Here is a 46,228-nt window from a genome sequence, read left to right as displayed (position 1 = left end):
TCCGTAGCATCAAAGGCCAGCGACCGCGGATCGCTACCTCAGTTTCCTAGACCACCCGTCGCACATCACCTGACGGAACCGCATCGCACATCAACTGACGGATCACAATCACAGGCAGCTCCGAGCCGACCTAGCCGGCACGAACACAACACCCTCCCGGCCACCGCCGTCCGGTGTCGCCTGGGAGCGTCGCCGTCTCTTCACGACGCATGACACCGGCTGCCTAGTCGCTCCGTGTATGCCGCCTGCCAACCTTCACCATCTATCGGCCCCGCGGTTTCCTGCCTGCCCGTTCTGCTCGGGCCTCTACCTCTCGCTGCTCACGCCCTGGTCCTCATCACCGACACACATCCGTCCGGACGTGCACCCCACACCACGCCGGCAACTCGACGGACCACACGCGCCAACCACCGTCGTCCTTGCGTAGCTCCCACCGCCACGGATGGGCACTTCCTGCCAGGGACATGCCTTCGTCCCACCACACGCCGCGCACGTGCTCTACCACCGTCGCCCGGTCGTCGCCCTGGTGCTCGATGACGGCGGCTCCCGTGGCTTCGAGCTTTGACGGAGGGCGTTGGGATCGGGTCATCTCATCGCGGTAGCTCTGCCACTGGCGGCGCAGCTCGTCGTGTCGTTCCTCTGCTAGCACCCTCGATAGCCCGATGCCGTCGCCGGCACTCAGCTTCAACAGCCATACCGTGGCCGCTGCCTCCGGTGCGGCTTCGCCTCGCCCGGCTTCCAACTGCGTCCGCACGGCCCAAACAGCCGGGACAGCGACAAGGCCGGCGCAAACGATCGCCGTGAGTGCTAGAAGCACCCAGGGCCATCGCTGCGCCGGCCTAGTGGGGTGTCGTACCCTGTGCGGTCGCCATCCTTGAACTTCCTCCCCGATGATCACCGCCTGACCATACGAGAGGCATCGAGGCCGACAGAAAACAGATCGGGTTGACTAGCCGAAGAGTTCTAGAAGTGCGCCGGCCTGCGCGTCTCAGACGTGGACCTGACCGAGCACACCATCACCGTTCGGAAGGCTCGCGTCGAACCCCTGCACGCTCCTGGTCGAGCGTTCGACAAGGACCCCAAGTCGGAAGCCGGGAAGCGCACCATCTCCATCCCGCCTCACGTCGCCCCGCTGATCCGGTTGCACCTCGACGAGTACGCCGGTACTGACCGGCTGTTCGTCAGCCGCGACGGCACCCCTCTACGCGGCAACACGCTCTATCAGGCGTTCGTTCGGGCGCGGAAGCAAGTTGGCCTCGATGATCTGACCTTCCACGACCTGCGGCACACGGGGCAGACCCTCGCCGCCCAGACCGGCGCGACCCTGGCCGACCTGATGAAGCGGCTCGGGCACTCGTCCATGGCGGCAGCCCGCCGCTACCTGCACGCCGTCGACGGGCGTGACCGCGAGATCGCTAAGGCCCTGTCGGAACTCCGCCGCACACGGTGATGTCGCACGGCTGCCCCGGCACATCACGATGCGCAGCTAATCGCATGACGATCGCACGGTGGCCCGCTGCGGTACTCTGGCCTGCGAAAATGTACGAGCGTCCGACTGAAAATCGGAAGGTCGGCGGTTCGACCCCGCCCCTGGCCACATAGCCTTTCGCCGGGCTACTGAAGCGCCGACCAGCGGAAACGCCGGTCGGCGCTTCTGCGTGCGGGGTGAGTCCGCGAAGATTCGGGGAGGAGCGCGGTGCCCACCGTCGACATGCCCGCACTGCACGAGCGGATCGTCGCGAGCATCTGCGCGACGATCCGCCCGATGCTCGAGCGACGCGCATCGGAGGAGCTGTACGCGGTGGCGCTCACCACGGACAGCGACGTCATCACGGTGAACCTGCTGGCGCACACCGAGGAAGCCCTCGAGGTGCTCGTCAAGGCCGACGACGCGTATGCCGACGGCTACCGCTGGTGGCCCGACGAGTGGGCCGTTGCGGATGACCACGGGGCGCCCGAGCACGGTGTCGAGTCGATGGTGCAGATCAGCCGGGACATGTTCGACACCCACCTCTCTCTCGGCGACGACGACGAGGCGCACGACGAATGGTGCGTCCGGGCCCGCGCGACCCTGGAAGCCGCCCTGGGCGACCACCGCGTCCGGGCGAGCATCGCCGGCGTCAACTCCGCCTGGCACCCCGTGCTGTTCGTCACGGACACGGACGGCAATGCGCACCTGACGGTACGCAGCATCGACCTCCTCAACGACGGCCACCCGAACCCCGCCCTCGTCGCCTCCGCCCGCGACTTCTTCGACGAGACGGACGAGGGCTGACGACCGTCGACAGGTAGCGGCGCGCTCGGACGATGCCGACCGGCGACAGTGCCGGCGTCCAGCTCCGTCGCCGCGGCGTCGACGGTGCCCTCCCGGGCGCTGTTGACACGCTTCTGAGAATCGCCCGCGACCACCCCGAAACCAATCGCCCGGTCCGGCTATCATCGCCATATGGCGATTGGTTGCACTCCCGGGCTGGCTCCCGCCGTGGCGCTGTTCCGCTCCCTCGGTGATCCCACCCGGCTGGCCATCCTGCGCCGGATGGCGACCGGAGAGGCACGCGTGGTGGACCTGACCAACGAGTTGGGCCTGGCGCAGTCGACGGTGTCGAAGCACCTGGCGTGCCTTCGCGACTGCGGCCTCGTCGACTACCGGGTGGAGGGCCGCCAGTCGTTCTACGCGCTGACGCGGCCGGAGCTGCTGGACCTGCTGCGGTCGGCGGAACAGGTCCTGGCCGCCACGGGCGAGGCGGTCGCCCTGTGCCCGGTCTACGGCACGCCGGCCGGCGCGGCGGGGACGACCACGTGAGCGTGTCGCTGCCGACCCCGGAGCGTCGGATGGTGCTGTCGCGACGCAGCCTGTGGCTGGCCTACGCCACCGCCGGCTACAACCTGTTGGAGGGCCTGGTCGCGATCGCCGCCGGGGCGGCGGCCTCGTCCACGGCGCTGATCGGCTTCGGCCTGGACTCGTTCGTCGAGGTGTCCAGCGCCGCCGTGCTGATCTGGCAGTTCCGCTCCCGGGCGCCCGAGGACCGGGAGCGGCTGGCGTTGCGGCTGATCGGCGTGTCGTTCTTCGCCCTGGCCGCCTGGGTGACGTTCGACGCCGTCCGCTCGCTGTCGACGGGCGGGGACGCCGACGCCAGCCCGGTGGGCATCGGTCTCGCCGTCGCGTCGCTGATCGTGATGCCGCTGCTCGTACGGGCCAAGCGGCGCACCGGGCGGGAACTCGGCTCCGCGACGGTCATGGCCGACTCGACGCAGACCATGTTGTGCGCGTACCTGTCCGCGGTGCTGCTCGTCGGCCTGGTCCTCAACGCCGTCTGGGGTTGGTCGTGGGCGGATCCGATCGCCGCGCTCGTGATCGCCGGGGTCGCGGTGAAGGAAGGCATCGAAGCCTGGCGCGGTGAGCACTGCGACGACTGCGCGCCCCTGTCCGCCGCCGGCCAGGGCCCGGACTGCGCCGACGCCTGCTGCACGGACGGGAAGGCGTGACGATGGCCTGGCTCGCACTGCCGCTCTACCTGCTGGGCCTGCTGCTCGCCTTCGGCTGGCGCACCCTCGCCCAATGGCGCCGCACCGGCGACACCGGCCTACGCCTCGACGCCGGCCCGCCCGGCACCCTGCGGTGGTGGGCGAAACTGCTGTTCGTCGCCGCCCTCGTGCTCGGTGCGGCCGGTCCGGCCGCCGCTCTCGCCGGCCTGTCGCCGGTGCCCGGCCTCGACAACCGGCCCCTGCACGTGGTCGGCCTGGTCGTCACCGTCGCCGGCATCGGGGCCACGCTCGCCGCCCAGATCGCCATGGGCACCTCGTGGCGGATCGGCGTCGACCCCGGCGAACGCACCTCCCTGGTGACCGGCGGCGCGTTCGGGCTCGCCCGTAACCCCATCTTCACCGCCATGGCGGCCACCGCCCTCGGCCTGGCCCTGATGGTGCCCAACACCGTCGCACTGGCCGCCTGGCTCGCCCTGGTCCTGGCGCTGCAACTACAGGTCCGCGCCGTCGAGGAGCCGTACCTGATCGCCACCCACGGCGACGCCTACCGCCGGTACGCGGCCAGGGTGGGCCGCTTCCTGCCCGGCCTGGGCAGGATCAGCCGGCGACACGACGCGGAGCCGGTGCGGTGACCACAGACGTTCGGCTCTCGCGCCCTGGCGGCGGTCGGTGCAGCTCCGGTCACCCCGTTCATGCCGGTGTCTAGCGCCGGAGCAGGACGACCCATCCCGCCCCGGTCACGGCAAGGATGAGCGCCACCACGAGCAGGGTGCGTCCGGCCAGGAAGGGCATGGGGATGAGAAACGGTGCCTGCTGGAGCAGCAGGCACGCGCCGAGCAGCGCCTGGCCGCCGCCGACGCGGAGGGGTTGGGACCGCTGGCTCGCCGTCAGGCGGGCGACCCGCACCCACGCCGGGGGAAACCGCCGTGACACGGCGACGCGCACGCCGAGAACGATCAGGGCCAGGCTGAGGAGCACGATCACGAGGCGCGCGGCGATCCACACCGGGTCCGGATCACTCAGGCTCATGCGGCCCATCATGCAAGGGACGTCAAGGTCGCAAGCGGTACCAGCGGGGCCCGCTCCGTCGACGCGGCCGCGCCTGTCGGGGGTACGCAGTACGGTCCCGCCATGGCAGCCAGAATCAGCCTGACCCTCGACTGCGAGGACGCGAAGCTCCTCGGCGACTTCTGGAAGACGGCGCTGGGTTACGTGGACGAGCCGCCGCCCGCGCCCTTCCGGACCCGTGAGGAGTGGCACGCGAGTTTCCACCTGCCGGAGGACGACCCGGTGGACGACGTGGCGTGGCTGTGCGATCCCGACGGCGTCGGGCCCGCGCTCTCCATCCTCAGGGTCCCCGAGCCGAAGACGGCGAAGAACCGACTGCACATCGACGTCCGGGTGCCGGGCCACGGCACCCCCGACGAGCGGTGGGCGCGGATCAGGGCCGAGTCCGAGCGGCTGGTGCAGGCGGGCGGGACCGTCCTGGAGGAGTTCACCGGGCACCACATCGTCATGGCCGACCCGGAGGGCAACGAGTTCTGCGTCGCCGCGACCTCGGCATGACGGCGTCTGCCGTCCGCCCGCCCCGAATCTGTCGACGGACGGATCCGGGACAGCGGTAGGCCGCCCGGCTCTGCCAGGCTGGTCACCGCCCCGCCCTGGTTCCGTCTGCGGCGGGCCGGCGCGACGGGGGGACGGAGCGTGGCCGAGCAGTCGACCGCACGGTCGGCACCGGCGGCGCCGCGGGTGGTGAACCCAGGGCGCCTGGCGGTGGGGCAGATGGTCGTGGTCGGCGCGACGGCCGCCCTGTTCCTGCGCGGGACCAACGGCGGCCCGTGGGTGCTGCTCGCCCTCTTCGTGGGTGTGCACGCCGTGCTGCTCGCCGGCGTGGCGGCGCTGCTGACGGTGACCTATCTGCTCGGCACGCTCACCCGCCACGGATCGCCGCTGACCGAGAGCCCCGGCCGCCGGTGTGGCTGGACCCTGCTCGTCTGGGTCGGCGGTGCCGCGCTCGTGGGCTACGGGCGTGCCGCCCTCGGCCACCTCGGCTTCGAGCCCGACCGGCATCCCGAGGTCGGTCACTGGTTGCTGGGCCTGGGGGCGGCGCTGGTGGCGGGCCTCTTCACCCGGTCGCGACAGGCACGGATCGCCTCCGCCGCCGCCATCGCACTCTTCGTCGTGGTCACGGTCGCACTGCGAGCCCTCGGCTGATCATCCCGGCCGCCCGGGCCCGGATGAATTCGGTTGCGGCGGGCGCCCGCGCTGCGGTTGTGTAACGGCCATGCCGACGGACCGTGTCGACTCGTACTTCATCTGCGGCACCCCGCGCACCGGCAGCTCGCTCCTGCTCGGGTTGCTGGAGTCCACCGGTGTCGCCGGTCGCCCGCAGGCCTACTTCCGCTCCCCGGACGAGCCGCTGTGGGCCGACCGGTGGCAGCTTCCCCGTACGGCGGACGGCGGCTTCGCCTACGCGGACTTCGTCCGCGCCGCGCTCGCCGCGGGCCGGACCGACAACGGCGTGTTCGGCGCGAAGCTCATGTGGGGAACGCTCGATGAGGTGGTCGCGAAGCTCGCGGCGGTCCATCCCGACCTCGACGGCGACGACGTCGCAATCCTCGGCCGGACGTTCGGCCGCACCGGCTTCGTCTTCCTGCGACGCGACGACGTGCTGGCACAGGCGGTGTCGCGGCTGCGCGCCGAGCAGACCGGCAGGTGGTTCGTCGGCGGCAGCGGGGAGATCAGCGGCGACGCCGGCAACGGGCAGGCGCCCCGCTTCGACGCGGACGGCATCAGGCACTACGTCGAGGAGATCCGGGAGCACAACGCGGCCTGGGAGGCATGGTTCGCCTCGTGGGGGATCCAGCCGCACGTCGTGCGCTACGAGGAACTGGCCGAGGACATGGTCGCCACCACGTGCGGCGTCCTCGACTTCCTGGGGCTGGACGTGCCCGCGGACGGCTGCGCCGTCGTCGCGCGTCACCAACGCCAGGCCGACGAACTCAACCGGCAGTGGATCGCCCGGTATCGGGCAGAAATGACCGACGCCTGATCCGTCGACCGGCGGGTCGCCGCCAGAGCGGGCCGCCAGAGCGGCCGGGCCTCGACCCTTCGGCGGTCGGCGGGGCCGCAGGCAGGCCGTCGGCGGTCAGGGCCGCCCGCTGGGTCAGCGCCGCTGCTGGCGGTGCTGGGCCACCCCGCCCTGGATCGCCTCCCAGACGCTCCGGCCGGCCTGCCTCAGCGTCTCCCCCGCCTGCTCGGCGAGCTGGGCGGCGCTCAGCGCGCCGTCACCGCCGCGGTTCTCGGGCTGCCGGCCCTGCCCGCCCTCGGCCGGGCCGCCCGACGGCTCACGCTGCCCGGCCTCCGGCCCGCCGGGCCCGCCGGCGCCCCGGTCCCCGCCGCCCTCTCCGGCCGTGCCGCCCCAGGGCCCGCCGACCCGCTCACCGCCCGGCTGCTGAGCGCCCTGTTCCTCGCGCCCCGGCCGCTGCCCGCCCTGCTCCGCGCCACCGCCCTGTTGCGAACCACCGGGCTGCTGCCCGCCGCCCTGCTCACCACCCGGCCGCTGCCCGCCGCCCTGTTCGCCGCCCGGCTGCTGCCCGCCGCCCTGTTCGCCGCCCGGCCGCTGCCCGCCGCCACCCTGTTGCGCACCGCCCGGCCGCTGCGCGCCCTGTTCCGGGGCGCCCTGGCCGTGCTCCCGTTCCTCGGGCCGGCCCGGCTCCCGGCGGGCCGCCTCGTCGCCCGCCCGTTCGCGTGCGCGCTGCGCCTGGCCCTGCTCGCCTCCGCCGCCCGAGCCGCTGGCGAGGCCACCACCCCGCTGGGCCTGCTCCGCGCCGGGCTCCCCGCCCCGCCCCGGGCCGCCCGGCTCCCCGCCCTGGCCGGCTCCGGGCCCCCCGCCCTGGCCGGGACCGGGCATGCCGCCTCGGCCGGGGCCGCCCGGCTCGCGCAGTGACTGGTCGGCGACCGCGCCGATCGCGCCCACCTGCTGGCCGAGGTCGTCGGTCGCGCCGCCGACCCGCTCCAGCGGGCGCTGCTCCCCCGGGCCGACGAGTTGCCCGCCCAGGTGGGACATCTGCTGCGTGGCCCGGTTCACGTCGTCCATCGCGGCGGTCGCCGTAGCCGACAGCGTCTGGATGACCTGCGGGTTGCGGTCGATGGTGGTCAGCGCCCGGTCGAGGATCTGCACCAGCTTCTCCAGCCGCACCTTGAGCAACGCCTCGGCGTGTACCCCGGTGATGTCCAGCTCGACGCCCTCCAGGTGCACCCGCACCCCGGCGTCGAGCTGGAGGAGGTTGGCCAGCCGGGCCCGCAGGGAGACGTCGGCGTCCAGCCCGTCCACGGCGAGCCGGATCGAGTCGACGGACACCTCCGGGATGTCCAGCAGGACGTCCGGCTCGTTCTCCCCGCCCCGGCGGGCAGCTTCCGCCTCCCTCTCGCGGCGGGCAGGCTCGGATTCCCCGTCGCGTCGGTTCGATCGGCCGCCGGTTCGGTCGTTGTCCCGCTGCTGCGCGTACTCGCTCATGCTCCCCGCTCCGCATCCTCCGGCCGGGCCGGCCGGGACCGTTCGGCGCGGGTACCCGCTATCCGGCCGAACATCCCGCCGGCACGGCGGTACGACCGGGCCAGCCGCCCGGCCAGGGGTCGACGCGCCGGCGTGGTCCGGCCTGCGGAAGGGCGGCCCGAAGACGGCAATCGGGAAGCTGCGCACCCGGGCATGAGCCGGTATGGTCCGGGCCTATGGGACAGGAGATGGCTGACCCGGCCGGCATCCGGCAGGAGTCTGAACGGTTCGCGTTGCGCAGCGCCCTCCTGGTCCCCGCTCCCGCGCAGCGGGCGTTCGAGGTGTTCACCGGGGCCCTGGCGCAGTGGTGGGTGGTGGAATACACCTGGTCCGGGCCGGAGCAGCTCGCCGACCTGGGCATGGAGCCGCACAGCGGCGGCATGCTCTACGAGATCGGTCCGCACGGCTTCCGCTGCGACTGGGGCCGGGTGCTGACCTGGGATCCGCCCGAGCGGCTGGTCTTCACCTGGCAGATCGGGGCGGACCGGGCGCCGGTGCCGGACCCGGCGAAGGCGAGCGAGGTGGAGGTGCTCTTCCACCCGGACGGGCCGGAGCGGACGCGGATGGAGGTCGAGCACCGGCACTTCGACCGGCACGGCGAGGCCGCGGAGGGCTACCGGCAGGCGCTGACCGCCGGCTGGCACGAACTGCTCACCCGCTACGCCGCCAGGGTGGCCGACCGCAGCCCCGGCTGACCGGCTCCCGCATGCACCCGGCCGCCCGAGGCTGCGGGGGTCAGCGGCCGAGGCCGGGACGCGCGCCCGGCGCGGTGGCGACGCCCCGCCCGCCGAGGTCGGCGCGGCGGCCCGCCTCGGCACCCGAGCCGAACCCGCCGCCGGCCAGCCGGCGCGGCGCGGCGGTACGCAGCCGTGGGTACACCTCGGCGACGCGGTGCTGGACCCGGTCCGACCGGTCGGCCAGGACCAGCGCCACCGAGGGCGCGCCCGCCTCGGCGACGGCCCCGGCCTCCGCCGCCCGGAGCCGCACCCCGATCACCTGGGCGAAACCGGCCAGCCAGGAGCGCCGGAAGGCGGCGACATGCGCGCCGGCCGGCACCTCGGCGCCGGCCAGCCCGTGGGCGGCCTGCACCAGCAGCGACGTGAAGAGCAACTCGACCCGTTCGAGGTCGCTGGCGAAGCCGAACAGGTGCATGGCGAAGCCGGCGCCCTCCCGGCGGCGGACGCAGCGGCAGCGCAGCGGATCGGCGACAGCGGCGAGCAGGCCGGCCTTGTCCCGGGCGTACGGGGCGACGACCTCGACCACCCGGTCGCCCACCGGGTCCGTGGCCGGATCCCGGGCGGCCAGCAGCGCCCGGTCCACGCCGTAGCGGGCGATCAGCTCGGTCGCCTTGGCCGTGAACGCGGCCGACTCGGCGGGGGTGCAGGCCGGGTCCTCGGCCTGGGCCAGCAGCTTGCGCACCTTGCTGAGCATGGCGTCGGACATGCCCCTCAGCCTGTCACGGCGGACCGGCCCCGCCGCACCACGCCCGACCGGCGGCCACCGGACGCCCCGGTGGTCCCGAGCCGACGAGCGGCACCGACGGGTCAGTCGGCCCGGCTACGCAGCGTCGCCACGGTCGAGCCGGCGAGGGTGAGCAGGCACTCCGGCAGCAGCCCGTCGGCCGCCGCCGCCCCGAACAGCGCCTCGCCGGTGTCGGCGTCGGCGTTGGCGTACGCGCTGACGAAGCGCGCCACCCAGCGGGTGTCGTAGCCCGCCTCGTCGATGCCGGGGAAGTCCAGCGCGCACGTGCCCGGCGGCACCGGCTCGCCGACCATCGTCGCGGCAAGACACCAGGCCACCCCGTACGCGCCGGCCAGGCCGGACCGGTCGACGACCGCGTCGAAGGTCCCCGCCACCGCGTCGCCGTCCCCGGCCAGCGCCGAGCGGAGCACGGCGGTCGCGTCGTCGAGCGTCTGCTGTGGTGAGTCCGTCACCCACAGCACGGTAGAGGGGACGGTCAAGCCACCCGGCGGCGGTCACTTTCCGTAGTCAAGGCGGGCGACCTGCGGATTGAGCCGCATCCGTGGTCCCGCCGCACGGCCCAGCACGCTAATGTGCGCAGCGGACCTTCGCCGGAGGAAGGACGACCATGTTCAAGTCACGCGCCTCGCGGGCGGCCACCCTGGCTGCCTGCGCGACGTTCCTGCTCGCCACGAGCGCCTGCGGGACCGAAGAGCCCGAGGAGGCGGCCACCCAACAGGTGCGCCTCTACGGCACCGACGGCAACATGCTGAACTCGTACCCTGCCGAGCTGAAGGATCGCGCCAGCCTGGTCGACGGCATGAAGGGCACCACGCCGATGACGCCCCTGCCCGAGGACTTCAAGAACCGGCTCCGGTCCGTCGACCCGAAGCTGGGCGACTTCCTCTACTCCGCCGAGACGTACGACGCGGTGGTGATCAGCGCGATCGCCGCCCAACTCGCGGGCACGACGGATCCGGCCGCCATCGCGAAGCAGATCGTCGGGGTCACCAACGGGGGGCAGCGCTGCGAGCGGGTGGCCGAGTGCCTGGCCCTGGCCCGCGCGGGCCAGGACGTCGAGTACCGCAGCGTCTCGCTGACCCGCGCCGGTTTCACCGACGCCGGCGAGCCGTCCACCGCGAGCTACGGCACGCTGCACTTCGACGGCCAGCGGCTCAACGACGGCAAGACGGAGTTCGTCGGGGCCGGGGACGAGTCGGCGGCGAGCACCAAGGCCCCGCCGAAGCCGAAGAAGCAGCGCGGCGGCCGCACCGACCGCAGCGACGGCTCCCCGCTGGTCCTGGGCGGCCTGCTGTCGCAGACCGGTGACCTGTCCCTCGCGTACCCGCCGGTGTCAGCCGGCGCCAAGCTGGCGATCAAGGAAATCAACGCGGCGGGCGGGGCGCTCGGCGAGCCGGTGGTCTGGATCGACGGCGACGACGGCACCAACCCGGCGGTGGCCAAGGCCACCGTGGCGAAGCACGTCGAGCGGAACGTGCACGTCATCATCGGTGCCAGTGGCTCCGGGATCTCCCGGGAGGTGCTGCCCGACGTGGTGCGGGCCGGCAAGGTCCTGTTCTCCCCGTCGAACACCGACGCCAGCCTGACCGAGCTCGACGACAAGGGCCTCTACTTCCGCACCGCCCCGCCGGACAGCCTCCAGGGCCGGGCACTGGCCGACGTGATCCTCCGCGACGGCCCGCAGAAGATCGCCATCGTCGCCCGTAAGGACTCCTACGGCGAGGGCCTCCAGGGCACCGTCCGGGCCGAACTGGAGCGGGCCGGCATCGGCGGCGACCGGCTCAAGCTGCTGACCTACGACCCGCCGGAGGACGCCAAGGCGAACCCGATCGACTTCGTCGCGGGCGCGAAGGAGATCAAGGACTTCGGCGCCGAGGCCGTGCTGATCATCGGCTTCGCCGAGTCCGCGCAGGTGATCCGGGCCCTCGCGGACGCCGGGGTCGAGATCCGGCACTGAGCCACCACCCGTCGGACACGGACGGCCGCACCGGTGACCGGTGCGGCCGTCGTTCGTCCGGGCCTCAGCGGGGGCGTCGACGCTCCAGGAACTCCGTCATCCGCCGGTGCTTCTCCTCGTCCTCGAAGAGCACCGCCTGGCTGACGAGGTCGAGGTGCGGGTGCGCGGCGGCCGGCGCGTCGACCGCCAGCTTGGTCAGCCGCAGCGCCAACGCCGATCCCTTCGCCATCTCGTCGAGCAGCCCGTGCGCCGTGGGCAGCAGCTCGCCGGGCTCGGCCACCACCCGGTTGACCAGCCCGATCCGCAGCGCCTCCTCGGCGTCCACCCGCCGGCCGGTGAAGAGCAGCTCCTTGGCCCGGGCCTCCCCGACCAGCGCCGGCAGCCGGTGGGTCGCACCCGCGCCGGCCAGGATCCCCAGCCGGACCTCCGGCTGGCCGAACACCGCCCGCGCCGTGCAGACCCGCAGATCGCAGGCGTACGCCAGCTCGGCGCCCCCGCCCAGCGCGGGCCCGTCCACGGCCGCCACGGTCGGCATCGGCAGCGCCCGGATCCGGGCGAAGGCCGCCGAGTTGATCGCCGCGAGGGCGTCCAGCCGACCCCGCTCGCGCAGCTGCCCGATGTCCGCCCCACCGGCGAAGATCCCCTCGGTGCCGCCGGTGAGCAGCAGCAGGCGGGGGCGCGCCTCCAGGTCCGCGCAGACCTGGTGCAGCTCGGCGATCAGGTCGGCGTCGATGGCGTTGCGCTTCTCCGGCCGGTCGAGCGTCACCACCAGCCGGTCCGCGTGCTCCTCGATCCGCAGCCCACTCATGAGCGCACCCCGCCTTCCCAGCGGTAGAAGCCCTGGCCGGACTTCTTGCCCAGGCGGCCGGCGGCCACCATCTCCTCCAGCAGCGGCGGCGGGGCGAACCGGTCCCCGTACGCGGCCTGGAGGGTGCGCGCGATGTCGAGCCGCACGTCCAGGCCGACGAGGTCGGTCAGCTCCAGCGGGCCGACCGGGTGCCGGTAGCCGAGCACCATGGCCTTGTCGATGTCGGCGGGGCTGGCCACCCCGTCGGCGACCATCCGGATCGCCTCCAGCCCGAGGGTGACCCCGAGCCGGGAGGTGGCGAAGCCGGGCATGTCGCGTACGACGACGGGGTCCTTGCCCAGCCGGCCGGCGAGCGCGACGGCCGCCGCGGTGGTCTCCTCGGCGGTGGCCGGGCCGACCACGACCTCCAGCAGGGCCATCGCCCAGACCGGGTTGAAGAAGTGCAGCCCGAGGAAGCGTTCGGGCCGGGCCAGCCCTTCGGCCAGCGCGGCGATCGGGATGCTGGAGGTGTTGCTGCCCAGCAGCGCCGGCCGCAGCGCCTCGGCCTCGCGCAGCACCGCCCGCTTCAGGTCCGGCCGCTCCGGTACGGCCTCGACCACCACGGCCGGCTCCTCGGCGACCTCAACGAGCCCCGAGCGCAGCGCCACCCGCTCCCGGTTCGTCGCGGCCCGGTCGGCGTCCAGCTTGCCGCGCGCCACCGCCCTGTCCCACAGCTCCCCGAGCCGCTCGACGGCCGCCGCGCCCCGGGCCCGGTCCACCTCGACCAGCTCGACGGCGTGCCCGGCCCCGGCCGCCACGTACGCGATGCCGAGGCCCATCGTGCCGGCCCCGACGACGACAAAGCGGTCGCTCATGACGCCTCCCTGTCTCCGGTGGCGGGACGGGGTCGACCCGCGCCCCGCCGCCCGCTCCACTCGCTCATGGGCCGACCCTATGCAGCGGCGATCTTCCCGGCATGCGTGGGGGCGCGGAGGATCGGGTACCACGGCACCCAACCGAGGGAAGGACGGGCCAGATGAGCCAGGCACCGGAGACCGCGCACGCCACGGACGCGGCGGAGACCGTGGAGACCCGCGGGGACGAGCGGGTCGACCTGCTGCGCGCCGACACCAACAACGACGGCCGCACCGACGTCTGGGTGGTCGACACCGACGGGGACGGCAAGCCCGACCTCTTCCAGTTCGACACCGACGGCGACGGCAAGGTGGACATCACGATGGTCGACCTCGACGAGGACGGCACCCCCGACGAGGTGGTCGACGGCGACGGCGGGCTGCCGCCCGAGCAGCTCCCCCCGACCGTCCAGGTCTGACACCCGCGCCGGGTTCCCGCGTCCGGCGGGAATCCGGCGTCGGCGTTCCGGGGCCGCCGGCCGAGGTCTACGCGGCCCCCGTCGCGGTCGGGGCCTTGCGGTCAGCCGGCGAGGCGGAGGGTGGCCAGGTAGTACGGCGCGTCCCGGTCGTCCACGTCGGTCAGTCGCCAGCCGCTGCCCCGGACCAGCTCGGCCAGCTCGTCCGGGGAGCAGACCAGGTAGTCGAACCACTCGGTGCCCAGCTCCCGGTAGCGCAGCCGCAGCCGGAGCTGCCCACCGAACCGGCCCCGGCGCCGGTTGCGCTCGTGGTAGCCGGTGTGCACCGGATCCCGGGTGCCGTACGGGTCGGTGCCGTGGGCGATGACCTGTGCGCCGGGCCGGGCCAGCGCGGCCAACGCGGCCAGCAGCGCCGGCCCCCGCTCCCGCCCCTCCAGCAGGCCGACGTTGTTGCCGAGCAGCAGGAACGTGTCGTAGCGGCGGCCGTCCGCGACGTGCGCGTCGACCGTGCCGTGCACCAGGTCGCGTACGCCCCGGCGGCGGCAGACGGCCAGCGCCCCGGCCGAGGTGTCCAGCCCGGTGACGGGCACGCCCCGCTCCTGGAGCAGCAGCGCGATCCGGCCCGCCCCGACGCCGACGTCCAGGGTCGCGCCCCGGACCCGGTCCACGGCCCGGTGGTCGTACGGCTGCCAGTCCGCCGGCGGGTCCAGGTAGTGCGCGGCGGGCGCGCCGTTGATGAGCCCGTCATCCCGCTCGATGATCTCGATGACCGGTCGCGGCAGCCGCCCGCCGGCCAGCGGCCGGGGGCCGACCCCGGTGGCCACGGCGTACGCGTCGCGCAGCATCTCTCCGAACACGTCACCGATCCGTGGCTGTGCCGTCACGGGCTTCACGCTATCCGGCCGGTCAGTCAGCCGCACCGGTCGTATCCTGGCGGGGTGACCACCCTGGACCGCCTCGGCGCGGAGAAGTACATCCTGCTCACGACGTTTCGCAAGGACGGTCGGGCGGTGCCGACCCCGGTCTGGGCGGTGCGCGACGGCGACTCGCTCTGGGTGTGGTCGGCGGCGGACGCCGGCAAGGTGAAGCGGATCCGGCGCAGCGGCGACGTGACGGTGGCGCCGTGCGACGTCCGGGGCCGGCCGCACGGCGAGGCGGTCGCCGCCCACGCGACCCTCTGCGACGCGACCGGCACGCGACGGGTACGAGAGCTGATCAAGCAGAAGTACCGGATGATCGGCCGGCTCAGCCTGCTCGGCAGCCGCCTGCGTCGCGGCGGGAGCGGCACGGTCGGCATCAGGGTCGTCCTCGCGGAAGGGCCGACGGCCGGCGCCTGATCCGCGTCCGCCGTCGCGTGCGCGGGCGGGGTCCGGACACGGCGGAGGGCGGCGGACCATGTCCGCCGCCCTCCGTTCACACCTTTAAACTCCCGGTCGGTCAGTCCCCCTGGCGCTGCTGGGGGATCTGTCCCTGCAACAGGGCCCTGACCTCCGACTCCCGGTACCGACGGTGGCCACCCAGCGTGCGGATGGCGCTGAGCTTGCCCGCCTTGGCCCACCGGGTCACCGTCTTCGGGTCGACACGGAACATCGACGCCACCTCGGCCGGTGTGAGTAGCGGCTCTGGTTCGTGCGTTCGCGATGCCATCGGTCACTCCTCCACATGTATAGACATCGGCCGGGGTCCCGCCGGCCGACGCGTCTCCCATGGTCCGGCTAGTCCCCGATGTCCGACATGGGCCGAACGGCCGAACGTCCCTAGACGGACGGATGAACCATGCCCGATTTATGCGACTTTTACACGGCAGAAAGTACCTTATTCGGACTCATGATCACGGTTCGTGATGCGTCGACTACGAACTCGCCTCGGCTTGGGAGCGCTCCCTGGGCGATTTCGTATCAGTTGCACCGTTCCAGCAACTGGATCGCCCGCCAGCGCGCGACCAGCCTGTCGTACGCCGCCGAGGCCTCCTCCGCCTCGCCCCGGGACAGCCCGGCGAGCCCGCTCGCCACCAGCTCCGGCGAGTCGTCGGCGGCCAGCGTCTCGTCCGACAGCAGCTCGACCAGGCCGCCGTAGTCCAGCTCCACCATCGAACGCGGGTGGAACTCCTCCAGCCAGCGGGCGGCCTCCTCGACCGCCTCCGTGATCGGCGCGTCGCCGATCGACTTGCGCAGCACCGACAGGGCCCGCGACGAACGGCGCCGCGCCTTGGAGATCTCCGTCCGGTAGCGCAGCGCCCGCCGCCCGGGGTGGGTCACGTGGTGCCGCTCCTCCGGGTCGAAGAGCACGAACCAGCGCAGCGGTACGCCCCATGTGGCGATCTGCTCGTGCACGCGCGGCACGCCGTGCTCCAGCACCCGCGCCCCGCTGCGCCAGTCCTCCACCACGGCCTTCGCCTGACCGGCGAGCACCGGCGGGACGAAGGCGTCGGCCAGCACCGGCGGCACCCCGTCGCGCGCGTTCAACGCCGCCTCGGCCACCCGGATGCGCAGGTTCCACGGGCAGACCAGCAGGGCCTCGTCGGTCTCCAGGACGTACGCCTCGTCCGGCAGGTCGGGCAGCCGGGTCCAGCCGGCGCCGAGCGCCTCCAGCACCGACGTCCGTTGCCGGCCCGGCCCCTCCACCGGTGCCACCGCCCGCCCCTGCTCGACGTAGCGCCGCCAGTACGCCTGGCGGTCCCGGTCGAAGGCGGTCAGCGGCTCGTACACGCGCAGGTATGAAGCGAAGAGCGACGGCACGGCGCGATCCTCCCACGAATTGGAACTCGGCCGTCGCCGGCGGCACGATCACGCAAGACGTGGGCGGCCGGACGGCGTCGGCCGATACTAGGCTCAGCGGCACCGGCAGCATCCCGCCGGCGGTCCACCGGTCCGCGTCCCACAAGGACGCACCCCACACCAGGAGCGAGTCATGGGCGTATTCGCCACCACCGAAGACCCGGGGTCCAGCGGTCACGAACAGGTCGTGTTCTGCCAGGACAAGCAGACCGGCCTCAAGGCGATCATCGGCATCTACTCCACCGCGCTCGGCCCCGCGCTCGGTGGGACCCGGTTCTACCCGTACGCCAGCGAGTCCGAGGCCCTCGCCGACGTGCTCGACCTCTCCCGGGGCATGGCTTACAAGAGCGCCCTGGCCGGGCTGGACCTGGGCGGCGGCAAGGCGGTCATCTGGGGTGACCCCGAGCGGATCAAGAGCGAGGCGCTGCTGCGCGCGTACGGCCGCTTCGTCGAGTCCCTCGCCGGGCGCTACTACACCGCCTGCGACGTCGGCACCTACGTCACGGACATGGACGTGATCGCCCGCGAGACCTCGTACGTCACCGGCCGCAGCGTCGAGCACGGCGGAGCCGGCGACTCCTCGGTCCTCACCGCCTGGGGCGTGTTCCAGGGCATGCGGGCCGCGGCCGAGCACGTCTGGGGTGCCCCGACCCTCGCCGGGCGGCGGGTCGGCGTGGCCGGCCTGGGCAAGGTCGGCAAGTACCTCGTCGGTCACCTGGTCGACGACGGCGCCGAGGTGGTGGCGACGGACGTCAACCCGAAGGCCCTGGAGTGGGCGCGCGCCACCCACCCGCAGGTCGCACTGGTCGACGACGTCGCCGCGCTGGTCGCCGCCGACATCGACGTGTACGCCCCGTGCGCGCTGGGCGGCGCGCTCAACGACGACACGGTGCCGACAATGCGCGCCAAGGTGGTCGCCGGCGCGGCCAACAACCAGCTCGCCCACCCCGGCATCGAGAAGCTCCTCGCCGACCGGGGCATCCTCTACGCCCCGGACTACGTCGTGAACGCCGGCGGCGTGATCCAGGTGGCGGACGAGATCGAGGGCTTCAACTTCGACCGGGCCAAGCTGCGCGCGACCCGGATCTACGACACCACCCGGGAGATCCTGCGACTGGCCGACGCCGAGGGCGTGCCGCCGGCGGTGGCGGCGGACCGGCTGGCGGAGCGGCGGATGGCCGACGTCGGCCGGCTGCGCACGATCCACCTGCGCTGAGCGCCCCGGGGGCGGAGCGGCCGTTCCGCCCCCGGCCCCGGTGGGCGGCCCGTCCCGTTAGGGTGGTTCCGCATGGCTTTGCCCGGTGTCACGGCCGCTCCCCGCGCCGCTCCTTACCGGGTACAATCGGTGACGGCCGGATGACCGCGACGCGCGGTGTCGGTCGACGGTAACCCGAGGTGCCGAACGGTGGCATCCCCATGTACCGTAAGAGCCACGAGAGATGCCTGACGTCATCGGGGCCCGCCTTCGGGCTGCCCCGCATTCTGTGCGAGGGGGTCGAGCCATGGGGCGCGGCCGTGCTAAGGCCAAGCAGACGAAGGTGGCCCGGGAGTTGAAGTACCACTCCCCGAACACCGACCTCACCGCCTTGCAGCGCGAGTTGGCGGGTGCTGGTAAGTCTGAGCACAACTTCGACGACGACTACAAAGAGTATGTCGACGACGATGATGAGGATCACGCGGACGAAGACCCGGATCCCTGGGTACGTCCGCCCCGCTGACCTCCGGTAGCAGCTGAGCACGCGGTGATCGCCCGCGTGCTCACGCATGTGCCCATCGAAGCGGCGCCACGACCGACGATCAGGGACCTGCCCCTTCCGGAGAGCCCTCCGGACGATCGGCAGGTCCCTGATCACGGTCCGTCTCAGCGGGGACGGTTGTTCCAGTTGTAGAACGTCGGGATGTTCTCGAAGTGGTTCCAGGCGCACACGGCGCTCGCGCCGTCGCCGCCCGCCACCTCGGCCCGTAGTCGCCGCGCGGCCTCGGCCTCGTGGAGGAGTGCGGTGAGCCCCGGCGCGGCTTCCCGCACCCGGTCGGCTACCTCGTCCGGGGTGTCCGTCCTCCGGTCAGGATGCCGGTGACTGGTGGTCTCGGGCATGCTCCAACACTCCCTCCAGTAAGTGGATCTTGCTGTTGCGGCAGTGCGCGGTCTGCGTACCGTCGAAACGCCCCTGTTCGAAGTAGCGGTTGGCCGCGTGGCCGCCGCCGCAGAACCCGAAGTAGGGGCAGGACGAACGGCACGCCTCGACGCCGGCGAGGAACTCGCCGACCCAGGGCGTCCGGTCCGCGTCGGCGAGGATCTCCACCAGCGGGGTGGCAAGCACGTTGCCGCTGCTGAAGTCGCCGTAGCGGACATCGGTGAAACCGGCCAGCTCCGGTGAGAGCACGGTCACCGAGCCGTCGTGGCCGACGGTCGGGATCGGGTCCAACCGCCGGGGGAGCAGGTCGTCGGCGCTGCCGTCCAGGACCGCCGCGGCGTACCGCAGCGACCACTCGACCTCGCGCAGGTGGATCCGGGGCTCCCGGCGCCAGGCCGCCACCAGCTCCGCCCAGAAGGCGGTCACCAGCCGTGGATCGTGGGAGTTGTCGCGGAGGTTGACCCCCTCGGTCTCCTCGATGTTGACGCCCAGCACGTCACAGCCCAGGTCGAGGAAGTAGTCGTACAGCTCGGTGGCCAGGCCCGGCCCGGGGCGACCCACCACCGCCAGCGCCGAGAACGGCAGGCCGTGCCGGCGCAGCGCCGCCACCCCGCGCAGGATCCGGTCGTACGCGGGCCCGCCGCCCCGGGTGACCCGGTCGCCGTTGCGTTCCCGCGGGCCGTCCACGCTCACGCTCACCCGCACCCCGTGCTCGACGAAGAACGCGCACCAGGCGTCGTCGATCAGCGTGGCGTTGGTCTGGACGTGGTGCTCGACCTCGGGCCCGAAGGGCGCGATCAGCGCGGCCAGGTGCTCCCGGCCGGCCGCCAACGGCTCGCCGCCGTGCCACACCACGGAGAAGCGGCCCGCCGCCGCCCAGGGGTTGACCGACGCGGCCACCGCCTCGGCCACCGGCACCGGCATCCGCCGGTCGGCCGCGCGGAACGGCAGGTAGCAGTAGGCGCAGTCCAGGTTGCAGAGGGTGGTGGGCTGCATGACCACGTACGAGGGGACGGCGGCCAGGCCGCGCATCCCGCTGAACGGCAGTCCCCGAGCAGCCATTGCCCTCCTCCGCGCCTGAAGGGCTGTCGGGGAACCCGGGCGGGCGGCCCCGACAGCTTTGAGGGTGCCCTTCAGGCTAGGCGGCGACGGCCACTCGGGTGAAGCCCTGATCAGGTGCCCGTACGGTCACCGCGAGTCGATCAGCCCCTCGTGTGCTGGCCGATCATCTGCACGTTGCCGGAGCCCTCGATGATCTCGCCGGCCTGCCACGCGTCGACGCCCCGGCCCGTCAGGGTGGCCAGCGCGCGGTCCGCGTCCTCGGCGGAGACGATCGCGAACATGCCGACGCCCATGTTGAAGGTCGCCTCCATCTCCGGGTCCTCGATCCGCCCCTTGGACTGGATCAGGTCGAAGATCGGCTGCGGCTTCCAGGTGGACCGGTTGACCACCGCGTCGACGTGCTCGGGGAGCACCCGGACCAGGTTGCCGGGGATGCCGCCGCCGGTGACGTGGGCGATGGAGCGCACCTCGGCCTCGGCGATGAGCTTGAGGCAGTCCTGCGCGTAGATCTTCGTCGGGGTGAGCAGCTCCTCGCCGAGGGTGCGCTGCCGGCCGAAGTCGTCGATCACCACGTCGAGCCGCATCCGGCCGGCGCCCAGCAGCACGTGGCGCACCAGGGAGTAGCCGTTGGAGTGCAGGCCGGAGGAGCGCATCGCGATGACCACGTCACCCACCTCGACCCGGTCCGGGCTGAGGATGTCGCTCTCCTCCACCACGCCGACGCCGGTGGCGGAGATGTCGTACTCGTCCGGACGCAGCACGCCAGGGTGCTCGGCGGTTTCGCCGCCCAGCAGGGCGCAGCCGGCGTACCGGCAGCCGTCGGCGATGCCCGCGCCGATCTCGGCGACCCGGTCCGGCACGACCTCGCCGGTGGCGATGTAGTCGAGCAGGAAGAGCGGCTCGGCACCGCAGGCCACCAGGTCGTCGACGACCATCGCGACCAGGTCGATGCCGACCGTGTCGTGGATGTCCATCTGCTGCGCGATCACCAGCTTGGTGCCCACGCCGTCGGTGGACGAGGCCAGGATCGGGTTCTTGTACTTCTTCGTGTCCAGCCGGAACAGGCCGGCGAAGCCGCCCAGGTCGCCCATCACCTCGGGGCGCCGGGTCTGCTTCACCTTCGACTTCAGCAGCTCGACCGCACGGTCGCCCGCCTCGATCGAGACCCCGGCGTCCGCGTACGAGACCGAGCGTTTGCGCGCCTGACGGCCGGCGCCGGCCGTCCAGGGCTGGCGGTCGTCGCCGGCGCCGGTCGGGCTGCTTCCTGCGCCGCTGCGCTCGGACACGTGCGTCACGGTTCTCCCCCTTGGTTCTGGCGCCGCGCCGGCGGTGACCGGGCCGCGCCGGGTGGTGCTACGGGCGGTGTGTGGTCACGCCGCCCGGAGTGGCGACGAGCGGGGCGGTGTGCTCCGGGGTGTCGGACGCCTGCGCGGCGACCCGCCGGCCCACCCCTTCGAGCACGTGCTTGCCGATCAGGTTGCCGGCGGGCAGCTCGATCGGGTATTCCCCGTCGAAGCACGCGCGGCACAGCCGGGTCTTCGGCTGCTCGGTGGCGGCGATCAGGCCCGGGAGCGACACGTAGCCGAGTGTGTCCGCCCCGATGGAGCGGCGGATGCCGTCGTTGTCCAGCCCGTTGGCCAGCAGCTCGGCGCGGGTGGCGAAGTCGATGCCGTAGAAGCACGGCCAGTTGACCGGCGGCGAGGAGATGCGCACGTGCACCTCCAGCGCGCCGGCCTCGCGCAGCATCCGCACGATCGCCCGCTGGGTGTTGCCGCGCACGATCGAGTCGTCGACCACGACCAGCCGCTTGCCCCGGACGTTCTCCCGCAGCGGGTTGAGCTTGAGCCGGATGCCGAGCTGGCGCAGGGTCTGCGACGGCTGGATGAAGGTGCGCCCGACGTACGGGTTCTTCATCAGGCCGGCGCCGTAGGTGATGCCCGACTCCTCGGCGTAGCCGATCGCGGCCGGGGTGCCGGACTCCGGCACCGGGATGACCAGATCGGCCTCGACCGGGTGCTCCTTGGCCAGCTGGCGACCGATCTGCACCCGGGCGGAGTGCACGTTGCGGCCGGCGATGGTGGCGTCCGGGCGGGCGATGTAGACGTACTCGAAGAGGCAGCCCTTGGGCTCCGGGGCGGCGAACCGGCTGGAACGCAGGCCGTCCTCGTCGATCGCGATCAGCTCGCCGGGCTCCACCTCGCGGACCACGCTCGCGCCGACGATGTCCAGCGCGGCGGTCTCGCTGGCCACCACCCAGCCGCGCTCCAGCCGCCCCAGCACCAGCGGGCGTACGCCGTGCGGGTCGCGGGCCGCGTAGAGGGTCGACTCGTCCATGAACACGAAGCTGAACGCGCCCCGCAGCTGCGGCAGCACCTCCAGCGCCGCCGCCTCGACCGACAGGTCCGGGCGGCTGGCCAGCAGCATCGTCACCAGGGAGGTGTCGTTGGTCGAGCCGTCGGCGACGAGGCCCCGCTCGGCGACCTCGCGCTGGAGCTCCGCCGTGTTGACCAGGTTGCCGTTGTGGGCCAGCGCGATGGTGGTGCCCGACGTCGTGGACCGGATGGTCGGCTGGGCGTTCTCCCAGGTCGATCCGCCGGTGGTGGAGTAGCGGGCGTGCCCGATCGCCACGTGCCCACGCAGGCTGGCCAGGGTCGGCTCGTCGAAGACCTGGGCGACCAGGCCGAGGTCCTTGTAGACCACCACGCCCGAGCCGTCGCTGACCGCGATGCCCGCGGCCTCCTGGCCCCGGTGCTGGAGGGCGTAGAGCCCGAAGTAGGTCAGGTTCGCGACCTCCTCCCCGGGCGCCCAGACGCCGAAGACGCCGCACGCGTCCTGGGGGCCTGGTCGTTGGGGATCAAGGTCGTGGCTCAGCCGGCCGTCGCCTCGGGGCACCTGCGCTCCCTCATGCTGATCTGGACCGGCCTTGCGGAATCACGCGGGGGGCGGATCCGCTCTCCTCGACCGGGACCACTGTCGTCGCCTGACAGTGTACGCGAATCCGAGTCGATACAGAAAGTCACGATCCGGCTCCAACGTGTCACCGGTCGATGGGTATCGCCGCAGCTAGAGCGGCAGGTGCGCGGAGAGGTCCGCCCGGATTCCGCTCACCCGCACGCGACCCTGGGTGATCGCGTCGGCCCAGTCGAGCCGTCCGGTGGCCACCGCCAGCCAGGTCTCGGGCTCCATCTCGACCACGTTCGCCGGGGTGCCACGGGTGTGTCGGGGACCCTGAACGCACTGAACTGCGCCGTAAGGTGGGACACGCACCTCCACCGATCGGCCGGGGGCGCGCTCCGCGAGGACGGTCAACAGGGCACGGACCGCCTCCCGGAGGACCGGTCGTTCGGGCGTACGCCCCTCGTCGAGCGCCGACAACGCCGCCGCGACCGCGGCGGACTTAATGTGCGGAGAGGACACGACGGGACGATACGGCTTCAACGCGCCGCGGCTGACGCTGGCCCTGGGTCGCGCCGATCCGGTCAGACAAGGCATAGTTGCCGACGGCGTATTCGTACCGTGATGATCCCCGGCCCGGCGCCCCGCCGCCGAGGGAAGTCAGTCCGGAAGGCGGTGGACGTGTCAACACACCGACGTGCCTGGAAGCAGCGGGCCGGTGTGGTCGTGGCGCTGGTTGTCGGCGCTCTGCTCGCCGTCCCCGCCACACCAGCCCTGGCCGCCGACGTCTCCGTGACGCCCGGCTCGGTCACCGTCAACGCCGGCAGCGACGCCGCCGTCACCGTGCTGGTGACCCCTCGTGAGGGCGACGAGGAGGCCGAGATCAGCCTCGCCGGCCTACCGAGCGGCGTGAGCTGCGCCGGCGGCTGCGGGAAGGTCAGATTTGCCGGCGGCCAGCCGAGGCCTCAGCTGGTGCGGATCAGGGCCAGCGACAACGCCGGCGACGCCAACGTCACCGTGACGGTGGCGGCCGAGGGCGACAAGTCCGGCCCCGGCACCGCCACCTTCCAGCTCGGCGTGAAGGGCAGGGCCCAGCCGACCCAGCCGCCCCAGGCGCAGACCGTCAAGTCGGTCTCCGGGAAGGTGGTCGTCCAGGCGAACGGCAAGGCCGTGCCGAACGCCGTGGTCATGCTCCAGGACGGCGCCGGCAAGAAGATCGACACGATCAGTGACGACGACGGCAACTTCCGCTTCACCGGCAGCAGCGAGAAGCCGATCGCGCCCGGCCGGCTCGCCGTCGGCGCCAGCGTCGGTGAGGTCTACGCCACCAAGAGCTTCGACGCGTCCGCCGGGCAGAGCGTCACCGGCCAGCGCATCGCCCTGGCGATCAAGGTCGAGACGACCCCGAGCGCCACCCCGTCGGCCAGCGAGGAGCCCCTCCCCTCCGACGAGCCCGTCGAGGAGACGCCCGAGGAGAGCGCCGAGGCGACCCCGGGTGCGGCGGCCAACGCCAGCAACGAGGACTCCGGCGGCATGGGCTCCTGGCTGATCATCCTGCTCGGCGGCCTGCTCGTCGCCGCCGGTGTCGGCACCATCGTGCTGCTCTGGATGCGGCGCAAGGACAGCGGCGACGAGGCCGACGACGACGCCCCGGCGGGCGCCGCGGCCGGCGCGGTCCCGGCGGCACGCGGGGCGTTCCGGGGCGCGGACGACCAGACCCGCGTGGTCAACCGGGTCGGCGCCACGCCGGATCCGACGATGGTCGGCGGCACCGCGCTCAGCGACGCCCCGACGATGATGCACCGCCCCGTGGTCGACGACGTGCCGCCGGACCCGTACGGCGCTCCCCCGCAGCCCTACGGCGCGGCGGGCAACCAGCAGGGCTGGGGCGGCAGCGGCTACGGCGACGAGCCGGCCGGCGCGGGTGGCTACGGCGGTGCCGGCTACGGCAACGCACCCGCCTCCGGCGGCGGCTACGGCAGCGGCGGAGCCGGCGGCGGCTACGGCAACGCGCCCTCGTCCGGCGACGGCTACGGCAACGCGCCCGCCTCGGGCGGCGGCTACGGCAGCAACGACTACGGCGCCCCGGCGGGCGCGGCGGGTGCCGCGGGTGCCGCGGGCTACCCGCCGGCGGGCGGCGGCCGGGGCTACGGCGAGCGGTACGACGAGCCGACCGGCCGCTACACCGGCGACGCCACGCAGTACCCGGCCCCGGCCGACCCGTACGCGACCGGCGTCTACCAGCCGGAGCAGGGGCAGGGCTACGGCCAGTCCGAGCCGGGCGGGTACGGCCGGGGCGGCGAGCCGACCGGCGGTTACGACCAGCCGGGCGGCGGCTACGAGCGGGGCGGCTACGGCCAGCCCGGTGGCTACGGCCAGGAGCCCCCGGCGCCACGCGGCGGCTACGGCCAGCCGGGCGGCTACGACAAGCCCACCTCGTACGACAACCAGGGCGGCTACGGCCAGGGTGGCTACGGTCAGGAGCCCCCGCAGCAGCGCGGCGGCTACGAGGACCGCGACGGCTACGGCCAGGGTGGCTACGGCCAGCCGGGCGGCTACGAGGACCCGCAGACCGGTCGCGGTCGCCCGGACGGCCCACCGCAGCAGGACCGGGGTGGCCGCCGGCTGGACTGGCTGGACGACTGACCCGCTCGGGGGCACGCCCCGACGACAGAACACGGCGAGGGCCGTCCGGATCTCCGGGCGGCCCTCGCCACCGTTTCGGCACCGCCCCGACCAGCTCGGACGCGCGCTTGCGAGGGAGGTCAGGCGGCGGAGAAGACGCCCTGGCGCAGCACCGGGACCACGTCCGAGACGCCGACCCGGACGGCGACCTCCACGTCCCCGGCGAAGCCGCCCTCGATGAGTTCGCGGCCGGACACGCTGCCGCAGACCGCGGCGGGCACGTCGGGGGTGCTGGCCAGCGCGGCGAGGGCCATGGCCGCCTCCACGGAGAGACCGCCGGGCACACCCGACAGGGCGTCCAGCACGCAGGCCGCCCCGAGCTGGTCCTCCACGCAGGGGCGCAGGGAGCCGTCCGGCCAGCGTTCACCCGAGGCGATCACGCCGATCGGCGCGTCCGTCGAGCCGTACCCCTGCTGGTCCAGCCAACGGCCGACGGCGCGCGCGTTGCGCAGGCAGGCCGCGACCACCGGCAGCCCGGTCGCGCTGGCCGCCGCGCTGATCGCCGAGCCGTTCGGCGACGGCAGCACCAGGTCGGCGACGACCGGCGCGGTGGTCAGCGCCGCCGACGAGAGCGACCACGGATGCTCGGGGGTCGTCTGCCGGCGGCCCACCGCCGCGACCGCGCCGACCCGCCGCGCGTAGTCGGCCGCCTGCTCGCCCCACGGGAACGGGTGCACCCGCATGCCGCGCCCGACCGCGACGTCCACGGCGGTGGTGAACGACAGCACGTCCACCACCACCAGCACCGCGCACACCCGGCCCAGCTCGGCCGCCCCCGTCAGCCCCCAGTCGAAGCGGGCGCCGGAACCGGGTTGGACGTGGACGCTCGCGGCCACCGCCTCAGCGCTGACCGGGCTCGGTGTCACCGGGCCCGGGAGCCGACGCCCCGCCGGCCTCGGCCGGCCGGTCGGCGGCCTCAGCCACCGGCTGCTCCGGGCCGGGCCCGACGGCCTCCGCCGGGGCTGCCGCCCCGGCCGGGGCCACCGGCTGGACGGCACCGGTCGGCGGGACCGGCCCGGCCGACGCGATCGGCTCGCTCACGACTGCCGACGGGTCCACCGGCTCCGCCCCGGCCGATTCGGCGACGGGCAGCGGCACGGCCTCGACGGCACCCGCCACACCGGCGGCCGGCGCGGGCACCTCGACGACCCCCGCGCCCCCGAAGAGGCGCGGCAGCGTCTCGCCGTGCGCGGCCCGCAGCTCGTCCAGGCCGATCCGGAACTGGCCGTGCACCTCCAGCGCCCCGCTGGTCGGGTCGGTGACGCCGATCAGCTCGAACGGCACGCCGCGCTCGGCGCAGAGGCCGGTGAACGCCTTCTCGCGGCCGCGCGGCACCGACACCAGGACCCGGCCGGCGGACTCGCTGAACAGGTAGACGAACGGCATCGAGCCGCCCTCGAACCGCTCCGGCACGGCGATCCGGGCGCCGACGCCGCGCCGCAGGCAGGACTCCACCAGGCTCTGCGCGAGGCCACCGTCGGAGAGGTCGTGCGCGGCGCTCAGGTGCCCGACCCGCGCGGCCTCCGCCAGCAGGTCGGCCAGGAGCCGCTCGCGGGCCAGGTCGACCTGCGGGGGTACGCCGCCGAGGTGCTCGTGGGTGACCCACGCCCACTCCGAGCCGGAGAGTTCCACGTGCGTCTCGCCGAGCAGGAAGATCTGGTCGTGGTCACCGCTCGGCCGGGGCACGAAGCCCATCGGCACCCGGTCGGCCACGTCGTCGAGCACGCCGAGCACACCGACCACCGGGGTCGGGTGGATCGGCGCCGCGCCCGTCTGGTTGTAGAAGCTGACGTTGCCGCCGGTGACCGGGATGCCCAGCTCGGCGCAGCCGTCCGCCAGGCCACGCACGGCCTCGGCGAACTGCCACATCACGCCCGGGTCCTCCGGCGAGCCGAAGTTGAGGCAGTTGGTGACGGCGATCGGCTTCGCGCCGGTGACGGCCACGTTCCGGTACGCCTCCGCCAGCGCGAGCTTCGTGCCGTGGTACGGGTCGAGCCGCGCGTACCGGCCGTTGCCGTCCACCGACAGCGCCACGCCCAGCCCGGTCCGCTCGTCGATCCGGATCACGCCGGAGTCCTCCGGCTGGGCGAGCACGGTGTTGCCCAGCACGTAGCGGTCGTACTGCTCGGTGACCCAGGTCTTGTCGGCCAGGTTGGGCGAGGCGATCATGCGCAGCACGGTCTCGCGCAGCGCCTCCGGGTCGGCCGGCCGGGGCAGCGTCTCCGCGCGGTCGGCCTGGAGCAGGATCAGGTCGGCCGGCTCGCGCATCGGGCGGGCGTAGACCGGGCCGTCGTCGACCAGCGAGCCCGGCGGCACGTCGACCACCAACTGGTCGTGCCAGGTGACCAGCAGCCGGCCGGGCTGCCCGTCCGGCGCCGGCGGGGTGACCTCGCCGATCGCGGTGGCCCAGACACCCCACTTCTCGGCGGTCTTGAGCACCGCTTCGAGCTTCTCCGGCTCGACGACCAGCAGCATCCGCTCCTGGGACTCGCTGGCGAGGATCTCGTGCGGCTCCATCGAGGGCTCGCGCAGCGGCACCCGCTCCAGCCAGACCCGCATGCCGGTGCCGGCCGCCGCGGCGGTCTCGGTCAGCGCGCAGGTGAGGCCGGCGCCGCCGAGGTCCTGGATGCCGACGACCAGCCGGGCGTCGTAGAGCTCCAGGCAGGCCTCGATGAGCAGCTTCTCCATGAACGGGTCGCCGACCTGCACCGACGGGCGGCGCTGCTCGCTGCCCTCGTCGAAGGTGGCGCTGGCCAGCACCGACACGCCGCCGATGCCGTCCCGGCCGGTCCTGGCGCCCATCAGCACGACGACGTTGCCCGGGCCGGCGGCGGCCTTGTTCTGCAGCCGGTCGACCGGCAGCACGCCGAGGCAGAGCGCGTTGACCAGCGGGTTGCCCTGGTAGCAGGGGTCGAAGACGACCTCGCCGCCGATGTTCGGCAGGCCCAGGCAGTTGCCGTAGCCGCCCACGCCGGCGACGACGCCGGGCAGCACCCGGGCGGTGTCGGGGTGGTCGGCGGCGCCGAAGCGCAGCGGGTCCATCACCGCGACCGGGCGGGCACCCATGGCGAGGATGTCCCGGACGATGCCGCCGACGCCGGTGGCCGCGCCCTGGTAGGGCTCGACGAAGCTCGGGTGGTTGTGCGACTCGACCTTGAAGGTCACCGCCAGCTCGTCGGAGACCTGCACCACGCCGGCGTTCTCGCCGATGCCGGCGAGCAGCCGGTCGCTGGGCGGGGCCTTCTCGCCGAACTGGCGCAGGTGCACCTTGCTCGACTTGTAGGAGCAGTGCTCGCTCCACATGATCGAGTACATCGCCAGCTCGGCCTGGGTGGGCCGCCGGTCGAGGATGTGCCGGATCCGCTCGTACTCGTCGTCGCGGAGCCCGAGCTCGGCGTACGGCTGGAGCTCACCGGGGGTGTCCCCGGCGCGCGGCACGGTGTCCAGGCCGTCGGCCCAGTCGGCGCTCGCCGGCCCGGGACGCCCGGCCGGCGGCGCGACGGCGGCCGGACGCGGCTCCACCGGCTGCGCCGGGGCGGCCGGGAAGGCCTCCGGGTTATCCCGTACCTCGTCCGGATGGGTGGTCATGACCTCTCCTCGCTGCGCTCGCGTCCGCCCGACGGGCGGGTGAGCCGACCGATGATGCCGCGCACGGTCACGCCGGCGTCCCCACCAGGTGCTTGAGCACCGAGGTGAAGAAGCCGAGACCGTCCAGGGAGGGGCCCGTGAGCGCCTCCACCGCGTGCTCGGGATGCGGCATGATGCCGACCACGTTGCCGGCGGGGTTCGTGATCGCGGCGATGTCGCGCTGCGACCCGTTGGGGTTGCCGCCGACATAGCGTGCGACCACCCGGCCCTCGGCTTCGAGCTGGTCGAGCGTCGCGGTGTCGGCGACGTAGCAGCCCTCGCCGTTCTTGACCGGGATCAGCACCTCCTGGCCGGGCTGGAACGTGTTCGTCCACGCGGTGCCGGCCGACTCGATGCGCAGGACCTGGTCGCGGTTGCGGAAGTGCAGGTGCTGGTTGCGGGTGAGCGCCCCGGGCAGCAGGTGGGCCTCGCAGAGGATCTGGAAGCCGTTGCAGATGCCGAGCACGGGCAGCCCGCCCCGGGCCGCGTCCACGATCGTGCCCATCACCGGGGCGAACCGGGCGATGGCGCCGCAGCGCAGGTAGTCGCCGTAGGAGAAGCCGCCGGGCAGGACGACGGCGTCCACCCCGTGCAGCTGCGGGTCGCCGTGCCAGAGGCGGACCGGCTCGGCGCCCGCGATCCGGACGGCCCGGGCCGCGTCCCCGTCGTCGAGCGAGCCGGGGAAGGTGACCACACCGACCCGGGCGGTCACGAGCGGGCGTCCACGGTCTCGTCGGCCTCGACCACGCGGACCGTGAAGTCCTCGATGACCGGGTTGGCGAGCAGCTTGTCGGCGATCTCCCGGGCCCGGTCCAGGTCCGGTTCACCGGTGAATTCGATCTCGATCCGCCTGCCGATCCGAACCGAGGCGACGTCGCTGACGCCGAGCCGGGGCAGCGCGTTTGCGACGGCCTGGCCCTGGGGATCGAGGATCTCGGGCTTGAGCATGACGTCGACGACGACGCGAGGCACTGGGCACTCCTGACTGTGTACGCAGTTGGGTGCCGACCCACAACGGGCGAGCGCAGCCAGCCTACCTGGCAGATACCGCCCCGGACGCACCGGCCGGACGCAGTTCAGGCGGTGATCGACATTCCCGGCGCGGGGCCCGGGGACCGATGCGGGTTCGTTGCGATCCCGATGCCCATCCGTTGCCGACCGGCCCGTTTCGCCCCGCTCCGCCGGGCTGCGGGACACCCGACCGTCGCCCGTCCCGCCATACCATCTCATCCATCATTTTCGATGGATCTCTTGTGAACGACATCTCAGGGGCCCTACCGTACATCGTCGTACGTCGATCGGACGTCGGGCCGCCCCCGCCCGCTGGCCGACAGCTCGACCCGGTGAACCCGGGCCCCGTCCCCGAAGGAGCCCCCATGCGCATCCGATCCATGATCGCGGTGCTGGCCACCGCAGCGGCCGGCCTGCTCGGCGCCAGCTCCGGCGCCGTCGCCGCACCCGTCAGCCCGTACATCATCGGCGGCGGCACCGTCTCGTCGGCCCCGTGGGCCGCCGCCGTGCTCAGCAACGGCTCGTTCACCTGCTCCGGCACGATCATCGCGCCGCAGTGGGTGCTCACCGCCCGGCACTGCGTCAACGGCACGATGTCCGTCCGGGTCGGCAGCGTCAACCGCACCTCCGGCGGCCAGACCCGCACCGTCAGCGCCAGCTACAGCCGGTACGACCTGGCCCTGCTGCGCCTGTCCAGCTCGGTGAGCACCTCGTACGTCACGCTCGCCAACAGCAACCCGCCGATCAACTCGACCAACTCGATCTACGGCTGGGGCATGACCTGCTACAGCGGCTGCTCCGCCTCGACCCAGCTGAAGACCGCGTCGGTCCGGGTGACCAGCAACAGCGCCACCGACGCGTACGGCGGGCAGGCGATCCGGAGCACCCGGATCAACGGCAACGCCTGGCGGGGCGACTCGGGCGGCCCGCAGTTCTACAACGGCGCGCAGGTCGGCGTCGCCTCCACCGCCGACGGCCAGAGCATCCAGAACTACGGCAGCGTCGCGTACAACCGGGCCTGGATCACCCAGACGGCCGGTGTCTGACGGTTAGCGCCATGCTAGGCGCGGATGGTCGGCAGCGCGCCGGCCGTCCGCGCCGCGCCGTTTTGCAGCATCCGATCAGGTGAACAAGGCCCACGATCGGACGCCTCGCCACCCTGACAGCATCGGAAGCGTGCTGGTCGTGACGACGGAGCAACTGCCCGGGTACGAGATCCGCCAGATCCTCGGCGAAGTGGTGTCATCGATGGCCAGGACGCGGAACCCGTACCGCGAGGGGGTCAAGAACCTGCGCGGTGGCGCGTACGACCCGATGGCCCCGGACAACCTCACCCGGTGGCGTACGGACTCGGTGGCCCGGCTCGGCGAGGAGGCCCGCCGCATCGGCGCGAACGCCGTGGTGGGGATGCGCTTCGACAGCCGCGACTGCGGCGAGATGTGGATGGAGATCTGCGCGTACGGCACGGCGGTGGTCGTGGCGCCCAAGATGCCCGACGTCATGCCGCCGGACCAGCCGCTGGTCGCCGCGGAGACCGCGCACGACCCGGCCTTCGCCGAGTCCCCGGGCGGCATCGCCGAACCGGCGAGCGCCCCCAACCTCCGCTCGGCCGCGGAAACCCCCACCCGAGACTGATCAACCCACCCACCCCACCCGGCCCCGAGCCCCCGGGCCCCCGGGCCCCCGGGCCCCCGGGCCCCCGGGCCCCCGGTGATCATGAGGTTGGCGGCGAAGTTGATCTCTAAAACCACCGCCAACCTCATGATCACCGGGTTGAGGGCGGGGGGGGAGGGTGGGCGGGTGGGGTGGGGCCGGGGGGTGGGTCAGAGGATGGGGGGTGGGGTGTAGGTGGCGGCCTGGGGGTGGGCGTCCACGACCGTGGCGATGCGGCGGGCGACGGCCTCGACCTGGGCCGGGGCGGCGCCGACGAAGGCGGTGCGGTCGGCGACGAGGGCGTCGATCTCGCCACGGGTCAGGCCCAGCCGGCCGTCCGCCGCCAGGCGGTCGAAGAGGTCGTTCTCGGCGGCGCCCTTCTCGCGCATGGCCAGGGCCACCGCGACCGCGTGCTCCTTGATCACCTCGTGGGCGACCTCGCGGCCGACGCCGCGCCGGACCGCCGCTACCAGGATCTTCGTGGTGGCCAGGAACGGCAGGAAGCGCTCCAGCTCCCGGTTGATCACCGCCGGGTACGCGCCGAACTCGTCCAGCACGGTGAGGAAGGTCTGGAACAGCCCGTCGGCGGCGAAGAACGCGTCCGGCAGGGCGACCCGGCGGACCACCGAGCAGGAGACGTCCCCCTCGTTCCACTGGTCGCCGGCCAGCTCGCCGACCATCGACAGGTAGCCCCGGATGATCACCGCGAAGCCGTTGACCCGCTCGCTGGAGCGGGTGTTCATCTTGTGCGGCATCGCGCTGGAGCCCACCTGGCCCGGCTTGAAGCCCTCGGTGGCCAGCTCCTGGCCGACCATCAGCCGGATCGTGGTCGCCAGCGACGACGGAGCGGCGGCGACCTGGGCCAGGGTGGAGAGCACCGCCAGGTCGATCGAGCGCGGGTAGACCTGCCCGACGCTGTCGAGGACCCGGCTGAAGCCGAGGTGCCCCGCGACCCGGCGCTCCAGCTCCGCCACCCGCTCGGCGTCGCCGTCGAAGAGGTCGAGCTGGTCGGCGGCGGTGCCCACCGGGCCCTTGATGCCCCGCAGCGGGTACCAGTTGATCAGGTCTTCCAGCCGCTCGTACGCGATGAGCAGCTCCTCCGCGGCCGACGCGAAGCGCTTGCCCAGCGTGGTGGCCTGCGCCGCGACGTTGTGGGAGCGGCCGGTCATGACCAGGTCGGAGTGCTCGACGGCGAGCCGGGCCAGCCGGGCCAGGGTGGCGACCACGCGGTCGCGGACCAGCTCCAGCGAGCGGCGCACCTGGAGCTGCTCGACGTTCTCGGTGAGGTCCCGGGAGGTCATCCCCTTGTGCACGTGCTCGTGCCCGGCGAGCGCGCTGAACTCCTCGATCCGGGCCTTCACGTCGTGCCGGGTGACCCGCTCCCGCTCGGCGATCGAGGCCAGGTCGACCTGGTCGAGCACCCCCTCGTACGCCTCGACGACGCCGTCGGGCACGGGGACGCCGAGGTCCCGCTGGGCCCGGAGCACGGCGAGCCAGAGCCGCCGCTCCATCCGGATCTTCTCCTCGGGCGACCAGAGGGCGACCAGCTCGGGTGAGGCGTACCGGTTGGCGAGCACGTTCGGGATCGTCACGTACCTCAGTCTTTCACGTCGCCCGGACGGCCCGGACGAGGACGTCCGCCCGCCCGACTGCGCGGACACCGCGCTCGACCGGCACCGGATATACTTGGGCGCCGGTACGTATATAGGGGGTGTGCGTGACCAAGATCCTGGTGGACGTCGACGACGAGGCACTGGCGGACGCGGCCGCGGCCTTCGGCACCAAGACCAAGAAGGACACGGTGAACGTCGCGCTGCGGGAAGGGGCTGCCCGCCTGCGTCGCGCCCGCGCCCTCGCGGAACTCAGCGGTCGGGCCCAGGCCGGTGACTTCGACGAACTGCTCGACAAGGGCACGTACCGGTCGTGAGGCTCGCGGACTACCTGGTCGACACCAGTGCGCTGGTCCGGCTCCTGCGCGACCCCGACACCCGGGCCCGGTGGGAACAGCCACTCACGGCCGGCCTGCTCGCGGTCTGCCCGCTGGTCGAGCTGGAGTTCCTGTATTCGGCCCGCTCGCTGAGCGACCGCAGGTGGCTGGGAGAGCGGCTTCGCACGGTGTTCAACTGGGTGGGCATGCCGGACCGGATCCACGAGCGGGCGGCCGAGACCCAGGAACAGCTCACCGCCCGGGGCACCCACCGCTCGGCCGGCGCCGTCGACCTGCTGATCGCGGCGACGGCCGAATACCAGGGGCTGTCCCTGCTGCACTACGACCGTGACTTCGACCAGATCTCCGAGGTGACCGGCCAGCCCATGCGATGGCTCGCCCCGGCCGGCACGATCAAGTAGGTCCCGGACCAACTCGTGCCAGCCGGGCATCCGCCGCCGAATCCACCCTGCCGCGGCCCAGGTCACCAGGCGGGGCGGGCGGCCGGGTCGAGGGCGAGGTCCCGGAGCTGCTCCGGGGTGAGCACGAACCGCCCGTCACGGCTGTGCAGCGAGAACCTGATCCAGGTGCCGTCGGGGTGCAGGACGTCGACCCGCCGGATATGGATCACGTCGCCGTCCCCGACGGCTTCCCTGACGCGCGCGGCTTCCATGACGCGCGCGGTCTCCCGGACGCGCGCGCCGTCCGGCCCCGCCGACAGGCCGCACGAGTCGACGGTCTGCTTGCCGCAGTCCATGACGTCGCGGTTCATGCCCGGCTGCGGCTCGGCCAACGCCAGGGCCGACAACTCGTTGCTGAACGCGCCGGTGGGGTCGACCGGGTAGGCGTGCACCGAGAAACCGACGTTGCGGTAGTCCTCGTACGCGCCCCCGACCGGCGCGTCGCCGGCCGGTGCCGTCGGGAGTACGTCGCGACTCACCGCGGTCAGCGGCACCCACCGGACTCCGGGCGCCCGCGCGACGAAGGCCACCGCCACCCCGCCCTGGTAGCGCTCGGCCGCCTCCGTGAGCAGCAACTGGTTGCTCTTGCGGTGCGGGGGCCGCGAGGCGGTTGCCGAGGCCGCCGGCTGCATGTCCGGACGGTCGACGACCAGGCCGGCGCCGAGCACCAGCGCGAGCACCCCGCCGGCCGCCGAGGCGTACGCCCCGAGCCGGCGCGTGCGGACCAGCCGGCGCTGCCGCAGGATCACCCCGTCCAGGTCGATCGAGGTGGGCGGCGGATCGCCGATCGCCGCGTCGAAGATCTCCCGGTACGTCACGCGAACCTCCCCGTTCTCAGGGCCGGCTGGTCCACGGCCAGCAGGCGTAGTGATTCCAACGCTCTGGCGGCCTGGCTCTTCACCGTGCCGGTGGTGACGCCCAGGATCTGCGCGGTGTCCTCCACGGAGAGGTCGCAGTAGAAGCGCAGCACCAGCACCGCGCGCCGCCGCTCGGGCAGCTTCCCGAGCAGGTCGAGCAGCAGCTCCCGGTCGGCCAGGTCGGGTTCGCTGTCCGGCACGGCGTCGTCGGGGACCTCGTCGGTGCTGCGTTCGCGCCGCCACGGCCGCCGCCGCTCGTCCAGCCAGGCGCGCGTGAGCACCTGCCGGACGTAGGCGTCGACGTTCTCCGCCGCGCGGACCCGGGGCCAGGCCCGGTAGAGCTTGCCCAGCGTGATGGAGACGAGGTCGTCGGCGGTGTGCCAGTCCCGGCAGAGCAGGTACGCCGTGCGGCGCAGGTGCTCCAGCCGGGCCTCGACGAACTGCCGGTACTCGTCCTCGTCCGCCCGCTTCACCTGTTCCGCCTTCGCCGCCTCATGTCCAAGGGACGGAGAGCGGGGCCGCGCAGGTTGCCCGGGTCAGCGTTCGAGGATGGCGGTCACGCCCTGGCCGCCGGCGGCGCAGATGGAGATCAGGCCCCGGCCGCCGCCCTTCTCCGCCAGCAGCTTCGCCAGGGTCGCCACGATCCGGCCGCCGGTGGCCGCGAACGGGTGCCCGGCGGCCAGCGACGAGCCGTTGACGTTCAGCTTCTCCCGGTCGATCGCGCCGAGCGGGGCGTCCAGCCCCAGCCGGTCCTTGCAGAACTCCGGGGACTCCCAGGCGGCGAGGGTGGCCAGCACCTGCGAGGCGAACGCCTCGTGGATCTCGTAGAAGTCGAAGTCCTGGAGGGTCAGCCCGGCCCGGGACAGCATCCGGGGCACCGCGTACGCGGGGGCCATCAGCAGCCCCTCGTCGCCGTGCACGAAGTCGACGGCAGCGGTCTCCGACCAGGAGAACCACGCCAGCACGGGCAGGCTGTGCGCGCGGGCCCACTCCTCGCTGGCCAGCAGCACCGTCGAGGCGCCGTCGGTCAGCGGCGACGAGTTGCCGGCCGTCATGGTCGCCGCCTCGGCGTCGGGCCCCTTCACGCCGAAGACCGGCTTCAGCGAGCCGAGCCGCTCCAGGCTGGTGTCGGGGCGCAGGTTCGCATCCCGGGTCAGCCCCAGGTACGGCGTCAGCAGGTCGTCGAAGAACCCCCGGTCGTACGCGGCGGCGAGCCGCTGGTGCGAGCGCAGCGTCAGCTCGTCCTGGGCCTGCCGGTCGATCTGCCAGTGCAACGCCGTACGGGCGGCGTGCTCCCCCATCGACAGCCCGGTACGCGGTTCCGCGTTGCGCGGGATCTCCGGCCTGAACGGCTGGGTGGGGCGCAGCTTCGCGGCGATCTTCAGCCGCTCGCCGAGGGTGCGGGCGCTGTTGAGCCGGAGCAGCGTGCGCCGCATCTCCTCGTTGACCGCGAGCGGCGCGTCGGAGGTGGTGTCCACGCCGCCGGCGATGCCGACGTCGATCTGCCCGAGGGCGATCTTGTTGGCGACCAGGATGGCGGCCTCCAGCCCGGTGCCGCAGGCCTGCTGGATGTCGTACGCCGGGGTGTGCGGGTCGAGCTTCGAGCCGAGCACGACCTCGCGGGTCAGGTTGAAGTCCTTCGCGTGCTTGAGCACCGCGCCGGCCACCACCTCGCCGACCCGCTGGCCGGCCAGCCCGAACCGGGCGACGAGCCCGTCCAGCGCGGCGCCCAGCATGTCGGAGTTCGACGCGCTGGCGTACCGCGAGTTGGACCGCGCGAAGGGGATGCGGTTGCCGCCGATGACCGCCACCCGCCGGATGCTCTGCACGATCCCGCCTCCTCGAAAGACTTGCTCTCAACCTACTCGCCAGTAGGCTACGCCTATGACCGACAGGTACGCGAGCTTCGTCCGATCGGGGGCCGGTCGTGCGCTGGTCAAGCGCCTCGGGCTGCCCGACCCGCCGCGACTGCGCCGGCACACCCCCGGCGACCCCGTCGTGCCCGGCCCCGTCCTGCTGGGCGCCGCGACCGGCGGCCGGCTCGCCGAGCAGGCCGGCAAGCTCCTGACCGCCGCCGGGGTCGAGCTGCGCGATCCCGGCGCCGTGGAGTCCACGGGGCGCTTCGCCGCCCTGGTGTACGACGCCACCGGCATCACCGACTCCGCCGAGCTGCGGCAGCTGTACGACTTCTTCCACCCGCACGCCCGGTCGGTGCTGCCCAGCGGCCGGGTCGTCGTGCTCGGCACCCCGCCCGAGGAGTGCGCCTCGCCCCGGGAGGCGACCGCCCAGCGGGCCCTGGAGGGGCTGACCCGAAGCATCGGCAAGGAGTTCGGCCGGGGCGTCACCGCCCAACTCGTCCACGTCACCAAGGACCCGGACGCCGGCACCTGGACCGGCCTGGAGGCGACCCTGCGGTTCCTGCTCTCCGGCCGGTCCGCGTACGTCTCGGGGCAGGTGGTCCGGGTCGGCGCCGGCACGGCCGAGGCGCCGGCCGACTGGGACCGCCCGCTGGACGGGCAGGTCGTCCTGGTCACCGGGGCGGCCCGGGGCATCGGCGCGGCGCTGGCCCGGGTGCTGGCCCGCGACGGCGCCCGGGTGGTCGCGCTGGACATCCCGGCGGCCGGGGACGAGCTGGCGGCGGTCGCCAACGAGATCGGCGGCACGGCCGTCCAGCTCGACCTCACCGCCCCCGACGCCCCGCAGCGGCTCGCCGCCCACCTGGCGGACCGGCACGGCCGGGTCGACGTGGTCGTGCACAACGCCGGCATCACCCGCGACAAGACCCTCGGCCGGATGGACGCCGACCGGTGGGACTCGGTGCTCGACGTCAACCTCTCCAGCCAGGAGCGGATCAACGACGTGCTGCTGGAGCGGGAGCTGATCCCGGCCGGCGGCCGGATCGTGTCGGTCTCCTCGATCGCCGGCATCGCCGGCAACCGGGGCCAGACGAACTACGCCACCAGCAAGGCGGGCGTGATCGGGCTGGTCGAGTCGCTCGCCCCTGCGCTGCGCGAACGGCAGATCAGCGTCAACGCGGTCGCCCCCGGGTTCATCGAGACCCGGCTGACCGCGCGCATCCCGCTGGTGCTGCGCGAGGCGGGCCGGCGGATGAACAGCATGTCCCAGGGCGGGCTGCCGGTGGACGTCGCCGAGACCATCGGCTGGCTGGCCTGGCCGGCCTCCGGCGCGGTCAGCGGCAACATCGTCCGGGTCTGCGGCCAGAGCCTGCTGGGGGCGTGATGGCGAGACGAGAACGACCGGCGCCGGACCCGGACGACCTGTCGGTGCACGAGCTGATCGACGGCCCGACCGAGATCCTGTCGCAGGACACCCTGGACGCGATCCGCGGGCCGGAAGCGGCCGGCCACGACCTGAGCCTCGAACAGACGCACGACCTCTCCGCCTCCGCGGCCGAGGCGACGCAGGACCTCTCGGGCCGGGGCCCGGCCGGGACGGGTGCCCGGGAGCGCGTCGAGCTGCCCCGGATGCCGGCGGCCGGGGCGCTCTACCGGCGGGCGCTGCTCGGCGCGCTGCCCGGCCCCGGCGGTGGGCGGCGCTCGGCGGGCGTCCCGGCGGTCGAGCTGGCCGTCGGCGGGATCGCCGTCGACCGGACGCACCTCGCCGACTACGACCGGGTCTGCGGGTTCCGGCTCACCGACCGGCTGCCCGCCACGTTCCCGCACGTCATGGGCTTTCCGTTGGCCCTGCGGCTGATGACCGCGCCGGAGTTCCCCATCCCACTGACGGGCGTGGTGCACGTCGGCAACCGGATCACCGTGCACCGCCCGGTCACCGCCGACGAGACCCTCGACTTCCGCGCGTACGCCGAGAACCTGCGCCCGCACGACCGGGGCCGGCAGGTCGACGTGGTGCTGGTCGGCTCGGTCGACGGGACGGAGGTCTGGCGGGGCGTCTCGACGTACCTCGGCAGGGAGGGCAAGCGGGGCGGCGGCGGGCGGCGCGACCAGACCGGGCGGCCCACGACGCCGGCCGGTTCGGCCCGCTGGCGGGTCGAGCCCCGCGTCGGTACGGACTACGCGCGGGTCTCCGGCGACCACAACCCGATCCACACCTCCCGCCTCGGCGCCCGGCTGTTCGGTTTCCCCCGGCCGATCGCGCACGGGATGTGGAGCAAGGCCCGCTGCCTGGCCGCGCTGGAGAACCGGCTGCCGGACGCCTACACGGTCGAGGTGGCCTTCAAGCTGCCGGTGCCGCTGCCGAGCACGGTGAGCTTCGGCCTGCTGCCGGAGGGCGGCTTCGCCCTGCACGACTCGCGCGGTCGACCGCACCTGGCGGGCCTCGTGCGCTGAGGCGCCCCTGCCGACGCTGGGCACGCCCCTGCCGGATCCGGATCCCGGGCTTGGCAGGGGCGTTTCCATGCGCTAAGTTGTTCTCATAGCGAGATGTTCTCAGAATGAGAGAGACATGGTTGACGAGCAGGACTTCCTGGCCGGGTACGACCCCGCGGCCTACCCGGCGGTCGCCGTGACCGTCGACGTGGTGGCGCTGACCATCCGGGACGGCGCGCTGCACCTGCTGCTGATCCGGCGCGGTCAGCCGCCCTTCGAGGGGCACTGGGCGCTGCCCGGCGGCTTCGTCCGCCCCGACGAGGACCTCACCGCCGGCGCCCGACGGGAGCTGGCCGAGGAGACCGGGCTCGGCGGCGAGGGGCTGCGCCGCGTACACCTGGAGCAGTTGGGCAGCTACGGCGCCCCCGACCGCGACCCGCGCATGCGCGTCGTCTCGGTCGCCCACCTCGCGTTCGCCCCCGACCTGCCCGACCCGGCCGCCGGCACCGACGCCGACGAGGCGGTCTGGCTGCCGGTGACCGCGCTGACCGGCCGGCAGCTCGCCTTCGACCACGGCCGGGTCATCGACGACGCGCTGGAGCGGGCCCGGTCCAAGCTGGAATACACCCCGCTCGCCACGCGCTTCCTCGCCGGCGAGTTCACGATCAGCGAGCTGCGCGCCGTCTACGAGACGGTCTGGGGCCACCCGCTGCACGCCGGCAACTTCCACCGCAAGGTGCTCTCCGTGCCGGGCTTCGTGGAGAGCACCGGCACCAGCACCGAGCGCGGCGGCGCCCGGGGCGGCCCCCGCGCCCGGCTCTACCGGGCCGGCGACGCCCGGCTGCTGCACCCGGCGCTGCTGCGCCCCGCCCGGGAGGAGGCGGTCCGATGAGGACCGCCGACGCCGTCCGCCTGGTCGCGGCGGCCCGCACCGACGCCGACCTGTTCGGCACGGACCAGCCGGCCCGGCGCTACCGCGAGCTGGTCGCGGCCCTGCACCCCGACCGCCTGCCGCCCGACCCGGCGGTACGCGCCGAGGCCACCGACGCGTTCATCCGGGTCACCACCCGCTGGCGGGCCCGGCAGGTCACCGTCCTCGGCGACTACCGACTCGGCACGCCGGCCTACTCGGGCGACCTGGCCGACCTCTACGACGTCGGGGCCGACCGGCTGCTCAAGCTGCCCCGGCGGCCCGCCGACAACGACCTGATGGCCCGCGAGGCACACGCCCTGCGCACCATCGCCGAGCGCGGCGACCCGCGCTACCTGCCCTACGTGCCCCGGCTGGTCGAGGACTTCCCGCACCGGGACGCCGCGACCGGCGCCGAACGGCGGATCAACGTGCTCGCCACCGCGCCCGGACTGCACGACCTCGACGAGGTCCGGCGCGCGTACCCGGACGGGCTGGACGCCCGCGACGTGGCCTGGATGTGGCGCCGGCTGCTGGTGGCGCTCGGCCTGGCCCACGGGGCGGGCATCGTGCACGGCGCGGTCCTGCCGCCGCACGTGCTGATCGAGCCGGACGGGCACGGCGTGGTGCTGGTCGACTGGTGCTTCTCCGCCCCCGTCGGCGGCACGGTCCCCGCGCTGGTGCCCGGCTACGACGCGAACTGGTACCCGGACGAGATCCCCCGGAAGAAGCCCTGCGGGCCGGGCACCGACATCGCGATGGCCAGCGTCTGCATGAGCTGGCTGATGGGGCCGCGCGCGCCCCGCGAGCTGCACGACTTCGCGCGGGGCTGCCGCCAGCGGTCCCTGGACGCCCGGCCCGACGACGCCTGGCGCCTGCTGCGCGAACTGGACGAGGTGCTGGAGCGGCTCTACGGGCCGCGCACCTTCCGACCCTTCACCCTCAACCCGTAAGGAGCTGTCATGGGCAGTGGAATGTGGTCCACCGACGTGTACGACGCCGCCGACCGCTACCGCCGGAAGACCGGCAAGAGCGCGTTCTCCTACAGCGACAGCGGGGCGCGGACCGTGCACTCCGCCCTCGACCCCCGCGACGCGATGCGCGAGAGCCGCGACTCCGCCGAGCACCCCCGGTCGACGCCCATCGCGGTGCTCTTCGACGTCACCGGCTCGATGCGCAACGTGCCGCGCGTCCTGCAGACCAAGCTGCCGCAGCTGCTCGGGCTGCTGCAACGGCAGGGCTACGCCAGCGACCCGCAGATCATGTTCGGCGCGATCGGCGACGCCACCTGCGACCGGGTGCCGTTGCAGGTCGGCCAGTTCGAGTCGGACAACCGGATGGACGACGACCTCGGCCGCATCGTGCTGGAGGGCGGCGGCGGCGGACAGATGACCGAGTCGTACGAGCTGGCCATGTACTTCATGGCCCGGCACACCGTGACCGACTCCTGGGAGAAGCGCGGCCGGCGCGGCTACCTGTTCATCATCGGCGACGAGCTGGCGTACCCGAAGGTGAAGGCCCGGGAGGTGGCCCGCGTCATCGGCGACGACATGCGCCAGGACGTGCCGCTGCGGCAGGTCGTCGACGAGTTGACCCGCCGCTGGGACACCTACTACCTGCTCCCCGCCGGCAGCCACAACTCCGGCAACGCCAAGGTGCTCGACTTCTGGCGGAACCTGCTCGGGCAGAACGCCGTAGTGCTGGACGACCTCGACGCGGTCTGCGAGACGATCGCGCTCACCATCGGGCTCGGCGAGCAGGCCATCGACCTGGACGAGGGCCTGCGCGACCTCGACCGGGCCGGCTCGGGCGCCACCGGCACCGTGTCCAAGGCGCTGGCCCGCCTGCGCGGAGGGCGGCGCGCCGAGGTGTCGACGCTGCCCGCGTTCCGCGACACCGGCGGCGAGGTGACCCGGCTGTGAGACCCGTGACGGTGGTCGGCCCCGGCTCCGGAAAGGTGACCCGGCGATGAGACACGTGGCGGTGGTCGACCTCGGCTACGGCGACGCCGGCAAGGGCACGGTCGTGGACTGGCTCTGCGCCACCCGGCCCGTGCACACGGTGGTCCGCTTCAACGGGGGCGCACAGGCGGCGCACAACGTCGTGCTGCGCGACGGGCGGCACCACACGTTCGCGCAGTTCGGCGCCGGCACGTTCCACCCCGGCGTCCGTACGCACCTGGCGCGGCACGTGGTGGTGGACCCGCTGGCGCTGGCCGCCGAGGCCGACCACCTTGCCTCGGTCGGGGTGCCCGACGCGCTCGACCGGCTGACCGTGGACGGGGAGGCGCTGCTCGCCACCCCGTACCACCGGGCCGCGAACCGGGCCCGGGAGATCGCCCGGGGAGCCGACCGGCACGGCTCCTGCGGGCTCGGGGTGGGCGAGACCGTCGCGTACGGTCTCGCCCACCCCGGCGAGGCGCCCCGGGTGGCCGACTGCCGCAACCCGGCGCTGCTGCGCCGACGGCTGACCGCCCTGCGGGACCGGCTGACCGCCGAGCTGGGCCCGCTGGACGCGCCACCGGTCGAGGACTGCCTGCCCGCGTTCACCGGCTTCGCCGGGCGGGTCGCGATCGTCGACCGGAGCTGGCTGGCCGGGGCGCTGCGCGCCGGCACCTGCGTCTTCGAGGGCGCGCAGGGGGTGCTGCTCGACGAGTGGCACGGCTTCCACCCGTACACCACGTGGAGCACCACCACCTTCGCCAACGCCGACAGCCTGCTCGCCGAGGCGGGCCAGCCCGGCGGCGCCACCCGGATCGGCGTGCTCCGGGTGGTCACCACCCGGCACGGGCCCGGCCCACTGGTGACCGAGGACCCGGCCCTGCCGCTGGCCGACCCGCACAACCCGACCAACCCGTGGCAGGGGCGGTTCCGGTTCGGCCACTTCGACGCGGTCGCCCACCGGTACGCCCTCGCCGCCGCCGGCGGGGTCGACGGCCTGGCGCTCACCCACGTCGACCTCGCCGGCCCCGGGCTGCGGATCTGCCGCCGCTACGACACCACCGACCGGCTCACCCCGGGCCCGCCCGGCGACCTGGACCGGCAGGCCGCACTCACCGCCCGCCTGCTGCGCTCCCGTCCGGTGTACGACGACCCGCCCGTCGACTGGCCGTCGGCGGTGGCCCGGGAACTCGGCGCGCCGGTGGTGCTCACCTCGCACGGCCCCACCGCCCGGGACAAGACCGCGTACGGCCCGCTGCTCACCCCGCCCTCCCTCCTCACCACCCCCTGAGCCCCCACGCCCGTCGCCCGCCAAGATCGACGGGGTGGGGATCCGGGGACTCGGGCACCGGGGGGCTCGTCGGGCGGCGAGCATGGGAGGCATGGAGTCCGTGCTCGACCTGCTCCGGCAGCTGGTCACCTCACCGTGGGTGTACCTGCTGATCTTCGGGCTCACCGCGGTCGACGCGTTCTTCCCCGCCGTGCCCGGCGAGGCGGCCGTGATCACCGCCGCCGTGCTCGCCACCGGCGGCGACCCCGACCTGGTGTGGGTGATCGTCGCCGCCGCGCTGGGAGCCTTCGCCGGCGACCACGTCTCGTACGCCATCGGTCGCGGCGGCGGCGCGAACCGGCTCGCCCGCTTCCCGGCGGACAGCCGGCGCCGGGCCAGCTCCGAGTGGGCCCGGCGGGCGCTGCAGCGGCGCGGCGGGCTGATCCTGACCACGGCCCGGTACGTCCCCGGTGGCCGCACGGCGGTGACCCTCACCATGGGCGCGGTCCGCTACCCGATCCGGTCGTTCCTGCTCTTCGACGCCGTCGCGGCGGTGAGCTGGGCGCTCTACTGCGCGCTGCTCGGCTACTTCGGCGGGCTGGCCTTCGAACGCGATCCCCTCAAGGGCATCCTCGCCGGGGTGGGCCTGTCGCTGGCGATCACCCTCCTGCTGGAGTCGTTCCGCTGGCTACGCCACCGCAGGCGCCGCTGAACCGGGCGACGGGACGCGCCCTACCCGCCGCCGAACCGCGCGACGGGTGAAACGCCACGGCTGTCTCGGGTCGTCTTTGACGACCATGGCGTTCCACCCGTGCGACTGCTGCCGTGCGGATGCCCGCCGCCGGCAGGCGGGTCGGCGGGCGGGCGGGTCAGGAGGGGGTGGCCCGTGGGTGCCAGGTGACGCCGTGGAGGAGTTGACCCGCGCCCAGCCAGGCGACGTTCATCATCCGGGTGGCGGTCTTCTCCGGGTCGGCCTCCGGGTGGTCGGCGAGCCAGTCCGCCAGCGACTCGGTCGCCCCCACCAGGGCGTACGCGACGACCTCCAGGTCGGTCTCGCCCACCTCGCGGCCCTCGGCGCGCAGCGCGTGGTCGAGCATCCCGGCGACCACCTCGACCAGCCGGGCGCGCATGCCGGCCAGCTCGCCGGCGAAGGGCTGCTCGCCCCGGGCCTGCCGGTAGAGCACCGCCCAGCCGTCGCGGTGCGCCCCGACGAAGCCGAAGAAGGCGCGCAGCCCACGCCAGAGCCGCTCGTCGGCCGGCAGTTCGGGGGCGGCCGCCCCGGCGATGGCCTGCATCATCCGGGTGCCCTCCCGGTGCAGACAGGCGACGAAGAGTTCTTCCTTCGTGCCGAGGTACGCGTAGACCATGGGCTTGGAGATGCCGGCGTCCTCGGCGATCTCGTCCATGCTGGCCGCGTGGAAACCCCTGCGTGAGAACACTTTCACGGCCGCGTCGAGCATCTGCTGCTCGCGTACGGCGCGGGGGAGGCGCTTGAAGGTGGGTGGGGTGGACACCTTGCGAGCATACCTACTCGCCCGTAAGGTTACGCACGAGTAGCCAATACCCGGAAGGTGCAGCCCCATGACTGACTTCGACCCGGCCAACTTCGCGAACGTCGGCCCCAAGGAGTTCGCCCAGCTGGTCAAGTCCACCCCGGACGACAAGATCGCCGAGGTGATGTCCGGCGACCTGCGCGGCAAGATCCTCGGCGAGGTCTTCGGCCGGATGCCGCAGCTCTTCCGCGCCGACCGGGCCGGCTCGACCAACGCGGTCATCCACTGGAACATCACCGGCCGTCCCGACGGGGGCACCGACACCTACGAGGTGGTCATCGCCGACGGCGCCTGCACCGTCAACGAGACCCCGCAGCACGACCCGAAGCTCAGCCTCACGATGGGCCCGGTCGAGTTCCTGAAGATCGTCTCCGGTGGCGCGAACCCCGTCATGATGTTCATGACCGGCAAGCTCAAGGCCAAGGGCGACCTGGGCCTGGCCGCCAACATCGCCAACCTGTTCGACATCCCCAAGGCCTGACATGGCCGAGTTCTCGCTCGACCTGAACGAGGAACAGCGGGATCTGCGCGACTGGGTGCACGGCTTCGCCGCCGAGGTCGTGCGCCCGGCCGCGGCCGAGTGGGACGCCCGGGAGGAGACTCCCTGGCCGATCATCCAGGAGGCGGCGAAGGTCGGCCTGTACGGCTTCGAGTTCCTCGCCACCTGCTGGGCCGACCCCACCGGCCTCTCCCTCCCGATCGCCAGCGAAGAACTCTTCTGGGGCGACGCCGGCATCGGGCTGGGCATCTTCGGCACCTCCCTCGCGGTGGCCGCGATCTACGGCGCCGGCACCCCCGACCAGATGGTCGAATGGGTGCCGCAGTGCTTCGGCACCGTCGACGAGCCGGCCGTCGCCGCGTTCTGCACCACCGAGCCCGAGGCCGGCTCCGACGTCGGCGCGATGCGCACCCGGGCCGTCTACGACGAGGCAGCCGACGAGTGGGTGCTGAGCGGGCAGAAGGCGTACGCCACCAACGGCGGGATCGCCGGGGTGCACGTGGTCACCGCCTCGGTCGATCCGTCGCTCGGCTCCCGCGGGCAGGCCGCGTTCGTCGTACCGCCGGGCACCGCCGGCCTGACCGCGACCCGCAAGCTGCGCAAGCTGGGCCTGCGCGCGTCGCACACCGCCGACGTCTTCCTCGACGACGTACGCGTGCCGGGGCGCTGCCTGCTCGGCGGCCGGGACGCCCTGCTCGAACGGCTCGACCGGGCCCGCTCCGGCAAGCGCGCCTCGGGCCAGGCCGCCATGCGCACGTTCGAACTCTCCCGGCCCACCGTCGGCGCGCAGGCGCTGGGCGTGGCCCGGGCCGCCTACGAGTACGCCCTGGACTACGCGAAGGAGCGGGTCCAGTTCGGCCGCCCGATCATCGAGAACCAGGCGGTCGCGTTCGCGCTCGCCGACATGAAGATGGAGATCGACGCGGCCCGGCTGCTGGTCTGGCGCGCCTCGTGGATGGGCCGCAACAACCGGCCCTTCACGGCTGGCGAGGGCTCGATGTCCAAGCTGAAGGCCGGCGAGGTGGCCGTCTCCGTCACCGACAAGGCCGTGCAACTGCTCGGCGGGGCCGGCTTCCT

At 73.4% G+C, this 46,228-nt stretch carries 51 protein-coding genes, 1 tRNA gene and 1 pseudogene (1 of these 53 running past the window's edge); 29 read left to right on the top strand and 24 right to left on the bottom strand.

Annotated features, from left to right (window positions below):
• Positions 1-337: 337 nt before the first annotated feature.
• A complete protein-coding gene (locus tag ACLQ22_RS12950; RefSeq protein ID WP_425692461.1) occupies positions 338-688 on the bottom strand; it encodes a hypothetical protein in 351 nt (116 codons plus the stop codon).
• Positions 689-994: 306 nt separating this feature from the next.
• Here ACLQ22_RS12950 and ACLQ22_RS12945 point away from each other — a divergent pair, with 306 nt between their 5' ends.
• From ACLQ22_RS12945 to ACLQ22_RS12920, 6 genes are all read left to right on the top strand, one after another.
• Positions 995-1,450 (top strand): tyrosine-type recombinase/integrase, encoded by a 456-nt coding sequence (locus ACLQ22_RS12945; RefSeq protein WP_425692460.1) that lies wholly within the window; start codon positions 995-997, stop codon positions 1,448-1,450.
• Positions 1,451-1,508: 58 nt separating this feature from the next.
• Positions 1,509-1,597 (top strand) — tRNA-Phe (locus ACLQ22_RS12940).
• Positions 1,598-1,696: 99 nt separating this feature from the next.
• Positions 1,697-2,275, top strand: coding sequence for a DUF4303 domain-containing protein (locus ACLQ22_RS12935; protein ID WP_425692459.1), 579 nt, complete (start codon positions 1,697-1,699; stop codon positions 2,273-2,275).
• A gap of 171 nt (positions 2,276-2,446) precedes the next feature.
• On the top strand, positions 2,447-2,803 hold the full coding sequence (locus ACLQ22_RS12930; RefSeq protein ID WP_425692458.1) for an ArsR/SmtB family transcription factor: 357 nt from the start codon (positions 2,447-2,449) through the stop codon (positions 2,801-2,803).
• A gap of 29 nt (positions 2,804-2,832) precedes the next feature.
• Positions 2,833-3,486 carry a cation diffusion facilitator family transporter gene (locus ACLQ22_RS12925; RefSeq protein ID WP_425692482.1) on the top strand — a complete coding sequence of 218 codons (654 nt, stop codon included), beginning with the start codon at positions 2,833-2,835 and terminating at the stop codon, positions 3,484-3,486.
• Between the two features lie 2 nt (positions 3,487-3,488).
• Positions 3,489-4,118 carry a methyltransferase family protein gene (locus tag ACLQ22_RS12920; RefSeq protein WP_425692457.1) on the top strand — a complete coding sequence of 210 codons (630 nt, stop codon included), beginning with the start codon at positions 3,489-3,491 and terminating at the stop codon, positions 4,116-4,118.
• 70 nt (positions 4,119-4,188) lie between these two features.
• On the opposite strand, the gene ACLQ22_RS12915 is transcribed toward ACLQ22_RS12920, so the two are convergent.
• Positions 4,189-4,515 (bottom strand): hypothetical protein, encoded by a 327-nt coding sequence (locus ACLQ22_RS12915; protein ID WP_425692456.1) that lies wholly within the window; start codon positions 4,513-4,515, stop codon positions 4,189-4,191.
• A 102-nt stretch (positions 4,516-4,617) separates the two neighbouring features.
• On the opposite strand from ACLQ22_RS12915, the gene ACLQ22_RS12910 reads away from it, so the two are divergent.
• The 3 genes from ACLQ22_RS12910 (at position 4,618) to ACLQ22_RS12900 (ending at position 6,538) form a co-directional block, all read left to right on the top strand.
• A complete protein-coding gene (locus tag ACLQ22_RS12910) occupies positions 4,618-5,052 on the top strand; it encodes a VOC family protein (protein ID WP_425692455.1) in 435 nt (144 codons plus the stop codon).
• A 207-nt stretch (positions 5,053-5,259) separates the two neighbouring features.
• Entirely contained in the window at positions 5,260-5,700 is a 441-nt protein-coding gene (locus ACLQ22_RS12905) for a hypothetical protein (protein WP_425692454.1), read from the top strand.
• 70 nt (positions 5,701-5,770) lie between these two features.
• Positions 5,771-6,538: a Stf0 family sulfotransferase gene (locus ACLQ22_RS12900; protein WP_425692453.1), complete on the top strand. Its 768-nt coding sequence runs from the start codon at positions 5,771-5,773 to the stop codon at positions 6,536-6,538.
• Positions 6,539-6,652: 114 nt separating this feature from the next.
• On the opposite strand, the gene ACLQ22_RS12895 is transcribed toward ACLQ22_RS12900, so the two are convergent.
• Positions 6,653-8,005: a hypothetical protein gene (locus ACLQ22_RS12895; protein WP_425692452.1), complete on the bottom strand. Its 1,353-nt coding sequence runs from the start codon at positions 8,003-8,005 to the stop codon at positions 6,653-6,655.
• A gap of 215 nt (positions 8,006-8,220) precedes the next feature.
• Between ACLQ22_RS12895 and ACLQ22_RS12890 the strand changes: the two genes are divergently transcribed.
• A complete protein-coding gene (locus ACLQ22_RS12890) occupies positions 8,221-8,739 on the top strand; it encodes an SRPBCC family protein (RefSeq protein WP_425692451.1) in 519 nt (172 codons plus the stop codon).
• Between the two features lie 40 nt (positions 8,740-8,779).
• Here ACLQ22_RS12890 and ACLQ22_RS12885 read toward each other — a convergent pair whose 3' ends face one another.
• Both ACLQ22_RS12885 and ACLQ22_RS12880 read right to left on the bottom strand, forming a co-directional pair.
• On the bottom strand, positions 8,780-9,487 hold the full coding sequence (locus ACLQ22_RS12885; RefSeq protein ID WP_121397218.1) for a DUF2786 domain-containing protein: 708 nt from the start codon (positions 9,485-9,487) through the stop codon (positions 8,780-8,782).
• A 101-nt stretch (positions 9,488-9,588) separates the two neighbouring features.
• Positions 9,589-9,978, bottom strand: coding sequence for a hypothetical protein (locus ACLQ22_RS12880; RefSeq protein ID WP_121399136.1), 390 nt, complete (start codon positions 9,976-9,978; stop codon positions 9,589-9,591).
• Between the two features lie 155 nt (positions 9,979-10,133).
• On the opposite strand from ACLQ22_RS12880, the gene ACLQ22_RS12875 reads away from it, so the two are divergent.
• The gene (locus tag ACLQ22_RS12875; protein ID WP_425692450.1) at positions 10,134-11,483 is read left to right on the top strand and encodes an ABC transporter substrate-binding protein; all 1,350 of its coding nucleotides are present in this window, start codon (positions 10,134-10,136) and stop codon (positions 11,481-11,483) included.
• 64 nt (positions 11,484-11,547) lie between these two features.
• Here ACLQ22_RS12875 and ACLQ22_RS12870 read toward each other — a convergent pair whose 3' ends face one another.
• On the bottom strand, positions 11,548-12,291 hold the full coding sequence (locus tag ACLQ22_RS12870) for an enoyl-CoA hydratase/isomerase family protein (RefSeq protein WP_366641348.1): 744 nt from the start codon (positions 12,289-12,291) through the stop codon (positions 11,548-11,550).
• Positions 12,288-13,145 carry a 3-hydroxyacyl-CoA dehydrogenase family protein gene (locus ACLQ22_RS12865; RefSeq protein WP_425692449.1) on the bottom strand — a complete coding sequence of 286 codons (858 nt, stop codon included), beginning with the start codon at positions 13,143-13,145 and terminating at the stop codon, positions 12,288-12,290. Before ACLQ22_RS12865 ends, ACLQ22_RS12870 begins: the two co-directional genes overlap by 4 nt.
• 161 nt (positions 13,146-13,306) lie before the next feature.
• Between ACLQ22_RS12865 and ACLQ22_RS12860 the strand changes: the two genes are divergently transcribed.
• Complete coding sequence (locus ACLQ22_RS12860; RefSeq protein ID WP_334604602.1) at positions 13,307-13,603, top strand: hypothetical protein; 297 nt, start codon at positions 13,307-13,309, stop codon at positions 13,601-13,603.
• A gap of 101 nt (positions 13,604-13,704) precedes the next feature.
• On the opposite strand, the gene ACLQ22_RS12855 is transcribed toward ACLQ22_RS12860, so the two are convergent.
• The gene (locus tag ACLQ22_RS12855) at positions 13,705-14,484 is read right to left on the bottom strand and encodes a class I SAM-dependent methyltransferase (RefSeq protein ID WP_425692448.1); all 780 of its coding nucleotides are present in this window, start codon (positions 14,482-14,484) and stop codon (positions 13,705-13,707) included.
• A gap of 54 nt (positions 14,485-14,538) precedes the next feature.
• Between ACLQ22_RS12855 and ACLQ22_RS12850 the strand changes: the two genes are divergently transcribed.
• Positions 14,539-14,937 (top strand): PPOX class F420-dependent oxidoreductase, encoded by a 399-nt coding sequence (locus ACLQ22_RS12850; RefSeq protein ID WP_425692447.1) that lies wholly within the window; start codon positions 14,539-14,541, stop codon positions 14,935-14,937.
• Between the two features lie 100 nt (positions 14,938-15,037).
• On the opposite strand, the gene ACLQ22_RS12845 is transcribed toward ACLQ22_RS12850, so the two are convergent.
• Positions 15,038-15,247, bottom strand: a complete 210-nt coding sequence (locus ACLQ22_RS12845) for a BldC family transcriptional regulator (protein WP_007073996.1) — start codon at positions 15,245-15,247, stop codon at positions 15,038-15,040.
• A gap of 251 nt (positions 15,248-15,498) precedes the next feature.
• A complete protein-coding gene (locus ACLQ22_RS12840) occupies positions 15,499-16,338 on the bottom strand; it encodes a hypothetical protein (RefSeq protein WP_425692446.1) in 840 nt (279 codons plus the stop codon).
• A gap of 172 nt (positions 16,339-16,510) precedes the next feature.
• Here ACLQ22_RS12840 and ACLQ22_RS12835 point away from each other — a divergent pair, with 172 nt between their 5' ends.
• Entirely contained in the window at positions 16,511-17,593 is a 1,083-nt protein-coding gene (locus ACLQ22_RS12835; protein WP_425692445.1) for a Glu/Leu/Phe/Val family dehydrogenase, read from the top strand.
• 286 nt (positions 17,594-17,879) lie between these two features.
• Positions 17,880-18,095 (top strand): DUF3073 domain-containing protein, encoded by a 216-nt coding sequence (locus ACLQ22_RS12830; protein ID WP_089002617.1) that lies wholly within the window; start codon positions 17,880-17,882, stop codon positions 18,093-18,095.
• Between the two features lie 143 nt (positions 18,096-18,238).
• Here the strand turns inward: ACLQ22_RS12830 and amcA are convergent, their stop codons facing one another.
• The 5 genes from amcA to ACLQ22_RS12805 all read right to left on the bottom strand — a co-directional run bounded on the left by amcA (position 18,239) and on the right by ACLQ22_RS12805 (position 22,991).
• Positions 18,239-18,472 (bottom strand): multiple cyclophane-containing RiPP AmcA, encoded by a 234-nt coding sequence (gene amcA / locus ACLQ22_RS12825; RefSeq protein WP_151455707.1) that lies wholly within the window; start codon positions 18,470-18,472, stop codon positions 18,239-18,241.
• The gene (amcB, locus tag ACLQ22_RS12820; RefSeq protein ID WP_425692481.1) at positions 18,441-19,544 is read right to left on the bottom strand and encodes a cyclophane-forming radical SAM peptide maturase AmcB; all 1,104 of its coding nucleotides are present in this window, start codon (positions 19,542-19,544) and stop codon (positions 18,441-18,443) included. Before amcB ends, amcA begins: the two co-directional genes overlap by 32 nt.
• 170 nt (positions 19,545-19,714) lie before the next feature.
• A complete protein-coding gene (gene purM / locus ACLQ22_RS12815) occupies positions 19,715-20,869 on the bottom strand; it encodes a phosphoribosylformylglycinamidine cyclo-ligase (protein ID WP_121397228.1) in 1,155 nt (384 codons plus the stop codon).
• Between the two features lie 58 nt (positions 20,870-20,927).
• Positions 20,928-22,466 carry an amidophosphoribosyltransferase gene (purF, locus tag ACLQ22_RS12810; protein WP_121397229.1) on the bottom strand — a complete coding sequence of 513 codons (1,539 nt, stop codon included), beginning with the start codon at positions 22,464-22,466 and terminating at the stop codon, positions 20,928-20,930.
• 171 nt (positions 22,467-22,637) lie between these two features.
• Positions 22,638-22,991 (bottom strand): sterol carrier family protein, encoded by a 354-nt coding sequence (locus tag ACLQ22_RS12805; RefSeq protein WP_425692444.1) that lies wholly within the window; start codon positions 22,989-22,991, stop codon positions 22,638-22,640.
• Positions 22,992-23,093: 102 nt separating this feature from the next.
• Between ACLQ22_RS12805 and ACLQ22_RS12800 the strand changes: the two genes are divergently transcribed.
• On the top strand, positions 23,094-25,115 hold the full coding sequence (locus ACLQ22_RS12800; protein WP_425692443.1) for a carboxypeptidase-like regulatory domain-containing protein: 2,022 nt from the start codon (positions 23,094-23,096) through the stop codon (positions 25,113-25,115).
• A 119-nt stretch (positions 25,116-25,234) separates the two neighbouring features.
• Here the strand turns inward: ACLQ22_RS12800 and ACLQ22_RS12795 are convergent, their stop codons facing one another.
• From ACLQ22_RS12795 to purS, 4 genes are all read right to left on the bottom strand, one after another.
• Positions 25,235-25,990, bottom strand: a complete 756-nt coding sequence (locus ACLQ22_RS12795) for a 2-phosphosulfolactate phosphatase (protein WP_425692442.1) — start codon at positions 25,988-25,990, stop codon at positions 25,235-25,237.
• Positions 25,991-25,994: 4 nt separating this feature from the next.
• Positions 25,995-28,742 carry a phosphoribosylformylglycinamidine synthase subunit PurL gene (purL, locus tag ACLQ22_RS12790; RefSeq protein ID WP_425692441.1) on the bottom strand — a complete coding sequence of 916 codons (2,748 nt, stop codon included), beginning with the start codon at positions 28,740-28,742 and terminating at the stop codon, positions 25,995-25,997.
• A gap of 67 nt (positions 28,743-28,809) precedes the next feature.
• Complete coding sequence (gene purQ, locus ACLQ22_RS12785; RefSeq protein WP_121397233.1) at positions 28,810-29,493, bottom strand: phosphoribosylformylglycinamidine synthase subunit PurQ; 684 nt, start codon at positions 29,491-29,493, stop codon at positions 28,810-28,812.
• Entirely contained in the window at positions 29,490-29,753 is a 264-nt protein-coding gene (gene purS / locus ACLQ22_RS12780; protein ID WP_089002625.1) for a phosphoribosylformylglycinamidine synthase subunit PurS, read from the bottom strand. The genes purQ and purS overlap by 4 nt, the downstream gene beginning before the upstream one ends.
• Before the next feature lie 404 nt (positions 29,754-30,157).
• Between purS and ACLQ22_RS12775 the strand changes: the two genes are divergently transcribed.
• Entirely contained in the window at positions 30,158-30,838 is a 681-nt protein-coding gene (locus ACLQ22_RS12775) for a S1 family peptidase (RefSeq protein ID WP_425692440.1), read from the top strand.
• Between the two features lie 24 nt (positions 30,839-30,862).
• A pseudogene (locus ACLQ22_RS12770) lies at positions 30,863-31,427 on the top strand (YbjQ family protein).
• Between the two features lie 188 nt (positions 31,428-31,615).
• On the opposite strand, the gene purB reads toward ACLQ22_RS12770, so the two are convergent.
• Complete coding sequence (gene purB / locus ACLQ22_RS12765; RefSeq protein ID WP_425692439.1) at positions 31,616-33,037, bottom strand: adenylosuccinate lyase; 1,422 nt, start codon at positions 33,035-33,037, stop codon at positions 31,616-31,618.
• A 125-nt stretch (positions 33,038-33,162) separates the two neighbouring features.
• On the opposite strand from purB, the gene ACLQ22_RS12760 reads away from it, so the two are divergent.
• On the top strand, positions 33,163-33,372 hold the full coding sequence (locus ACLQ22_RS12760) for a type II toxin-antitoxin system VapB family antitoxin (protein ID WP_121399140.1): 210 nt from the start codon (positions 33,163-33,165) through the stop codon (positions 33,370-33,372).
• A complete protein-coding gene (locus ACLQ22_RS12755) occupies positions 33,369-33,794 on the top strand; it encodes a PIN domain nuclease (RefSeq protein WP_425692438.1) in 426 nt (141 codons plus the stop codon). Before ACLQ22_RS12760 ends, ACLQ22_RS12755 begins: the two co-directional genes overlap by 4 nt.
• Positions 33,795-33,856: 62 nt before the next feature.
• Here ACLQ22_RS12755 and ACLQ22_RS12750 read toward each other — a convergent pair whose 3' ends face one another.
• The 3 genes from ACLQ22_RS12750 to ACLQ22_RS12740 form a co-directional block, all read right to left on the bottom strand.
• The gene (locus ACLQ22_RS12750; protein WP_425692437.1) at positions 33,857-34,651 is read right to left on the bottom strand and encodes a hypothetical protein; all 795 of its coding nucleotides are present in this window, start codon (positions 34,649-34,651) and stop codon (positions 33,857-33,859) included.
• Complete coding sequence (locus tag ACLQ22_RS12745; protein ID WP_425692436.1) at positions 34,648-35,163, bottom strand: SigE family RNA polymerase sigma factor; 516 nt, start codon at positions 35,161-35,163, stop codon at positions 34,648-34,650. The genes ACLQ22_RS12750 and ACLQ22_RS12745 overlap by 4 nt, the downstream gene beginning before the upstream one ends.
• Positions 35,164-35,226: 63 nt before the next feature.
• Positions 35,227-36,519: an acetyl-CoA C-acetyltransferase gene (locus ACLQ22_RS12740; RefSeq protein ID WP_425692435.1), complete on the bottom strand. Its 1,293-nt coding sequence runs from the start codon at positions 36,517-36,519 to the stop codon at positions 35,227-35,229.
• 55 nt (positions 36,520-36,574) lie between these two features.
• Between ACLQ22_RS12740 and ACLQ22_RS12735 the strand changes: the two genes are divergently transcribed.
• The 7 genes from ACLQ22_RS12735 to ACLQ22_RS12705 all read left to right on the top strand — a co-directional run bounded on the left by ACLQ22_RS12735 (position 36,575) and on the right by ACLQ22_RS12705 (position 43,811).
• Complete coding sequence (locus tag ACLQ22_RS12735) at positions 36,575-37,930, top strand: 3-oxoacyl-ACP reductase (RefSeq protein WP_425692434.1); 1,356 nt, start codon at positions 36,575-36,577, stop codon at positions 37,928-37,930.
• A gap of 245 nt (positions 37,931-38,175) precedes the next feature.
• The gene (locus tag ACLQ22_RS12730) at positions 38,176-39,000 is read left to right on the top strand and encodes a MaoC/PaaZ C-terminal domain-containing protein (protein WP_425692480.1); all 825 of its coding nucleotides are present in this window, start codon (positions 38,176-38,178) and stop codon (positions 38,998-39,000) included.
• 115 nt (positions 39,001-39,115) lie between these two features.
• Positions 39,116-39,871 carry an NUDIX hydrolase gene (locus tag ACLQ22_RS12725; protein WP_425692433.1) on the top strand — a complete coding sequence of 252 codons (756 nt, stop codon included), beginning with the start codon at positions 39,116-39,118 and terminating at the stop codon, positions 39,869-39,871.
• A complete protein-coding gene (locus ACLQ22_RS12720; protein WP_425692432.1) occupies positions 39,868-40,842 on the top strand; it encodes a serine/threonine protein kinase in 975 nt (324 codons plus the stop codon). Before ACLQ22_RS12725 ends, ACLQ22_RS12720 begins: the two co-directional genes overlap by 4 nt.
• 9 nt (positions 40,843-40,851) lie before the next feature.
• Positions 40,852-41,811, top strand: coding sequence for a hypothetical protein (locus ACLQ22_RS12715; protein WP_425692431.1), 960 nt, complete (start codon positions 40,852-40,854; stop codon positions 41,809-41,811).
• A 46-nt stretch (positions 41,812-41,857) separates the two neighbouring features.
• Positions 41,858-43,120: an adenylosuccinate synthetase gene (locus ACLQ22_RS12710; RefSeq protein ID WP_425692430.1), complete on the top strand. Its 1,263-nt coding sequence runs from the start codon at positions 41,858-41,860 to the stop codon at positions 43,118-43,120.
• Between the two features lie 91 nt (positions 43,121-43,211).
• Positions 43,212-43,811: a DedA family protein gene (locus ACLQ22_RS12705; protein WP_425692429.1), complete on the top strand. Its 600-nt coding sequence runs from the start codon at positions 43,212-43,214 to the stop codon at positions 43,809-43,811.
• Positions 43,812-43,968: 157 nt separating this feature from the next.
• Here ACLQ22_RS12705 and ACLQ22_RS12700 read toward each other — a convergent pair whose 3' ends face one another.
• Entirely contained in the window at positions 43,969-44,613 is a 645-nt protein-coding gene (locus ACLQ22_RS12700; protein WP_121397247.1) for a TetR/AcrR family transcriptional regulator, read from the bottom strand.
• Between the two features lie 67 nt (positions 44,614-44,680).
• Between ACLQ22_RS12700 and ACLQ22_RS12695 the strand changes: the two genes are divergently transcribed.
• The gene (locus ACLQ22_RS12695; protein ID WP_089002639.1) at positions 44,681-45,133 is read left to right on the top strand and encodes an SCP2 sterol-binding domain-containing protein; all 453 of its coding nucleotides are present in this window, start codon (positions 44,681-44,683) and stop codon (positions 45,131-45,133) included.
• A 1-nt stretch (position 45,134) separates the two neighbouring features.
• Positions 45,135-46,228, top strand: partial view of an acyl-CoA dehydrogenase family protein gene (locus ACLQ22_RS12690; RefSeq protein ID WP_366641372.1) — the 5' portion only. 121 nt of this gene lie beyond the right edge of the window; only the first 1,094 of its 1,215 coding nucleotides appear in the window; its start codon is at positions 45,135-45,137; the stop codon falls past the right edge of the window.

This window comes from Micromonospora sp. DT178 (assembly GCF_049841695.1).
Taxonomy (GTDB): domain Bacteria; phylum Actinomycetota; class Actinomycetes; order Mycobacteriales; family Micromonosporaceae; genus Micromonospora.
Note: the sequence above shows the minus strand (reverse complement) of the source record. Positions and strands in the feature narration are given on the sequence as shown.

Bases quoted from the DNA above. Each gene is read 5' to 3' on its own strand.
- ACLQ22_RS12885 (WP_121397218.1), bottom strand. From the start codon at position 9,487: ATGTCCGACGCCATGCTCAGCAAGGTGCGCAAGCTGCTGGCCCAGGCC.
- ACLQ22_RS12830 (WP_089002617.1), top strand. From the start codon at position 17,880: ATGGGGCGCGGCCGTGCTAAGGCCAAGCAGACGAAGGTGGCCCGGGAG.
- ACLQ22_RS12845 (WP_007073996.1), bottom strand. From the start codon at position 15,247: ATGGCATCGCGAACGCACGAACCAGAGCCGCTACTCACACCGGCCGAG.
- ACLQ22_RS12835 (WP_425692445.1), top strand. From the start codon at position 16,511: ATGGGCGTATTCGCCACCACCGAAGACCCGGGGTCCAGCGGTCACGAA.
- ACLQ22_RS12860 (WP_334604602.1), top strand. From the start codon at position 13,307: ATGAGCCAGGCACCGGAGACCGCGCACGCCACGGACGCGGCGGAGACC.
- ACLQ22_RS12925 (WP_425692482.1), top strand. From the start codon at position 2,833: ATGGTGCTGTCGCGACGCAGCCTGTGGCTGGCCTACGCCACCGCCGGC.
- ACLQ22_RS12910 (WP_425692455.1), top strand. From the start codon at position 4,618: ATGGCAGCCAGAATCAGCCTGACCCTCGACTGCGAGGACGCGAAGCTC.
- amcA (WP_151455707.1), bottom strand. From the start codon at position 18,472: ATGCCCGAGACCACCAGTCACCGGCATCCTGACCGGAGGACGGACACC.
- amcB (WP_425692481.1), bottom strand. From the start codon at position 19,544: ATGCGCGGCCTGGCCGCCGTCCCCTCGTACGTGGTCATGCAGCCCACC.
- ACLQ22_RS12900 (WP_425692453.1), top strand. From the start codon at position 5,771: ATGCCGACGGACCGTGTCGACTCGTACTTCATCTGCGGCACCCCGCGC.
- purL (WP_425692441.1), bottom strand. From the start codon at position 28,742: ATGACCACCCATCCGGACGAGGTACGGGATAACCCGGAGGCCTTCCCG.
- ACLQ22_RS12695 (WP_089002639.1), top strand. From the start codon at position 44,681: ATGACTGACTTCGACCCGGCCAACTTCGCGAACGTCGGCCCCAAGGAG.
- ACLQ22_RS12915 (WP_425692456.1), bottom strand. From the start codon at position 4,515: ATGAGCCTGAGTGATCCGGACCCGGTGTGGATCGCCGCGCGCCTCGTG.
- ACLQ22_RS12865 (WP_425692449.1), bottom strand. From the start codon at position 13,145: ATGAGCGACCGCTTTGTCGTCGTCGGGGCCGGCACGATGGGCCTCGGC.
- ACLQ22_RS12710 (WP_425692430.1), top strand. From the start codon at position 41,858: ATGAGACACGTGGCGGTGGTCGACCTCGGCTACGGCGACGCCGGCAAG.
- ACLQ22_RS12930 (WP_425692458.1), top strand. From the start codon at position 2,447: ATGGCGATTGGTTGCACTCCCGGGCTGGCTCCCGCCGTGGCGCTGTTC.
- ACLQ22_RS12890 (WP_425692451.1), top strand. From the start codon at position 8,221: ATGGGACAGGAGATGGCTGACCCGGCCGGCATCCGGCAGGAGTCTGAA.
- ACLQ22_RS12735 (WP_425692434.1), top strand. From the start codon at position 36,575: ATGACCGACAGGTACGCGAGCTTCGTCCGATCGGGGGCCGGTCGTGCG.
- ACLQ22_RS12715 (WP_425692431.1), top strand. From the start codon at position 40,852: ATGGGCAGTGGAATGTGGTCCACCGACGTGTACGACGCCGCCGACCGC.
- ACLQ22_RS12920 (WP_425692457.1), top strand. From the start codon at position 3,489: ATGGCCTGGCTCGCACTGCCGCTCTACCTGCTGGGCCTGCTGCTCGCC.
- ACLQ22_RS12705 (WP_425692429.1), top strand. From the start codon at position 43,212: ATGGAGTCCGTGCTCGACCTGCTCCGGCAGCTGGTCACCTCACCGTGG.
- ACLQ22_RS12730 (WP_425692480.1), top strand. From the start codon at position 38,176: ATGCCGGCGGCCGGGGCGCTCTACCGGCGGGCGCTGCTCGGCGCGCTG.
- ACLQ22_RS12895 (WP_425692452.1), bottom strand. From the start codon at position 8,005: ATGAGCGAGTACGCGCAGCAGCGGGACAACGACCGAACCGGCGGCCGA.
- ACLQ22_RS12725 (WP_425692433.1), top strand. From the start codon at position 39,116: ATGGTTGACGAGCAGGACTTCCTGGCCGGGTACGACCCCGCGGCCTAC.
- ACLQ22_RS12870 (WP_366641348.1), bottom strand. From the start codon at position 12,291: ATGAGTGGGCTGCGGATCGAGGAGCACGCGGACCGGCTGGTGGTGACG.
- ACLQ22_RS12720 (WP_425692432.1), top strand. From the start codon at position 39,868: ATGAGGACCGCCGACGCCGTCCGCCTGGTCGCGGCGGCCCGCACCGAC.
- ACLQ22_RS12875 (WP_425692450.1), top strand. From the start codon at position 10,134: ATGTTCAAGTCACGCGCCTCGCGGGCGGCCACCCTGGCTGCCTGCGCG.
- ACLQ22_RS12800 (WP_425692443.1), top strand. From the start codon at position 23,094: ATGATCCCCGGCCCGGCGCCCCGCCGCCGAGGGAAGTCAGTCCGGAAG.
- ACLQ22_RS12775 (WP_425692440.1), top strand. From the start codon at position 30,158: ATGCGCATCCGATCCATGATCGCGGTGCTGGCCACCGCAGCGGCCGGC.